Annotated in this window: 44 protein-coding genes (2 of these 44 running past the window's edge); 22 read left to right on the top strand and 22 right to left on the bottom strand. The window is 71.7% G+C overall.

Annotation, left to right across the window (positions count from 1 at the left end; genetic code table 11):
* A protein-coding gene (locus ACZ5K7_RS16520; RefSeq protein WP_468914106.1) for an MFS transporter crosses the window boundary here: on the top strand, positions 1–1,000 show its 3' portion. Its footprint begins 302 nt before the window's first position; 1,000 of the gene's 1,302 nt are visible here — the last part of the coding sequence; its start codon lies beyond the left edge, outside the window; the stop codon is at positions 998–1,000.
* A 124-nt stretch (positions 1,001–1,124) separates the two neighbouring features.
* Here the strand turns inward: ACZ5K7_RS16520 and ACZ5K7_RS16515 are convergent, their stop codons facing one another.
* Positions 1,125–1,889: an SAM-dependent methyltransferase gene (locus ACZ5K7_RS16515; protein WP_468914103.1), complete on the bottom strand. Its 765-nt coding sequence runs from the start codon at positions 1,887–1,889 to the stop codon at positions 1,125–1,127.
* 162 nt (positions 1,890–2,051) lie between these two features.
* Complete coding sequence (locus ACZ5K7_RS16510; RefSeq protein ID WP_468914100.1) at positions 2,052–2,876, bottom strand: maleylpyruvate isomerase family mycothiol-dependent enzyme; 825 nt, start codon at positions 2,874–2,876, stop codon at positions 2,052–2,054.
* A 218-nt stretch (positions 2,877–3,094) separates the two neighbouring features.
* Here ACZ5K7_RS16510 and ACZ5K7_RS16505 point away from each other — a divergent pair, with 218 nt between their 5' ends.
* Positions 3,095–3,889, top strand: coding sequence for a carbon-nitrogen family hydrolase (locus tag ACZ5K7_RS16505; protein ID WP_351696035.1), 795 nt, complete (start codon positions 3,095–3,097; stop codon positions 3,887–3,889).
* 64 nt (positions 3,890–3,953) lie between these two features.
* Here ACZ5K7_RS16505 and ACZ5K7_RS16500 read toward each other — a convergent pair whose 3' ends face one another.
* Positions 3,954–4,448: an LURP-one-related/scramblase family protein gene (locus ACZ5K7_RS16500; protein ID WP_351696037.1), complete on the bottom strand. Its 495-nt coding sequence runs from the start codon at positions 4,446–4,448 to the stop codon at positions 3,954–3,956.
* Entirely contained in the window at positions 4,445–5,443 is a 999-nt protein-coding gene (locus tag ACZ5K7_RS16495; protein WP_468914096.1) for a GlxA family transcriptional regulator, read from the bottom strand. Before ACZ5K7_RS16495 ends, ACZ5K7_RS16500 begins: the two co-directional genes overlap by 4 nt.
* A gap of 74 nt (positions 5,444–5,517) precedes the next feature.
* Between ACZ5K7_RS16495 and ACZ5K7_RS16490 the strand changes: the two genes are divergently transcribed.
* Together ACZ5K7_RS16490 and ACZ5K7_RS16485 are read left to right on the top strand one after the other, a co-directional pair.
* A complete protein-coding gene (locus tag ACZ5K7_RS16490) occupies positions 5,518–5,910 on the top strand; it encodes a cupin domain-containing protein (protein ID WP_468914498.1) in 393 nt (130 codons plus the stop codon).
* 66 nt (positions 5,911–5,976) lie between these two features.
* Entirely contained in the window at positions 5,977–7,854 is a 1,878-nt protein-coding gene (locus ACZ5K7_RS16485) for a thioredoxin-like domain-containing protein (protein WP_468914094.1), read from the top strand.
* Between the two features lie 69 nt (positions 7,855–7,923).
* Here ACZ5K7_RS16485 and ACZ5K7_RS16480 read toward each other — a convergent pair whose 3' ends face one another.
* From ACZ5K7_RS16480 to ACZ5K7_RS16470, 3 genes are all read right to left on the bottom strand, one after another.
* Positions 7,924–8,166, bottom strand: a complete 243-nt coding sequence (locus ACZ5K7_RS16480; RefSeq protein WP_351696043.1) for a DUF6458 family protein — start codon at positions 8,164–8,166, stop codon at positions 7,924–7,926.
* Positions 8,167–8,240: 74 nt separating this feature from the next.
* Positions 8,241–9,590: a M18 family aminopeptidase gene (locus ACZ5K7_RS16475; protein WP_468914090.1), complete on the bottom strand. Its 1,350-nt coding sequence runs from the start codon at positions 9,588–9,590 to the stop codon at positions 8,241–8,243.
* Between the two features lie 92 nt (positions 9,591–9,682).
* Positions 9,683–11,524 carry an acyl-CoA dehydrogenase gene (locus tag ACZ5K7_RS16470; RefSeq protein WP_468914088.1) on the bottom strand — a complete coding sequence of 614 codons (1,842 nt, stop codon included), beginning with the start codon at positions 11,522–11,524 and terminating at the stop codon, positions 9,683–9,685.
* A gap of 176 nt (positions 11,525–11,700) precedes the next feature.
* Between ACZ5K7_RS16470 and ACZ5K7_RS16465 the strand changes: the two genes are divergently transcribed.
* The 4 genes from ACZ5K7_RS16465 to ACZ5K7_RS16450 all read left to right on the top strand — a co-directional run bounded on the left by ACZ5K7_RS16465 (position 11,701) and on the right by ACZ5K7_RS16450 (position 16,986).
* On the top strand, positions 11,701–12,180 hold the full coding sequence (locus tag ACZ5K7_RS16465) for an SseB family protein (RefSeq protein ID WP_351696050.1): 480 nt from the start codon (positions 11,701–11,703) through the stop codon (positions 12,178–12,180).
* Positions 12,181–12,572: 392 nt separating this feature from the next.
* Positions 12,573–14,513 (top strand): YncE family protein, encoded by a 1,941-nt coding sequence (locus ACZ5K7_RS16460; RefSeq protein ID WP_468914085.1) that lies wholly within the window; start codon positions 12,573–12,575, stop codon positions 14,511–14,513.
* Positions 14,514–14,642: 129 nt separating this feature from the next.
* The gene (locus tag ACZ5K7_RS16455) at positions 14,643–15,620 is read left to right on the top strand and encodes a pirin family protein (protein ID WP_351696054.1); all 978 of its coding nucleotides are present in this window, start codon (positions 14,643–14,645) and stop codon (positions 15,618–15,620) included.
* A gap of 334 nt (positions 15,621–15,954) precedes the next feature.
* Positions 15,955–16,986 carry an AI-2E family transporter gene (locus ACZ5K7_RS16450; RefSeq protein ID WP_468914081.1) on the top strand — a complete coding sequence of 344 codons (1,032 nt, stop codon included), beginning with the start codon at positions 15,955–15,957 and terminating at the stop codon, positions 16,984–16,986.
* On the opposite strand, the gene ACZ5K7_RS16445 is transcribed toward ACZ5K7_RS16450, so the two are convergent.
* On the bottom strand, positions 16,983–19,109 hold the full coding sequence (locus ACZ5K7_RS16445; RefSeq protein ID WP_468914078.1) for a SpoIIE family protein phosphatase: 2,127 nt from the start codon (positions 19,107–19,109) through the stop codon (positions 16,983–16,985). The genes ACZ5K7_RS16450 and ACZ5K7_RS16445 overlap by 4 nt on opposite strands.
* Before the next feature lie 246 nt (positions 19,110–19,355).
* Between ACZ5K7_RS16445 and aspS the strand changes: the two genes are divergently transcribed.
* Together aspS and ACZ5K7_RS16435 are read left to right on the top strand one after the other, a co-directional pair.
* On the top strand, positions 19,356–21,119 hold the full coding sequence (aspS, locus tag ACZ5K7_RS16440; protein ID WP_351696060.1) for an aspartate--tRNA ligase: 1,764 nt from the start codon (positions 19,356–19,358) through the stop codon (positions 21,117–21,119).
* Positions 21,120–21,331: 212 nt separating this feature from the next.
* On the top strand, positions 21,332–22,303 hold the full coding sequence (locus tag ACZ5K7_RS16435) for an intradiol ring-cleavage dioxygenase (protein ID WP_468914074.1): 972 nt from the start codon (positions 21,332–21,334) through the stop codon (positions 22,301–22,303).
* Positions 22,304–22,378: 75 nt separating this feature from the next.
* Here ACZ5K7_RS16435 and ACZ5K7_RS16430 read toward each other — a convergent pair whose 3' ends face one another.
* Together ACZ5K7_RS16430 and ACZ5K7_RS16425 are read right to left on the bottom strand one after the other, a co-directional pair.
* Positions 22,379–24,892: an FG-GAP-like repeat-containing protein gene (locus ACZ5K7_RS16430; RefSeq protein ID WP_468914071.1), complete on the bottom strand. Its 2,514-nt coding sequence runs from the start codon at positions 24,890–24,892 to the stop codon at positions 22,379–22,381.
* Between the two features lie 81 nt (positions 24,893–24,973).
* Positions 24,974–25,447 carry a hypothetical protein gene (locus tag ACZ5K7_RS16425; RefSeq protein WP_351696066.1) on the bottom strand — a complete coding sequence of 158 codons (474 nt, stop codon included), beginning with the start codon at positions 25,445–25,447 and terminating at the stop codon, positions 24,974–24,976.
* Positions 25,448–25,615: 168 nt separating this feature from the next.
* Between ACZ5K7_RS16425 and ACZ5K7_RS16420 the strand changes: the two genes are divergently transcribed.
* Positions 25,616–26,977 (top strand): pectate lyase family protein, encoded by a 1,362-nt coding sequence (locus ACZ5K7_RS16420; protein ID WP_468914069.1) that lies wholly within the window; start codon positions 25,616–25,618, stop codon positions 26,975–26,977.
* 80 nt (positions 26,978–27,057) lie between these two features.
* On the opposite strand, the gene metG is transcribed toward ACZ5K7_RS16420, so the two are convergent.
* On the bottom strand, positions 27,058–28,776 hold the full coding sequence (metG, locus tag ACZ5K7_RS16415; RefSeq protein WP_468914066.1) for a methionine--tRNA ligase: 1,719 nt from the start codon (positions 28,774–28,776) through the stop codon (positions 27,058–27,060).
* 134 nt (positions 28,777–28,910) lie between these two features.
* Positions 28,911–30,863 (bottom strand): VWA domain-containing protein, encoded by a 1,953-nt coding sequence (locus ACZ5K7_RS16410; protein WP_468914063.1) that lies wholly within the window; start codon positions 30,861–30,863, stop codon positions 28,911–28,913.
* 254 nt (positions 30,864–31,117) lie between these two features.
* Between ACZ5K7_RS16410 and ACZ5K7_RS16405 the strand changes: the two genes are divergently transcribed.
* A complete protein-coding gene (locus ACZ5K7_RS16405; protein ID WP_468914060.1) occupies positions 31,118–33,181 on the top strand; it encodes a PhoX family protein in 2,064 nt (687 codons plus the stop codon).
* A gap of 21 nt (positions 33,182–33,202) precedes the next feature.
* Here ACZ5K7_RS16405 and ACZ5K7_RS16400 read toward each other — a convergent pair whose 3' ends face one another.
* Genes ACZ5K7_RS16400 through ACZ5K7_RS16390 form a run of 3 tightly spaced genes read right to left on the bottom strand, consistent with a single transcriptional unit; the run spans position 33,203 to position 36,918 of the window.
* Positions 33,203–35,146 carry an FUSC family protein gene (locus ACZ5K7_RS16400; RefSeq protein ID WP_351696074.1) on the bottom strand — a complete coding sequence of 648 codons (1,944 nt, stop codon included), beginning with the start codon at positions 35,144–35,146 and terminating at the stop codon, positions 33,203–33,205.
* A gap of 7 nt (positions 35,147–35,153) precedes the next feature.
* Positions 35,154–36,119, bottom strand: a complete 966-nt coding sequence (locus ACZ5K7_RS16395) for an endonuclease/exonuclease/phosphatase family protein (RefSeq protein ID WP_468914056.1) — start codon at positions 36,117–36,119, stop codon at positions 35,154–35,156.
* Positions 36,120–36,129: 10 nt separating this feature from the next.
* Positions 36,130–36,918, bottom strand: coding sequence for an alpha/beta fold hydrolase (locus ACZ5K7_RS16390; protein ID WP_468914054.1), 789 nt, complete (start codon positions 36,916–36,918; stop codon positions 36,130–36,132).
* An 80-nt stretch (positions 36,919–36,998) separates the two neighbouring features.
* On the opposite strand from ACZ5K7_RS16390, the gene ACZ5K7_RS16385 reads away from it, so the two are divergent.
* Positions 36,999–38,351 carry an aminotransferase-like domain-containing protein gene (locus ACZ5K7_RS16385; protein WP_468914051.1) on the top strand — a complete coding sequence of 451 codons (1,353 nt, stop codon included), beginning with the start codon at positions 36,999–37,001 and terminating at the stop codon, positions 38,349–38,351.
* Here the strand turns inward: ACZ5K7_RS16385 and ACZ5K7_RS16380 are convergent.
* The 3 genes from ACZ5K7_RS16380 to ACZ5K7_RS16370 form a co-directional block, all read right to left on the bottom strand.
* On the bottom strand, positions 38,330–38,917 hold the full coding sequence (locus ACZ5K7_RS16380; protein WP_351696085.1) for an HAD family acid phosphatase: 588 nt from the start codon (positions 38,915–38,917) through the stop codon (positions 38,330–38,332). The genes ACZ5K7_RS16385 and ACZ5K7_RS16380 overlap by 22 nt on opposite strands.
* A gap of 114 nt (positions 38,918–39,031) precedes the next feature.
* Positions 39,032–39,940, bottom strand: a complete 909-nt coding sequence (locus ACZ5K7_RS16375; RefSeq protein ID WP_351696285.1) for a hypothetical protein — start codon at positions 39,938–39,940, stop codon at positions 39,032–39,034.
* A 455-nt stretch (positions 39,941–40,395) separates the two neighbouring features.
* Complete coding sequence (locus ACZ5K7_RS16370) at positions 40,396–40,836, bottom strand: hypothetical protein (protein WP_468914048.1); 441 nt, start codon at positions 40,834–40,836, stop codon at positions 40,396–40,398.
* A gap of 96 nt (positions 40,837–40,932) precedes the next feature.
* On the opposite strand from ACZ5K7_RS16370, the gene ACZ5K7_RS16365 reads away from it, so the two are divergent.
* Positions 40,933–42,108, top strand: a complete 1,176-nt coding sequence (locus ACZ5K7_RS16365) for a PP2C family protein-serine/threonine phosphatase (RefSeq protein ID WP_468914045.1) — start codon at positions 40,933–40,935, stop codon at positions 42,106–42,108.
* Positions 42,109–42,332: 224 nt separating this feature from the next.
* A complete protein-coding gene (locus tag ACZ5K7_RS16360) occupies positions 42,333–43,388 on the top strand; it encodes a hypothetical protein (RefSeq protein ID WP_468914042.1) in 1,056 nt (351 codons plus the stop codon).
* 4 nt (positions 43,389–43,392) lie between these two features.
* Here the strand turns inward: ACZ5K7_RS16360 and ACZ5K7_RS16355 are convergent, their stop codons facing one another.
* Positions 43,393–45,369, bottom strand: coding sequence for an Ig-like domain repeat protein (locus ACZ5K7_RS16355; protein ID WP_468914039.1), 1,977 nt, complete (start codon positions 45,367–45,369; stop codon positions 43,393–43,395).
* A gap of 606 nt (positions 45,370–45,975) precedes the next feature.
* On the opposite strand from ACZ5K7_RS16355, the gene ACZ5K7_RS16350 reads away from it, so the two are divergent.
* From ACZ5K7_RS16350 to ACZ5K7_RS16335, 4 genes are all read left to right on the top strand, one after another.
* On the top strand, positions 45,976–47,319 hold the full coding sequence (locus ACZ5K7_RS16350) for a helix-turn-helix domain-containing protein (RefSeq protein WP_351696093.1): 1,344 nt from the start codon (positions 45,976–45,978) through the stop codon (positions 47,317–47,319).
* 345 nt (positions 47,320–47,664) lie between these two features.
* Positions 47,665–48,669 carry a permease gene (locus tag ACZ5K7_RS16345; protein WP_468914036.1) on the top strand — a complete coding sequence of 335 codons (1,005 nt, stop codon included), beginning with the start codon at positions 47,665–47,667 and terminating at the stop codon, positions 48,667–48,669.
* Positions 48,666–49,367 (top strand): TIGR03943 family putative permease subunit, encoded by a 702-nt coding sequence (locus tag ACZ5K7_RS16340; protein ID WP_468914033.1) that lies wholly within the window; start codon positions 48,666–48,668, stop codon positions 49,365–49,367. The genes ACZ5K7_RS16345 and ACZ5K7_RS16340 overlap by 4 nt, the downstream gene beginning before the upstream one ends.
* Before the next feature lie 115 nt (positions 49,368–49,482).
* Positions 49,483–50,277 (top strand): SDR family NAD(P)-dependent oxidoreductase, encoded by a 795-nt coding sequence (locus ACZ5K7_RS16335; RefSeq protein WP_468914030.1) that lies wholly within the window; start codon positions 49,483–49,485, stop codon positions 50,275–50,277.
* A gap of 16 nt (positions 50,278–50,293) precedes the next feature.
* Here the strand turns inward: ACZ5K7_RS16335 and ACZ5K7_RS16330 are convergent, their stop codons facing one another.
* Together ACZ5K7_RS16330 and ACZ5K7_RS16325 are read right to left on the bottom strand one after the other, a co-directional pair.
* The gene (locus tag ACZ5K7_RS16330; RefSeq protein ID WP_468914027.1) at positions 50,294–51,073 is read right to left on the bottom strand and encodes a hypothetical protein; all 780 of its coding nucleotides are present in this window, start codon (positions 51,071–51,073) and stop codon (positions 50,294–50,296) included.
* A 124-nt stretch (positions 51,074–51,197) separates the two neighbouring features.
* Positions 51,198–52,865: a hypothetical protein gene (locus tag ACZ5K7_RS16325; protein WP_468914024.1), complete on the bottom strand. Its 1,668-nt coding sequence runs from the start codon at positions 52,863–52,865 to the stop codon at positions 51,198–51,200.
* Between the two features lie 280 nt (positions 52,866–53,145).
* Between ACZ5K7_RS16325 and thrS the strand changes: the two genes are divergently transcribed.
* On the top strand, positions 53,146–54,363 hold the full coding sequence (gene thrS, locus ACZ5K7_RS16320) for a threonine--tRNA ligase (protein WP_468914021.1): 1,218 nt from the start codon (positions 53,146–53,148) through the stop codon (positions 54,361–54,363).
* A gap of 98 nt (positions 54,364–54,461) precedes the next feature.
* Here thrS and ACZ5K7_RS16315 read toward each other — a convergent pair whose 3' ends face one another.
* Positions 54,462–55,034 (bottom strand): TetR/AcrR family transcriptional regulator, encoded by a 573-nt coding sequence (locus tag ACZ5K7_RS16315; RefSeq protein ID WP_351696111.1) that lies wholly within the window; start codon positions 55,032–55,034, stop codon positions 54,462–54,464.
* A 94-nt stretch (positions 55,035–55,128) separates the two neighbouring features.
* Here ACZ5K7_RS16315 and ACZ5K7_RS16310 point away from each other — a divergent pair, with 94 nt between their 5' ends.
* On the top strand, positions 55,129–56,016 hold the full coding sequence (locus ACZ5K7_RS16310; RefSeq protein ID WP_450971860.1) for an SDR family oxidoreductase: 888 nt from the start codon (positions 55,129–55,131) through the stop codon (positions 56,014–56,016).
* A gap of 199 nt (positions 56,017–56,215) precedes the next feature.
* Positions 56,216–57,157, top strand: the 5' portion of a protein-coding gene (locus tag ACZ5K7_RS16305) for a nucleoside hydrolase (protein WP_351696115.1). 24 nt of this gene lie beyond the right edge of the window; only the first 942 of its 966 coding nucleotides appear in the window; its start codon is at positions 56,216–56,218; its stop codon lies beyond the right edge, outside the window.

Raw genomic sequence — 57,157 nt, 5'->3', positions numbered from 1 at the left:
CTTCGCGTTCTCCCCGTCGTACGGCACCGCGCTCGCCTCGCGCGCCCTGCTCGGCTGCGGCGACGCCATGACCTTCATCAGCGTGCTGCGGCTCGGCACCCGCTGGTTCCCGGTGCGGCGCGGGCCGCTCGTCGCACAGCTCGCCGGTCTGGTCGGCATGGCGGGCAACCTCGTCTCCACGCTGGTCCTGGCCCGGCTGCTGCACGGCATCGGGTGGACCCCGGCGTTCGCGGGCAGCGCGCTGGCCGGTGTGGTCGTGCTGGTCCTCGTGCTGTTCTTCCTGAAGGACCACCCCGACGGGTACGAGCCGGCGCCCTTCCCGCACCGGGGCGCGGCGTACGTACGCAAGCAGATCGCCGCGTCCTGGCGGGAGCCGGGGACCCGGCTCGGTCTGTGGGTGCACTTCACCACCCAGTTCCCGGCGATGGTGTTCCTGCTGCTGTGGGGGCTGCCTTTCCTGGTCCAGGCGCAGGGGTTGTCCCGTGCCACCGCCGGTGAGCTGCTGACGCTGGTCGTGCTCTCCAACATGGTGATCGGTCTGGTCTACGGCCAGGTCGTCGCCCGGCATCACGCGGCGCGGCTGCCGTTGGCGCTGGGCACGGTCGGGGCGACGTCCGTCGTGTGGGCGGCGACGCTGGTGTATCCGGCCGAGCATGCGCCGATGTGGCTGCTGTTGGTGTTGTGTGCGGTGCTGGGGGCGTGTGGGCCGGCGTCGATGCTCGGCTTCGACTTCGCGCGGCCGGCGAATCCGCCCGAGCGGCAGGGGACCGCGTCGGGGATCACCAATATGGGTGGTTTCGTGGCCTCGATGACGACGTTGTTCGTGGTGGGTGTGCTGTTGGACGCGACCGGTGACAACTACTCGGTGGCGTTCTCGTGTGTGTTCGTGCTCCAGGCCTTGGGGGTGAGCCAGATCCTGCGGTTGCGGGGGCGGGCGGCTCGGCGGGAGCGGGAGCGGTTGGTGGCGAGCCGGGTGGAGACGGTGCACGTGCCTGCGTGATCTTTTTCTCCCGCCCGCGCACCGCTCGTTTCCAGTCGGCGGAGAGGCTGGGCGACCTGCGGGGGCGATCGCCGTCGGCGGCTTTCCGTGTGTGCGACCGGTCAGCCGCCGGTGCGGTGGGTGGTCAATTCGTCGTCGGTACGAGGGTGAGGTAGGCCAGGCCCAGTACGCCTCGGTAGGTCAGCCAGGACGAGCGGTGGGTGTCCAGGCGGGTTCGGGTCTCCGTGGCCAGGGGGTGGCCGGGGTTGGCCGCCAGCCATACCTCCTGGTCCGCCTGGTACGCCGACTCGAACTCCTCCCATTCCGCCAGGCTCGCCGTCTCCGTCCATTCCGGGCGGAAGCCGGCCGCCACCGCCAGATCGACCAGGGTCGCCAGGTCGTGGTGGTCGGCGGTCGACGCGCCCGGCCACATCCCGGAGAGCTCCGCCTCGGTCGGGGTGCGCTGCCAGAAGCCCTCGCCGAGCAGGACCCGCCCGCCGTCGGCCACCAGCCGCCGCAGCTCCCGCAGGGCCGTCACCAGGTCGTCGCCCAGTGCCTGGCTCGCCCCGAGGCACAGCACCACGTCGGCCGGCCCGCGCCCGGTGTCCACCGCCGACTCCTCGGCGAACTCCACCCGGTCGGTCAGCCCGCGCGCCTCGGCGGCCCGCCGTCCCCGCGCCAGATCCCCGGCGCGCACATCCAGCCCGACGCCGTGCGCGTGGGGTACGGCGTCCAGCAGACGGAGCAGCAACTCGCCCCAGCCGCAGCCGATGTCGAGCACGGTGGTGGGGTGCGTGGACGCGAGCCGCCGTACCATCGCGGCCGCTCGGTCCTCGGAGAGTGGGCCGTGGAAGGTGAGGCGGGTCAGGCGGGGTGGGAGGTCGTCGTGCGGTGCGGTGGCAGTGGTCATGCCGGGCAAGGTAGATCCCGACGGCTGCCGTGGCCCACCGAATTACCGGTGCCCGCGCCTGTTTCCCACCGCTGTTTCCCACCGCGTGACCGCGGATTCCTACCGCTTGATCGCTGTTTCCTACCGCGTGACCGCGGATTCCTACCGCGTGAGCGCGGATTCCTACTGCGTGACCGCGAAGTTCCGCAGGATCGCCGCCGTCAGTTCCGGGTCGCCCTCCGCCTTCACCCGGTCCGCGGCCGCGTCCGGGGTGGTGCGGCCGCAGGCCAGACGGACGTAGGTCTCCCAGTCGAGGGTGAAGATGGCGGCGGGGCCGAGAGCGGGGGTGGTCTCCAGGGTGCCGCGGCCCTGGATGTCGATGCGGATGGTGCGCAGGAACTCCACCGGCCCGTGCACGTCGAAGATGACGGCCGAACTGCGCGGGGCTTCCGCGTCGTTGGCGACCACCTTGGGCAGCTCGCCGAGCAGCACGTCCCGGGCGACCTGCGCACCCGGCGAGTCGAGGTTGCCCGGCTGCCCCAGCGCCGCCCGCAGGTCCTGCTCGTGCACCCACACGTTGAACGCGTGGTTGCGCATGGCCTCTTCGAGGGTGATCTCCTTGCTCATCGGCCCCCGCACGAGGTGCCCCGGCTCCCGCGACTCGTTGCGCAGCTGGCGGTTGCGGCGGATGACCGTGTACTCCAGCTCCGAGGTCATCTCCGGCGCCGTGTGGTGGCGTCGTACGTCGACCTGCATCTCCATGTACCGCTGGTGCTCGTTGGTGACGTGGTAGAGGTCGCGCGGCAGGGTGTGGATGGGGCGCGGGTCGCCGAGCATCTCGCAGTCGAGGCCGATGACATGGGAGACCACGTCCCGCACTGACCAGCCCGGGCATGGTGTCCGCCGGTTCCACTCGCCCTCGGCAAGGGGCATCACCAGCTCGGATATCGCGTCGATGGAGTGGGTCCAGGCGTCGGCGTAGGGCTGGAGAGTGGGATGCAGACTCACGGAACGGGACCCCTCGGCGGTCGGTACTCGGGCAGGTTGTGGCGGCGCTGCCAGCGGGAGGTGGCTGCTGTCGGCGGGTGTCTTGAAACTCCCCCAGTTCTCGACTTCGCTCGAATGGGGGGACCCCCAAGCTACGCTGCTGTGAGGCACCCCGGCAGTGCTTTCGTGTGACGATCGTAGGCCCGTGTGGACGGCTCGAATGCCAGGACGGTGGTAGTGTGCGCGCCTCGCTCATCCAGATCGACGTAAACGAGGGCGAATCGGTCGAATCTCGTCGGCAACGCGTGACCGCACTGGTGCGCGAGCAGGCGGACGCCGATCTCGTCGTACTGCCCGAGCTGTGGACGACCGGCGCGTTCGCCTACGAGGAGTTCGCCACCGAGGCCGAGCCGCTCGAAGGCCCGACGTACGAGGCGATGGCGAAGGCGGCGAGCGACGCGGGCGTCTGGCTGCACGCCGGCTCCATCCCCGAGCGGGACCCCGAGGGCCCCCTCTACAACACCGCTCTCATCTTCTCCCCCTCCGGTGACCTGGCCGCGGCCTACCGCAAGATCCACCGCTTCGGCTTCGACAAGGGCGAGGCGGTGCTGATGGGCGCCGGCCAGGAACTGGTGACCGTCCCGCTCCCGGAGACCACGCTGGGCGTGGCCACCTGCTACGACCTCCGCTTCCCCGAACTCTTCCGCGCACTCGTCGATGCCGGCGCCGAGACGATGGTGGTCTCCGCGGGCTGGCCCGAGCGGCGGCGCGCGCACTGGACGCTGCTGGCCCAGGCGCGGGCGGTCGAGAACCAGGCGTTCGTGCTCGCGTGTGGAACGGCCGGGACGCATGCCGGCGTTCCCCAGGCGGGTCACTCGATCGTGGTCGATCCCTGGGGCGAGGTGCTGGCCGAGGCGGGCGCCGGCGAGGAGATCCTCACCGTCGACCTCGACCCGGCCAAGGTCGCCGCCACCCGCGAACAGTTCCCGGCGCTCAAGGACCGCCTGCTGGGCCTGGAACCCCCGCGCCGCTAGCCGTCCGCCGGCCTCCCAGCGGTCCGCCGGTCTCCCAGCCGTCCGCCGGACTCCCAGCGGTCCGTCAGTCCTCCTCGCGCTCCTTGTCGGCGAGGTGGATCACGCACACCGCCACCGCGATCAGCAGCGCCGGGTCCGCGTCGTCCCGTACGACGTCGACACCGTAGGTCTCCCGTACGTGCAGCCAGCGCCGGGAGACCACGGCCAGCAGCTCACCGTCGTACTCCACGGCGAACTCGCGGTCGAGGATCTTGCCGCTGACGTCCAGTTCGGTGCCGTCGACCAGGTGCACGCGATAGTGGTTGCGCAGCAGCGAGAGCCGCTTGCGCCGGATGGTGGCGAGGGGTTCGCCTTCGCGTTCGATCACCATGGTGTCGCGCAGGGCGAACATCTTCTGCCGGATGTCGACGAGCACGCGCCCGTGCCGGTCCTTCAGCTCGAACGTGTCCCGCACCCGCATGGCCTTGCCGTCGACGAGGAAGACCTTGTCGCCGTGCTCGTCCTCGATCCAGTAGTCCTCGCCGAAGCCGAGGAGCCGGTCGCGTACCTGGAATCTCATGTCTGTACCCCTTCCCGGCCCACCGGCCCGAAACGCCGCCGGTAGTCCGACGGGCTGAGCCCGGTCTCGCGCCGCAGCCGTGCGCGCAGGTTGGCCGCGGTGCCCAGGCCGCTGCGCGAGGCCACCACCTCCAGACGCTCCTCGCCGCGTTCGATCAGCCGGCAGGCGAGCGCCACCCTCTCGCCGGTCAGCCAGGCCAGCGGGGTGGTGCCCAGCTGGGCGCGGAACCGGCGGTGCAGGGTGGCCGGGGAAACCGCGGCCCGCGCGGCCAGGTCCGCCACGGTCAGCGGCTCGCCCAGCCGCTCCTGCGCCCAGGCCAGCAACGGGCCGAGCGACTCGTCCGGCACCTCGGGCACCGGCCGCTCCACGAACTGCCGCTGCCCGCCGTCCCGGTGCGAGGCGAACACCAGCCGCCGGGAGACCGCGTTGGCGATCTCGGCGCCGTGGTCCTGCCGCCAGATGTGCAGCCCCAGGTCGAGCGCGGCCGCGCTGCCGGAGGCGGTGAGCAGGTCGCCGTCGTCGACGAAGAGCACGTCCGGACGGAGCAGCACCCGGGGATGCAGCTGCCGGAAGGCGTCCGCCCAGCGCCAGTGCGTGGTGGCCGGCCGCCCGTCCAGCAGCCCGGCCTCGGCGAGCGCGAAGGTCCCGGTGCAGAAACTCACCACCCGCGCCCCGCGCGTGTGCGCGCGCCGGATCGCGTCGAGGACGTCCGCACCGCGCGGTACGACATTGTCCGGGCGCCCCGGTACGACGAGGGTGTCCGCCGTGTCCACCGCCGTCAGCCCGGCCACACCACTCAGGGTGAAGAACCCGTGGTTCATGCGCACCTCGCGGGTGGGCGCGCACAGCGTCACCGCGTACGGCGGCACGGAAAGCCCCAGCTCCGGCCGCGGCAGCCCGAACAGTTCGGTGGCGACACCGACCTCGAACGGGTTGGTGCCCGCGTCCACGATCACGGCCACCCGGTGCGTCGACTGCGAGGATCCTTGCGCCATATGCGATTTCTAGCACTCACCCGACCGCCGGACGAGCGCCCAGGATGAACGCCATGAACGCCATGAGCAGCGCCATGAACAGCGAACCCGTCTCCCTCGCCCACGCCCTCGGCTCCTTCGAGGACCTGTGGAGCCCCCGGATCGTCACCGCCGTCAACGACTACGACGTCCGCGTCGCCAAGGTCGAGGGCGAGCACCTCTGGCACGTCCACGACCACACCGACGAGTTCTTCCTGGTCCTGGAGGGCGAGCTGCACATCGCCCTGCGGGAGCCGGCCGGCGAGCGCACGGTCGTCCTGCACAAGGGCTCGGTCTTCTCCGTCCCCCGCGGCACCGAGCACAAGCCGGCCGCCCCGGCCGGAGCCTCGATCCTCCTCTTCGAACCGACCGGCACCTCCACGGTCGGCGACCGCCACGACGAGATCCCCTCCCACGTGGACGCGACGACGGGCCACACCCTCACCTGACCAGGGAAGACGCGAGTTATCCACAGGGGTGAACGGGCTCCTGCCGACAAGTGGCACCCTTGATCCATGAGCGACACATCCCCGGCCCCCACCCCGCGCCGTGCCCGCGTCCGCGCCCCCGAGCTGATCGGCAAGGGTGGCTGGCTGAACACCGGCGACAAGCAGTACACCCTCGCGGACCTGCGCGGACGCATCGTCATCCTGGACTTCTGGACATTTTGTTGCGTGAACTGCCTGCATGTCCTGGACGAGCTGCGGGAGCTGGAGGAGCGGCACCGGGACACGGTGGTGATCATCGGGGTGCACTCGCCGAAGTTCGTGCACGAGGCGGAGCACCAGGCGGTCGTCGACGCCGTGGAGCGGTACGGCGTGGAGCACCCGGTGCTCGACGACCCGGAGCTCGCCACCTGGAAGCAGTACGCGGTGCGGGCCTGGCCGACGCTGGTCGTGATCGACCCCGAGGGGTATGTCGTCGCCCAGCACGCCGGCGAGGGCCACGCACACGCGATCGCACGGCTGGTGGAGGAGCTGGAGGCGGAGCACGAGGCGAAGGGCACCCTGCGGCGGGGCGACGGCCCCTATGTGGCGCCGGAGCCCGAGCCGACCGCTCTGCGCTTCCCCGGCAAGGCGCTGCTGCTGCCCTCCGGGAACTTCCTGGTCAGCGACACCACCCGGCACCAGCTGGTGGAGCTGGCCGAGGACGCGGAGACGGTCGTACGGCGGATCGGCTCCGGTGGGCGCGGCTTCGCCGACGGTCCGGCGGCCGAGGCCGCCTTCAGCGAACCGCAGGGCCTGGTGCTCCTCGACGACGGCTCGGTGGTCGTCGCCGACACCGTCAACCACGCGCTGCGCCGGCTCGACCCGGCGACCGGCGTGGTGACCACGCTCGCCGGCACCGGCCGCCAGTGGTGGCAGGGCTCCCCGACCTCGGGCCCGGCCCGCGAGGTCGACCTGTCCTCCCCCTGGGACGTGGCGGTCTTCGGCGGCAAGGTGTGGATCGCCATGGCGGGCGTGCACCAGCTGTGGACGTACGACCCGGAGAGCGAGGCGGTCGCGGTGGCCGCCGGCACCACCAATGAGGGGCTCGTGGACGGGCCGGCCGCGGAGGCGTGGTTCGCGCAGCCGTCCGGGCTCGCCGCCACCGCCGACCGGCTCTGGCTCGCCGACTCCGAGACCAGTGCCCTGCGCTGGGTCGATCTGGAGGGACACGTCCACACCGCCGTGGGTACGGGTCTCTTCGACTTCGGCCACCGGGACGGCGCGGCCGGACAGGCGCTGCTCCAGCACCCGCTGGGCGTGACCGCGCTTCCCGACGGCTCGGTCGCGGTGTCCGACACCTACAACCACGCGCTGCGCCGCTACGACCCGGCGACCGGCGAGGTCACCACGCTGGCGACGGATCTGAGAGAGCCGAGCGACGCGGTGCTGGTCGGTGACGACATCGTGGTGGTCGAGTCGGCCCGCCATCGGCTGACCCGGCTGCGGCTGCCCGAGGAGGCGGTCCGGGTGGAGTCGGTCGCCCACCGCACGCAGCGGGCGGCGACCGAGGTGGCCCCCGGCCGCCTCCGGCTGGACGTGATCTTCCAGGCCCCGGCGGGCCAGAAGCTGGACACGCGCTACGGCCCGTCGACACGGCTCCTGGTGTCGTCGACCCCGCCGGAGCTGCTGCTCAAGGGCGAGGGCGCGGACACCGACCTGTCCAGGGAGCTGGATCTGAACCCGGCCGTGCCCGAAGGCGTCCTGCACGTCTCGGCGATGGCCGCGTCCTGCGACGACCCTGAGTCCAACAGCGGCTCCGCCGCGGGCGCCAATGAGTACCCGGCCTGCCATGTGCACCAGCAGGACTGGGGAGTCCCGGTCCGCCTCACGGAGGGCGGAGCGGACCGGCTGCCGCTGGTCCTGGCCGGAATGGACCAGGAGGACCAGGGGGGCCAAGAGGCCTAGGCGGCCCAGGGGGCACCTCTCTGAGGTGCGCGGTCGCCGGTGACGCCGCTGTGGGTGCGGCCGTGTCCGTCACACGCCGTACCCGTCGCCGTATCCGTCGCGGTGGCGCCGGTCGTCCTCGACCACGGCCGTCGGCGGTACGACCACCCGCCGACGGCGGGCGATGTTGGTGAACGTGGCGACGCCGATGATTCCGACGGCCATCAGGATCAGGCCGACGACATCGAGGTTGACGCCCTGCATGTGCCAGTCGGTCGCAAACGTGAGGATGGCCCCCACGGCGATGAGGATGATGCACCCGCCGAGCCCCATGAGCGTTGCCTCCCCTTCAGGTTCGGTGGTTCCGGTCCACACCGGGTACCCAGGGGCGGGCGGGGCATGTGCAACTAGCCCGCCAGGAAAGCCGTCAGCGCGTTCGCGAGGAGGAACGGGTCGTCGGCGCCGCAGAGTTCACGGACGCTGTGCATGGAGAGGATCGCCGCGCCGATGTCCACGGTCTGGATGCCGTGGCGGGCTGCGGTGATCGGGCCGATCGTGGTGCCGCAGGGCATGGAGTTGTTGGAGACGAAGGTCTGGAAGGGGACTCCGGCCCTGTCGCAGGCGGCGGCGAAGATCGCGCGGCCCGTACCGTCCGTCGCGTAGCGGTTGTTGACGTTGACCTTGAGGATCGGGCCGCCGTTGAGGCGGGGGTGGTGCGTGGGGTCGTGGCGCTCCGCGTAGTTGGGGTGGACGGCGTGACCGGTGTCGGAGGAGAGACAGACGGTGGCCGCGAAGGCCCTCGCCCGGTCCTCGTACGACCCGCCGCGGGCCAGTACCGAGCGCTCCAGCACGCTGCCGAGCAGTGGGCCGTCCGCGCCGGTGTCGGACTGGGAGCCGGTCTCCTCGTGGTCGAAGGCGGCGAGCACCGGGATGCAGGGCAGCTGCGGGCCGCCCGCCGCCACGGCCGCGAGGGCCGCCGTACCGGCGTGCACGGACAGCAGGTTGTCCATCCGGGGACCGGCCATCAGCTCCTGGTCGCGGCCCAGGTAGGCCGGCGGTTCGATGGCGTAGGTCATCAGGTCCCAGCCGGTCACCGAGCCGGTCGGCAGGCCCGACTCCTGCTCCAGGAAGGCGATCAGGTCACCGTCGCGGATGTCGTCACCGAGGCCCCAGATCGGCTGCAGATGGCGCTGCTTGTCCAGCTTGAGCCCGTCGCTGCTGACCGCGCGGTCCAGGTGGATGGCGAGCTGGGGCACCCGCAGCAGCGGGCGGCGCACGTCGACCAGCCGGGTGGTGCCGTCGCGCAGGCTGAGCCGGCCGGCCAGGCCCAGGTCCCGGTCGAGCCAGGAGTTCATGAGCGGTCCGCCGTAGATCTCCACGGCGACCTGGCGGAAGCCGTGCGCCCCGGTGTCCGGGCGGGGCTTGACCCGCAGGTTCGGGGAGTCGGTGTGCGCACCGACGATCCGGAACGGGGTGTGGGGTGCGGCGCCCTCCGGGACGTACCAGGCGATGATCGCGCCGCCGCGCAGCACGTACTTGCCGCCCGCCGTCCCGTCCCAGGCGTCCGTCTCGGCGACCTGCCGGAAACCGGCCTTCTCCAGCCGTTCGCCGGCGTTCGCCACGGCGTGGTAGGGCGTGGGGGCCGCCGTGAGGAAGGACATCAGGTCGTCGGTGTGGCCGCGGTCGAAAGCAGGAGGGGTGCGCGCGGCGCTCCCCTGCGGGGCGGTGGCGGGCGACGGGCGGGCTGGTTCGCTCATGCTCTTCACCTTAACGACGTACAGTGGCCCGCTCCCGGCGAGGGAGCGGGCCACTGTGGCGGACCAGGCCGCTCGGAACGGTCAGAGGGCCGTCAGAAGGCCGCCTCGTCCAGCTCCATCAGGTCGAGGTCGACGTCGGCCGCGACCTTGCGGGCCAGGGTGACGCCCGGCAGCACGTTGGCCGCGAAGAACTTCGCCGCCGCGATCTTGCCGGTGTAGAAGGCGACATCCTTGGCGGACAGGGCCTTGGTGGACGCCGTCTCCAGCTTCTCGGCGGCGATCGCGGCGCCCTTGAGCAGCAGGTAGCCGACGATCACGTCACCGGAGGCGAGCAGCAGACGGGTGGTGTTCAGGCCCACCTTGTAGATGTTCTTCACGTCCTGCTCGGTGGCCGCGAGGTCGGTCAGCATCAGGCCGACGATCGCCTCCAGCTCCACGGCCGCCTTGGCGAGGTGCTCGCGGGCGCCGGCCAGCTGCTCGCCGCCGGTGCCGAGTGCGAGGAACTTCTTGATGTCCTCGGCGAGGGAGTTCAGCGCCGCGCCCTGGTTGCGGACGATCTTCCGGAAGAAGAAGTCCTGGCCCTGGATGGCGGTGGTGCCCTCGTAGAGGGTGTCGATCTTGGCGTCGCGGATGTACTGCTCGATCGGGTACTCCTGCAGGAAGCCGGAGCCGCCGAAGGTCTGCAGCGACTGGGCGAGCTGCTCGTAGCCCTTCTCGGAGCCGTAGCCCTTGACGATCGGCAGGAGCAGGTCGTTGAGCGCGTGCTCGGTCTTCGGGTCCTCGCCGTTGGCCTCCTTGACCGCGATCGCGTCCTGGATCGAGGCGGTGTAGAGGACCAGGGCGCGCATGCCCTCGGCGTACGCCTTCTGCGTGATCAGCGAGCGGCGGACGTCGGGGTGGTGGGTGACGGTGACCTTGGGCGCGGACTTGTCCATGAAGTTCGCGAGGTCGGGACCCTGGACGCGCTCCTTGGCGTACTCGAGGGCGTTGAGGTAGCCCGTCGACAGCGTGGAGATCGCCTTCGTGCCGACCATCATCCGGGCGAACTCGATGATCCGGAACATCTGGCGGATGCCCTCGTGCTTGTCGCCGATCAGCCAGCCCTTGGCCGGGTGGCGGTCGCCGAAGGTCATCTCGCAGGTGTTGGAGGCCTTGAGGCCCATCTTGTGCTCGACGTTCGTGGCGTAGACACCGTTGCGCTCGCCCAACTCGCCGGTCTCGAAGTCGAAGAGGTACTTCGGGACGAGGAAGAGGGACAGCCCCTTCGTGCCCGGGCCGGCACCCTCGGGCCGGGCCAGCACGTAGTGGAGGATGTTCTCCTCCATGTCGTGCTCACCGGAGGTGATGAAGCGCTTCACGCCCTCGATGTGCCAGGAGCCGTCCGCCTGCTGGACCGCCTTGGTGCGGCCGGCGCCGACGTCCGAACCGGCGTCGGGCTCGGTGAGCACCATGGTCGAACCCCAGGTCCGGTCGACCGCGATCTGCGCCCACTTCTTCTGCTCCTCGGTGCCCTCCTCGAAGAGGATGCGGGCGAACGCCGGGCCGGAGGAGTACATCCACACGGCCGGGTTGGCGCCGAGGATCAGCTCCGCGTACGACCAGATCAGCGACGGGGGAGCGGTGGTGCCGCCGATCTCCTCGGGCAGGCCGAGCCGCCAGTACTCGGAGTCCATGAAGGCCTTGTAGCTCTTCTTGAAGGAGGCCGGGACCGGCGCGGTGTTGGTCTCCGGGTCGAAGACCGGCGGGTTGCGGTCGGCGTCGGCGAAGGACTCGGCCAGCTCGTTCTCGGCGAGCCGGGTCAGCTCCGCCAGGACGCTCTTCGCGGTGTCGGTGTCCATCTCGGCGAACGGGCCGGTGCCGTACAGCTTGTCGCGACCGAGCACTTCGAAGAGGTTGAATTCGATGTCGCGGAGGTTGGACTTGTAGTGCCCCATGGTGACGGCTCCGTATCCGGATCGGCGAGGCACTGAATCCTCGCGCAAGCGTTCACATACCAACGAGTAGCTCCGATGATGCTACCCGCCGGTAATAAGACGCAACCCCCATCGGGTGAAGTGTGAGAAGGGTCTACCTTCTCGCGGAGGCCGCGTGTCTCGGTAGGCTTGCGCCCATGTACGGATACGGCCAGCCCATGGACGGTACTGCTGCTCAACAGCAGTACGCCCAGCCGCAGCAGCAGATGCCCGGCACGGGCGGGTACGGCCAGCAGCCCCCGCTCTACCCCGAGCCGTCCCCGCCCTCGCTCGCGGACGCGGTACGGGCCTTCACCACGGGCCAGTTGACCGCCGAGGACTTCCAGCAGGTCTTCGCCACGTCCAAGGTGTACTGCCCGCGCGGCGACAACCCCGGGTTCCTCGCCCTGCACAACACCCAGCAGCCGGTGATCCCGATGTTCACCTCGCTGAAGGAGCTGCGCCGGTACGCCGGCAAGGAGTCCAAGTACTTCGTGATCACGGGCGCGGAGGTCATCGACCTGCTGCCGACCGGCTACGGCTTCGTCCTCGACATGGAGGGCGAGCACCGGATGGTCTTCGACGCGAAGGCGGTCGAACAGATGGTGGACTTCGCGATGCGCCGGATGTACGGCTAGACACCCTCCTCGGGCCGACGCCTCCCTCGGGCTGATGCCTCCCTCGGGCTGATGCCTCCCTCGGGCCGACGTCCTCCTCGGGCCGATGCCCCTCGGGTAGACGCATCCCGCGGTGGGCCGCTGCCTTCGGGTGGGCGGGTGCTGCGGCGGGCCGTTGTCCTCGGACAGGTGTGTCCCACGGCGGCCGCTGTTCCCGGAGCGCCCGGAGCACCCGGAGCGCCCGGATCCCTCGGAAATCCCGCTCCCCCTTTGTCACAGCCATGCCATAGGCTGCCCCCTGGCAGCCGCGCCCCACACGCAACCGCTCTTCCGCGGTCGTGTGCGGGTGCCGCGCGGCGCTCTCATCCACCCGGCGAACCCGGGTTTCCACTGGGGGTTTCATCACTGTGCGCATGCGCAGCACTTCGGCCGCGACGGCGCTCGCGGTCCTCTTCAGCTCGGCGGCGCTGAGCGTCGTGGCGGCGGGGACCGCCTCGGCGCAGTCGGCCGTCCTCGCCACGCCGGTCGGTCTCGTCGCCGACAGCGCCGTGAAGCGTGTCTTCGTCGCCGACGAGGCCAACGGCCGGATCCTGGCCACCGACTACAACGGCACCCTCGTCGACCTGAACGTCGGCTTCGGTGACGTCAGCGACTTGGCGGTGTCGGACGACGGCGCCACCCTGTACGCGGCCCAGGCCTCCGGGCACGCGATCCTGGCGCTGGACGCGGCCACCCTCGAGGTCAAGACCACCTACGACATCGGCGTCGGGGCCACCCCGCACGAGGTCGCCTTCACCGGCGGCCGGCTCTGGTTCTCGTACCGGACCGAAGACACGGACGGGTTCCACGGCAACCTGGGCTCGGTGGACCCGGCGGCCACCGATCCGGCCGCCGCGGTGACCCTCGGGCAGCTGCCGGAGACGGTCGCCCCCTACTACAACTCGGGCCTTCTCGGCGCGAACCCGGCCGTCCCCGGCCTGCTGACCTACGCCGACAGCGGGGACTCTCCGGGCGCGGTCAACCTCCTCGACGTCTCCGGTGCCACCCCGCAGCTGGTCGCCAAGACGGACGGCGGACGCTACTCCAGCGACGTCGACCTCCTGCCCGGCACCTCCCAGGTGCTGTGGAACGGCTACCGGAAGCTGAACTACGCCGACGGCACCTTCACGGAGGGCTCGGGCCTCACCGAGACCGGCTGGTTCGGCGACGTCTCGCCGAGCGGCCTGATCGCCCAGGTCTACGACCGCCACGTCAACGTCTACAAGGCGGGCTCGGCCACGCCGGTGCGCCGGTTCGACGCCGGGAACTCCACCATGGGCGCGGTCGCCTGGGCTCCCGACTCCTCCCGGGTGTTCGCCCTGGCCGGCAACTACGACAACACGTACACCATGAAGGCGTTCTCGGGCCCGGCGCTCAGCGTCCCGGCCCTCACCGTCAACGCGCCGGCGTCCGCGACCCGGGCCAAGAAGCTCACCGTCACCGGAAAGATCACCGCGAGCGTCGCCCTCCCGGCCGGCTCGCGGCTCGCGGTCACCCGCACCGACCTGGAGTCCCCGAACGGCAAGGCGCTCGCCTCCGCCACGGTCAAGGCGGACGGCACGTACGCCTTCTCGGACACCCCGCCGGCCGGCGGCACGGTCACGTACAAGGTGAGCTTCGCGGGCGACGCCGAGCACACCGCGGTCTCCGCCTCCGACAAGGTCGCGGTCTCGCGTGCGGCGACGAGCCTGAGCCTGAACAACAACGGCAAGCTGTACAACTACGGCGCCGACGTGAAGTTCACCGCGCACCTGGGGACGACGTACAAGAACCGTTCGGTCAAGATCTACGCGGACCCCTTCGGCGGTGACAAGGGCAAGAAGCTGATCAAGACCGGCAAGGTGGACTCCCACGGGAACATCGCCGGCTGGGTGGACATGACCCGGGACACGGCCGTCTCCGCGGTCTTCGACGGCGACGCCCGTTACGCGCCGAAGACGGTGAAGGCCACGGCGTACGCGCGGGTCAAGATCTCCACCGCGGTCTCCAAGCACTACAAGACGGCGAAGATCGGTTCGACGTCGTACTACTGGTTCCACAAGAACACCGACCCGGTGTTCACCACGACCATGACCTACTACCCGGGCCGCGAGCACCGCCTCGACCTGGAGGTCTACTACCAGGGGAAGTGGTACTCGGGGGACTCCGAGTACTTCGCGCTCGGCACGAGCGGCAAGTCGGCCGTGCGGCTCGGCGCTCCCGGCGAGTCCGGCATCCGCGCGCGGCTGCGTTCGGTGTACGTCAACGGCTCGTCCGGCGACACCGTGAACTCCACGACGTACGGCGGCTGGAAGTACATCTACTTCAGCAACTGATCCACTGATCCACTGATCCACTGATCGGCGGACGACCGGGCCCGGAGGGAATGTCCTCCGGGCCTTCGCCGTTAAGGGTGGCAGAAAGTTCAACGCTCAACTAAACTGGGCGTACAAGGAGGAGCCAACATGCCTGCAGTGACCGTCGAGAACCCGCTGACCCTTCCCCGGGTGGCCGCACCGGCCGACGCCGTGGCCCGTCCCGTGCTCACCGTCACGACCGCGCCGAGCGGTTTCGAGGGCGAGGGCTTCCCGGTACGCCGGGCGTTCGCGGGGATCAACTACCGCCACCTCGACCCGTTCATCATGATGGACCAGATGGGTGAGGTGGAGTACGCGCCGGGCGAGCCCAAGGGCACGCCGTGGCACCCGCACCGTGGCTTCGAGACCGTCACCTACATCATCGACGGCATCTTCGACCACCAGGACAGCAACGGCGGCGGTGGCACCATCACCAACGGTGACACCCAGTGGATGACGGCCGGTGCCGGCCTGCTCCACATCGAGGCGCCGCCGGAGTCCCTGGTCATGTCCGGAGGCCTCTTCCACGGCCTCCAGCTGTGGGTGAACCTCCCGGCCAAGGACAAGATGATGGCGCCGCGCTACCAGGACATCCGCGGTGGCAACGTGCAGCTGCTGACCACCCCCGACGGCGGTGCGCTGCTGCGGGTCATCGCCGGTGAGCTGGACGGTCACGCCGGTCCCGGCATCACGCACACGCCGATCACCATGATCCACGCGACGCTGGCCCCCGGCGCCGAGCTCACGCTCCCCTGGCGCGAGGACTTCAACGGGCTGGCGTATGTGCTGGCCGGCAAGGGTGCGGTGGGTGCGGAGCGCCGGCCGATCCACCTCGGCCAGACGGCCGTCTTCGGCGCGGGTTCCTCGCTGACCGTCCGTGCGGACGAGAAGCAGGACTCGCACACCCCGGACCTGGAGGTCGTCCTCCTCGGCGGGCAGCCGATCCGGGAGCCGATGGCCCACTACGGCCCGTTCGTCATGAACACCAAGGACGAGCTGATGCAGGCCTTCGAGGACTTCCAGAAGGGCCGGCTGGGCACGATCCCGGCGGTCCACGGAATGACGGAGACGGGCCCGGAGGCGTAACACCCCCGCGACTCCGAGAGGCCCGACGTACCCCCTACGCCGGGCCTCCCCCCATCCCCCGCCCAGCCGATCCGATCCCGCCCCCTCCCCCTAGCTTCCTGTGCGCCCGGATCCGATCCCGGCCTCTCGGCCTGGCTTCCTGTGCGGCCGATCCGACCCCGGCCCCTCGGCCTGGCTTCCTGTGCGCCCGATCCGACCCCGGCCTCTCGGCCTCGCCTTCTCATCGACCGAGTCGGGTGGTGGGTGGGCATCGGTGGGGTTCGGGGAGGTGCGGGTCACTCGGCAGGGGGTGTACTGCAGGGCGTCGGGGGGCCTCGCGTGGTGCGCTGGACGCGTGTCCCTGCTGCCCGAGCCCGTGCGCCGGTTCGCCGCCTGGTGTGCCGTTCTGCTGCTGGCCGCCGGCGTCGGCTGGGTCGGCATCCGGCTCTGCTCGGAGTTCCGCACCGCGGTGACCCCGGTACTGCTCGCCCTCCTCGGCACCGCCCTGCTCGGGCCCCTGTACCGGCGGCTCGTCACGGCCGGCGTGCAGCGCTCCCTCGCCGCCGGCCTCACCTGCGTCGCCGTCGTCGCCGTAGTCGGCGGGGCCGTGTACATCGTCGTCGCCGCGCTCATCGACACCGGCGGCCAGATCACCTCGTCCCTCAAGAACGCCGCGAAGTCGCTCGCCCAGCACTTCGGCGCCGCCGGGACCTCGCTCGACGACCTCGCCGACAACGCCAAGCAGCTGCTGGGCAAGTTCGGCGGGACGGCCGCCTCCAACGTCATCAGCGGCGTGAGTGTGGTCGGCGAGGGCATCGCCATGGCCGTACTGGCGTTGCTGCTGGTCTTCTTCTTCCTCCGTGACTCGCATCTCGTCGTCGAGTCCATCCGGGCCATGGCGCCCGGCGGCAGCGCCGACCTGCTGGAGGCCATGGCCCGGCGGGCCTTCGAGCGCATCGAGGGGTTCATGCGCGGCACCACCGTCATCGCGTTCATCGACGCCGTCTGCATCACCGTCGGCCTGCTGATCCTCCAGGTGCCGGGCGCCGTGGGACTCGGCGCGCTGGTCCTCGTCGGCGCCTACATCCCCTACCTCGGCGCCTTCATCTCCGGCGCCGTCGCCGTCCTGGTCGCCCTCGCCGACCGGGGGTTCGTCATCGCGCTGTGGGCGCTCGGTGTCGTACTCGCCGTCCAGGTGCTGGAGGGGCATGTGCTGCAGCCCGTGATCCAGAGCCGGACCGTGCAGATGCACCCGGCGGTGGTGATGGTGACCATCACCGCGGGGGCCTCCGTCGCCGGAATCCTGGGCATGCTACTCGCCGTACCGCTCACCGCGGCCGCCTTCGGGGTCGTCCACGAGCTTCGCGCGCGGTACGCGACCACCTAGGACCCGTCGCCCCCGTCGCCCTCGTACCCCTCGTACAGCTCGAACCAGATGCTCTTGCCCTCCCCGCGCGGCTCGACGCCCCAGGCCTCCGCGAGGAGCTCGATCAGGACCAGGCCGCGGCCGGAGGAGGCCAGCTCCCCGGGGCGGCGCTTGTGCGGGAGGTCGTCGCCGGCGTCGGTGACCTCGACGCGCAGCCGGCGTTCCGGGGCCTGGCCGCCGACCTCGGCGAGCAGCAGCGCGTCCGCGTCGGTGTGCACCAGCACGTTCGTGAGCATCTCGGAGACCAGCAGCACCGCCGAGTCGACCTGGTCGGGCGAGCTCCAGTCGTGCAGCAGCTCGCGCAGGTGCTGGCGGGCCTCGGCGATCCGCTCGGGCTCGTCCTGGGCCACCGACAGCAGGGTGCGGCGGACCCGGGGCCGTACGGCAAGGGTCCCGTCGCCGTGCACGGCGCCCGGTCGGGACAGCAGCAGGACCGCGATGTCGTCCTCGCGGCGGTCGGCCAGCGGTCCGGTGGTGTGGTGCGAGGAGGGGCCGTGTACGGCCTGGACCAGGGCGTCGGCCAGTTTCTCCAGGTCGCTGTCCTGGTCCTCCATGATCGCCCGGATCCGCTGCCAGCCGCTCTCCATGTCATGGCCGCCGGTCTCGATCAGACCGTCGGTGCAGATCATCATGATCTCGCCGGGTTCCAGGGTGAACCGCGTGGTCGGATAGTCCGCGTCGGGGTCGATGCCGAGCGGCAGCCCGCCCGCGGTCGGCCGCCGCAGCACCGTGCCGTCGGTCATCCTGATCGTCGGGTCGAGATGCCCCGCGCGGGCGATCTCCAGCACTCCGGTCGCCGGATCCGCCTCGACGTACAGGCAGGTCGCGAAGCGGAGGTCGGCGGTCTCCTCGTCGTAGGTGACCCCGTGCAGGAAACGGGAGGCCCGGGTGAGGACCGCGTCCGGGCGGTGGCCCTCGGAGGCGTAGGCGCGCAGCGCGATCCGGAGCTGGCCCATGATGCCCGCGGCCCGTACGTCATGCCCCTGGACGTCACCGATGACCAGCGCGAACCGGCCGGACGGCAGCGGGATCATGTCGTACCAGTCGCCGCCCACCTGGAGTCCGCCGCCGGTCGGGATGTAGCGGGCGGCCACGTCCATGCCGGGTATCTCGGGGCCGAGCGTCGGCAGCATGGAGCGCTGGAGGCCGTCGGTCAGCTCCCGCTCCGAGTCGGCGATCCCGGCCCGGGACAGGGCCTGCGCCAGCATCCGGGCCACCGTGGTGAGCACGGACCGCTCATCGGGCGTGAACGACACCGGGTAGGTGAACCCCGCCATCCAGGCGCCCATCGTCCGCCCGGCCACCGTCAGCGGCAGAAAGGCCCAGGACCGGCGGCCGAACCGCTGGGCCAGCGGCCAGGTGACCGGGTAGCGGGACTTGTACTGCTCGGCCGAGGAGAGATAGACGGCCCGGCCGGTCCGCACCACCTCCGCCGCCGGGTAGTCGGTGTCCAGCGGCATGTTGCTGAAGGGGCTGTCCTCGTCGATCTGCTGACCGTGGTGGCCGATCATCGTCAGCCGGTCGCCCTTGGCTCCGAAGACGGCCAGCCCGTCCGGGGAGAACCCGGGCATCGACAGGCCCCCGGCGACCCGCAGCACCTCCTCGGTGGACCGCGCTTCGGCCAGCGCGCGGCCCGCGTCCAGCAGGAACGCCTCACGGGAGCGCCGCCAGTCGCCGGTGACCGGATGCTGGGCCGCGCTGCCGGGGGACGGCTCGGAGACCTCCTGGATGGTGCCCGTCACCCGGTAGACGCGCTCCTCGGAGTCGTACACCGGCCGGAAACGGCTGCGGACGGTACGGATCAGCCGGCCCCGCTCGTCCATGACCCGCAGCCGTACCTCGCCGAGCGTGCCCTCGGTGGCGGCCAGACGGGTGATGCTGGTGTTCTCGTTCCAGTCCACGGGGTGGAATCGGGACCGGACCAGGGCCTCCGACAGGAGGGACGGCTCGGCCGGCAGCCCGATGAGCCGCGCCGCCTCCGCATCCGCGGTGACCAGCCCGGTGGCCGTGTCCCAGTGCCACAGCCCGGTCGCGAGGGCGGCGAGGACGTCCTCCACGGCGGGCAGGGGCTCGCCAGTTCGCATTGCCCCACTTTAAGAAGATGAGATCGAAGAGTGCCACTGTTTCGGACCGAGATTAGTGGGACCGAGACCATCGCCCCCTCGGCCCGGGTCAGCCGTCCCCTCGCCCCGCCCCCGCCTGCGATTAATGATGGGGAGGCGATCTTTGGGTGCCCGGTACCCTTGATGGGTCCGGGCACCATGGCTTGGTGCCGGTCGAGGAGAGCACCTCGGCAGACGGCAGACCACAAAGAAGAGGAACACCCGACGATGCATCGGTACAGGTCCCACACCTGCGGCCAGCTCCGCGCCTCTGACGTCGGCACCGACGTCCGGCTGAGCGGCTGGCTGCACAATCGGCGCGACCTGGGCGGCATCCTCTTCATCGATCTGCGCGACCACTACGGCATCACGCAGCTTGTCGCCCGCCCCGGCACCCCGGCGTACGAGGCCCTGGACAAGCTCTCCAAGGAATCCACCGTCCGGGTAGACGGCCGCGTTGTTTCACGTGGAACCGAGAACATCAACTCCGACCTCCCCACCGGCGAGGTCGAGGTCGAGGTCGGCGAGGTCGAGCTGCTCGGCGCGGCCGCCCCGCTGCCGTTCACGATCAACACCGAGGACGGGGTCAACGAGGAGCGGCGCCTGGAGTACCGCTTCCTGGACCTGCGCCGCGAGCGCATGCACCGCAACATCATGCTGCGTACGGCCGTGATCTCGGCCATCCGCCACAAGATGGTCGCCCTCGGCTTCAACGAGATGGCCACCCCGATCCTCACCGCGACCTCCCCCGAGGGCGCCCGTGACTTCGTGGTGCCGTCCCGCCTGAACCCGGGCAAGTTCTACGCCCTGCCGCAGGCCCCGCAGCAGTTCAAGCAGCTGCTGATGATCTCCGGCTTCGACCGCTACTTCCAGATCGCGCCCTGCTTCCGCGACGAGGACGCCCGCGCCGACCGCTCGCCCGGCGAGTTCTACCAGCTCGACGTCGAGATGAGCTTCGTCGAGCAGGAGGACGTCTTCCGCCCGATCGAGCAGCTGATGACCGAGCTGTTCACGGAGTTCGGCGGCGGCCACGAGGTCACCTCGCCGTTCCCGCGGATCCCGTTCCGCGAGTCGATGCTGAAGTACGGCTCCGACAAGCCGGACCTGCGGGCCCAGCTGGAACTCGTCGACATCACCGACATCTTCGAGGGCTCGGAGTTCAAGGCCTTCGCCGGCAAGCACGTCCGTGCGCTGCCGGTGCCGGCCGTCCAGGACCAGCCCCGCAAGTTCTTCGACCAGCTCGGTGACTTCGCCGTCTCGCAGGGCGCCAAGGGCCTGGCCTGGGTCCGCGTCGCCGAGGACGGCTCGCTGTCCGGCCCGATCGCCAAGTTCCTCACCGAGGACAACGTCGCCGAGCTGACCAAGCGGCTCCAGCTGGCCGCCGGTCACGCCGTCTTCTTCGGCGCGGGCGAGTTCGACGAGGTCTCCAAGATCATGGGCGCGGTACGGGTGGAAGCTGCCAAGCGCGCCGGGCACTTCGAGGAGAACGTCTACCGGTTCTGCTGGATCGTCGACTTCCCGATGTTCGAGAAGGACGAGGAGACCGGCAGGATCGACTTCTCGCACAACCCGTTCTCGATGCCCCAGGGCGGCATGGAGGCCCTGGAGACCCAGGACCCGCTGGACATCCTGGCCTGGCAGTACGACATCGTCTGCAACGGCGTCGAGCTGTCCTCCGGCGCGATCCGGAACCACGAGCCGGACATCATGCTCAAGGCGTTCGGCATCGCGGGCTACGACGAGGAGACCGTCGAGCGCGAGTTCGCCGGCATGCTGCGCGCGCTGCGCTTCGGCGCCCCGCCGCACGGTGGCATCGCCCCGGGCGTGGACCGCATCGTGATGCTCCTGGCCGACGAGCCCAACATCCGCGAGACCATCGCCTTCCCGCTCAACGGCAACGCCCAGGACCTGATGATGGGCGCGCCGACCGAGCTGGAGGAGGCCCGGCTGCGCGAGCTGCACCTGAGCATCCGGAAGCCGCAGCCGAAGTAGGCGAAAAGCGCCGGAGCAAGACATGAGGGCCGGAAACCGCCGTAGGTTTCCGGCCCTCAGGCGTGCGGCGGCCGCGCCTTCCCGGCGCGTCGGGTATGTCCGGCGCGCCTCCGGCATCTCCTGCGCCGGTTTCAGGCCTTAATCTCGCGGGCCGGTAGAAGAGCGCTCTTTTCTCAGCTCTCTCCAAGCTTTCCTACCTACCTTCCAGCCGCATGACAGACAACGAAAAGCTCGATCAGACGCGTCCGGATGATCCGACGCGCCGCAAGGTCGTCACCGTGGGCGCCGGTGCGGTCGCGGCGGTCGGCCTGGGCGGGGCGTTCGCCGCGAACGCCGTCGCGGGGGAGAGAAAGGCGCCCGGGCACGGGCCGAAACCGGCGCCGCCGGAGGACTGCTACCTGCTCACCTCGGAGGCCGTCGAGGGCCCCTACTACATCGACGCGGACAAGCTCCGCCAGAACGTCACCGAGGACAAGCCGGGTATTCCGCTCACTCTGAGCCTCCGGGTGATCGACTCCGAGACCTGCGGGCCGGTGCGGAACGCGGCCGTCGACATCTGGCACTGCGACGCGATCGGCGTCTACTCCGGCTACGAGAACCAGGGCAGCGGCGGTGGCGGCGGGGGCGGCGGTGGCCCGGCTCCGACCGGTTCGCCCACCGGCACACCGACCGGTGTCCCCACCGGCCCCCCGCCCGGCGGCGGTGGCGGAGGCCACCAGGAGCCCACCGACGACACCCGCTACCTGCGCGGCACCTGGCACACCGACCGACACGGCCATGTCACCTTCAAGACCATCTTCCCGGGCTGGTACCGGGGCCGCTGCGTCCACATCCACGTCAAGGTGCACGTGGACGGCGAGTGGACGGACGCCGGTTACGAGGGCGGGCACACCTGCCACACCGGCCAGTTCTTCTTCGCGGAAGAGGCCGTCATCGCGACCTCGACCCTCGACCCGTACGTCACCAACACCACCACCCGCACGACCCTCACCGAGGACACGATCTACGACCAGTCCGGCACTCAGGGCGGCCTGCTGAAGCTCCGCTACCACCGGGACGACATCGGCAAGGGTGTCGTGGGCTCGATCACCATGTCCGTGGACACGGACGCCACCAACGACGGCGAGGGCGGCGGCGGCCCGGCCCCGTCGGCCTCGGCGTCACCCTCGGCCTCCGCGTCGTAGTCCTTCGCCCTGAGCACCGGAAGGCGCCCGGGACCACGATGGACCCGGGCGCCTTCACTCATGTCACCGGACGGGTCAGGAAACGGACTTGTACCCGCTCCAGCCACTGGCGATCTTCACCCGCGAGCCGAACGACCCCTTGCCGTCACCGCTGGTGCGGTACACGTTGCCGGAGGTGTCGCGGGAGACCAGGTCGGCCTTCCCGTCCCCGGTGATGTCGCCCACGCCGACCACCGCGTTGTACGAGCCGCCCCACGCGCCGAACAGCTTCACCCGCGCCTTGAAGGCGCCCTTGCCGGTCCCGCTGTAGCGGTACAGGTTGTTGGACTTGTCCTGGGCGATCAGGTCGCCGATGCCGTCGCCGTCGAGGTCCCCTACGCCGACGACCTTCTTGTACGTCTTCCAGGTGTCGTACAGCTTCACGCGGGCGGAGAGCTTGCCGGTGCTGGTCCCCTTGTAGAGGTAGACGGCCCCGGTGGCGGAGTTGCGGGCGATCAGGTCGGGTCGGCCGTCGCCGCTGATGTCCCCGGGCGAGGTCAGCACGTCGTACTGGTTCCAGCCGCTGCTGCCGATCGTCGTGTATGACGTCGACGGCGTGAGCGCCTTGCCGCAGGCCGGCTTGTACAGGCGCAGGGCCCCGCTGCCCGGCCGCACCAGCACGTCGTTGCAGCGGTCGCCGCTGAGGTCGCCGACGGGGACGAACGTCGTGGAGGTGGCCCAGCCGGTGCCGGTGACCTTGCCGGAGAACGTGCCGGTGCGGGTGCCGAGCTGGTAGCTCAGCGCGCCCGAGGAGGAGAGGGTGAGCAGGTCGCCCGCGCCGTCCGGGGTGGCCGAGGCACCGCCGAAGTCGCGCGTGACGGCGGCCCCGCCGGTCACGGTGACCTTCCCGGAGGCCAGCTTCACGGCCGACCCCGCGCCTTCCTGGGTGCCGCGCAGTGTCCAGGTCAGGGGGCCGTTGGGGGCGTAACCCCCGGACTCCGTACGGCCGTTCCAGCTCGCGGTGACGGTCAGGCCGCCGGTCGAGCCGGTGAGCGTACGGACGGTCTTCCCGGCCGCGTCGGTGAGCGTCACCGTCCAGGACGACGTGGGCCGGCTGAGCGTCCAGGCGGGCGTCCAGGCCTTGCTCGCGGTGGTGGTGCCCTTGAGCGGGGCGGTCGCCGGGACGGTGGAGCCGGTGACGGCGAGCGCGGGCCAGGCGGTACGGCTGCCGAACAACTGGTCGTCGCTGTCGTTGGTCGCGGTGGCGGACCAGACGGCGGTGGCGGTGCCGTCGGTACCGACGCTCAGCTCGCCGCGGACGAAGGCGTTGGTGGAGCCGGGCAGCTTGGTGGCGGTGGTCCACTTACCGTCGCTGCGGGCGGCCTCCATCAGGACGCGGCTGTTTCCGCTGGTCTGGGTCCACAGGGTGTGGACGGTGCCGTCCTCCCCGATGGTGGCGTCGTACTGCTCGGGGACGTAGGCCGTGGACAGCGTCCGTATCGCCGACCAGGTGCCGGTGGCGGCGTCGCGGGTGGCGGTGCGGGTGCTGAACGTCGTGGTGTAGTCGACCCAGACGAGGGTGATGTCGCCGTCGGGGGCGATGAGCGGCTCGGGGGTGTCGGAGACGCCCTCGGTGGCGCCGAACCCCTCGGGCGCCGACCAGGCCCCGGCGGTGGTTCTGGTGGCGACGAGGAGGGCGGAGTCCTCGGACTCGTCGGTGCCGTTCCAGGCGACGGTCGCGGTGCCGTCGTCGGCGGCGGTGACCTCGGGGTCGCTGACGGACTCGTAGACGGGGCTCGCGGCGGCCGGGGCGGTCCAGTCCGTGGCTCCGGCCGCCCGGGAGACCGTGCGCACCGAGGCGGACGGGCCGTCGGTCTGCTTGTACACGACGACGGTGGTGCCGTCGGAGGTGACGGCCACGCTCGGCGAGTGCGCCCCGTCGGCACCGTCCGCGACGGTGTCGCTGAGCCGGGCGGGCGCGGACCAGGTGCCGCCCGCGCCACGGGTGGCCGCGTACACCTCCGCCGTGGCGGCGGAGTTCTTCCGGGTGCCCCAGACCGCGGTGAGCGTGCCGTCGGGAGCCTCGGCGAGGTCGATGCCGCCGTCGCTCCAGGCCGCGTCGGTGCCGACCAGGGCGACGGGCGCGGACCAGGCGGAGTGGTCGGCGGTGAGTACGGAGCTGACGAGCCGGATGCCGTAGTGGCCGTCGAACGGCGTGGTCTCGTCCGGGAATTCCACCCACAGCGCGGTGACCGTGCCGTCCGCGGAGGCGTGCAGCTTGATGTTGCCGGCCCCTGCCGGAGTGGTGGCCAGCAGGGTCGGCGCGCCCCAGGCGTCACCGCCGGCCGGCCGTACGGCGGCGTACAGCTTGCGCTCGTTGCCGCTGGTGGCGAACTGGTTCCAGATCGCGACGGCGGATCCGTCGGTGGCGGTGACGACGTCCGCCACGGAGGCGACGACATCGGTGCCGGTGATGGCGGTGGCCGACGTCCACGGGGCGACCGGAGCCGCCACAGCCGTCGTAGGAAGCACGGCACCGCCGGTCACGGCCAGCGCCGCCGAAGAGATCGCGACCGCCAGCCGACGGCGCGACAGGGCGTATCTGCCCACTTGAGAGTCCCTCCCCGCGAGGGTCCCCTGCCCTCGCACAAGTGGACGGACCTTAGCAGCAGTTGGGTGTGTACTTGCTGGTCAGGTGTCGTACCGGCCGTCCCAGGGCTCGCCGAAGCCCAGGCGGTCCGGGTACAGCTCGGCCCACGGGCCGTCCTCGTCCTCCTTGGCCACCAGACCGAACAGCACGCCATCGACGGTGAGCCGGAACGGGCGGATCGCTATGTCCGTGTACGTGCGCCGGGGCAGGCTGCGCAGCATGGTCGCCAGCCGGGCCCGGGCCCTGGACAGCACCGAGTCCGTTCCGTCCGGGTCGCGCCGCTGCTCGGCCCAGCTGCCCGCGCACCAGATCTGCGAGTCGCGGTAGCGGCCCTCGGCGTCGAAGAGGTGGAGCACCGCGTACAGCCGTTTCTGCTCCTCCCAGCCCTCGTCGAGCCGGAACCCCTCGGGGAACGCGTACGTGACCGACGCCAGGAACTGTCCGTCGGAATAGCGGCCGATCGCCTCGGTACGGCCGTGCGGCTCATAGGCGATCGGGATGAGCTCAGGGGTCATGGCGAAACCATACGGATGTGTCCTGGGCATGCGCAGGTGGGGTCGGGTGGGTGCGAAAAAATTCACGGCAACCTTTTCGATCTCCACAACCACAGAGGAGTCGGAAGCCCGTTCCGGCGGGTCTGTCCGAAGTACTTGTCCGTCCATGAAGCACGTTAGGACCCCCCCGTGGCCTCTGTCTCTCACCGTGTCTCTCACCGTCGGTCTCTTCGTACGCGTCGTAGCCTCGTCGTCTCCGTCGCCGTCGTGGCCGCCGGTGTCGGTGCCGGTGCGCTCGTGCTGAACGCGAACGCGTCCGGCGTCGACCTCTACCACCAGACGCTCGCCGCCAAGGACGGCTGGGCGGCCTCCGGTTCCGGTACGACCGGTGGTGCGAAGGCCGACTCCGCGCACACCTTCACCGTCTCGACCCGCGCCCAGCTGGTGAAGGCGCTGGGGTCGACGTCCGACACCACGCCGCGGGTCATCAAGGTCAAGGGCACCATCGACGCCAACACCGACGACTCCGGCAAGAAGCTGGCCTGCGCCGACTACGCGGCGGGGACGGGATACTCGCGGGCCTCCTACCTCAAGGCCTTCGACCCGTCGACGTACGGCCGTGCCAAGCTGCCCTCCGGGACGCAGGAGAAGGCGCGGGCCGCCGCCCAGGCCAAGCAGGCGAAGAACATCGTCTTCCGGGTGCCGGCCAACACGTCGATCGTCGGCGTGCCCGGCACCAAGGCCGGCATCACCGGCGGCATGCTCCAGATCCAGAGCGTCGACAACGTCATCGTCCGCAACCTGACCTTCTCCGACACCGAGGACTGCTTCCCGCAGTGGGACCCGACCGACGGCGACGACGGCAACTGGAACTCCGCGTACGACTCGGTCACCCTGCGCGGCGCCACCCATGTCTGGGCCGACCACAACACGTTCAGCGACGCCGGGCACTTCGACAGCACCAACCCGACGTACTACGGCCGCGAGTACCAGGTCCACGACGGCGAACTCGACATCACCAAGAGCTCGGACCTGGTGACCGTGGAGCAGAACCGGTTCACCAGCCACGACAAGACGATGCTGATCGGCAGCAGCGACAGCGAGCCCGGCGGCAAGCTGCGCGTCACCCTGCACCACAACGTCTGGAAGGGCATCGTCCAGCGTGCCCCGCTGACCCGCGTCGGCCAGGTGCACCTCTACAACAACTACTACGACGTGACGACCCTCGACGGCTACGCGCTGCAGTACAGCATCAACTCCCGCGCCAAGGCCCAGGTCGTGGCCCAGAACAACTACTGGACCGTGCCGAGCTCCATCAAGACCTCCAAGCTGCTCAGCGGCGACGGCACCGGCTCGGTGGCGGGCAGCGGGAACCTCGTCAACGGCACGACGACCGACCTCGTCGCCGCCTACAACGCCGCGAACTCCAAGAAGATCAAGACGACGGTCAACTGGACGCCGACCCTGACCGCGGGCCTGGAGTCGAGCGCCAGGAACCTTCCGGCGGAGCTGGCGAAGACGGCGGGCGCCGGAGTGCTCACCGCGAGCTGAGCAACGCTCGTACCCCGGATCCGTGTGAAGGATCCGGGGTACGAGCGTGCGGGGCGGTGTGCGTGTGGCGTGTGCGGGGCTTACGCGGCGGTCGTGCCGCCGAAGCGCTCCTTGTACGTCTCCAGGTCCTCGTCCGTGAGCTTGGCGAAGAGGACCGGGGGGACCGTGAAGGGGGTGCCGGCGGGGACGGCGGTCAGGGACTTCGCCTCGGCGGCGGTGACCCAGACCGCGGTGTCGTCGGTCAGGGCGAACGCCTCGCGCATGGTCTTCGCCGTCGCCGGGATGAAGGGTTCCGAGACCACCGCGTAGAGGTGGATCAGGTTCATCGCCGTGCGCAGGGTCAGCGCCGCGCCGTCCTTGTCCGTCTTGATCTCCAGCCAGGGGGCCTTCTCCTCCAGGTAGGAGTTGCCGGCCGACCAGAGGGCGCGGAGGGCCGCCGCGGCCTTGCGGAACTGGAGGGACTCCATCTGGGACTCGTACTCGGCGAGGAGGGCCGAGATCTCCTCGCCCAGCTTCGCCTCCGCCTCGCCGGGCTCGCCGCCGGCCGGGACCTCCTCGCCGAAGCGCTTCTTGGAGAAGGACAGGACACGGTTGACGAAGTTGCCGAGGGTGTCGGCCAGGTCCTTGTTCACCGTGGCCGTGAAGTGCTCCCAGGTGAAGGAGGAGTCGTCCGACTCGGGGGCGTTGGCGATCAGGAAGTAGCGCCAGTAGTCGGCGGGGAGGATCGCCAGGGCCTGGTCGGTGAAGACGCCGCGCTTCTGCGAGGTGGAGAACTTGCCGCCGTAGTACGTCAGCCAGTTGAAGGCCTTGACGAAGTCGACCTTCTTCCACGGCTCGCGCACGCCGAGCTCGGTGGCCGGGAACATCACCGTGTGGAAGGGGACGTTGTCCTTCGCCATGAACTCCGTGTAGCGGACGTCGGTGTCGACGTCGTACCACCAGGACTTCCAGTCGCGGTTGTCCGGGTCCTGGTCGGCCCACTCCTTCGTCGCGCCGATGTACTCGATCGGGGCGTCGAACCAGACGTAGAAGACCTTGCCCTCGGCCGCCAGCTCCGGCCAGGTGTCGGCCGGGACGGGGACGCCCCAGTCCAGGTCACGGGTGATCGCCCGGTCGTGCAGGCCCTCGGTCAGCCACTTGCGGGCGATGGAGGAGGCCAGCTGCGGCCAGTCCGCCTCGTGGCGGGAGACCCACTCCTCGACCTCGTGCTGCAGCTTGGACTGGAGGAGGAAGAGGTGCTTGGTCTCGCGGATCTCCAGGTCCGTGGAGCCGGAGATCGCCGAGCGCGGGTTGATCAGGTCGGTCGGGTCCAGCACGCGGGTGCAGTTCTCGCACTGGTCGCCGCGGGCCTTGTCGTAGCCGCAGTGCGGGCAGGTGCCCTCCACGTAGCGGTCCGGGAGGAAGCGGCCGTCGACCGGGGAGTACACCTGGCGGATCGACCGCTCCTCGATGAAGCCGTTCTCGTTGAGCTTGCGGGCGAAGTGCTGGGTGATCTCGCGGTTCTCGGGGCTGGAGCTGCGGCCGAAGTAGTCGAACGCGAGTGCGAAGCCGTCGTAGACCGCCTTCTGCGCGTCGTGCGCCTGGGCGCAGAACGCGTCGACCGGGATCCCCTGCTCCTTCGCCGCGAGTTCCGCGGGGGTGCCGTGCTCGTCCGTCGCGCAGATGTAGAGGACGTCGTGGCCGCGCTGGCGGAGGTACCGGGAGTACACGTCCGCCGGGAGCATGGACCCCACCATGTTGCCCAGGTGCTTGATCCCGTTGATGTACGGAAGGGCGCTGGTGATGAGGTGTCGAGCCATCGGGGGCTGCTCCCAGGTCGGATTCGGTGCTGCTTTTGCGAACCTTGAAATCGTAGCCGACATGTGTATGCCGCCCGCTTCCCGTTTTACGGGATGAGAAGCGGGCGGCATGGGCGGTGCGGGAGGGGCAGGTGCTACGGGCGCCAGTCGATCAGGACGCCGTCGTAGAGCTCCGCGTCCGTGAGTTCCAGGGGGGTCGGGCCCGCGTGGAAGAAGGCCGCGTTGCCGGTCTTCAGCTTGCGGAGGTAGTCGAAGGCCTTGTTCTCGTGCTCGCCGAACGCGACGAAGGAGAAGAACACCGAGGGGTGGGACTTCGCGGCGTCGGTGAGGGACTGGGTGGCGGGGGTCTTGGCGTCGGGGGCGCCGTCGGTCTGGAAGATGACGAGGGCGGGGGTGGCCGGGGCGCCGGGGGCGGCGTTCTTGTCGTAGTGGGCGAGTACGGCTTCCACGGCGGCGTGGTAGCTGGTGCGGCCCATGCGGCCGAGGCCGGCGTGTGCCTCGTCGATCGCGTTCTCGGCGGAGGCCGGGGTGAGGTCGGTGGTGCCGTCGACCTCGGTGGAGAAGAAGACCACGTGGACGGTGGGGGTGTCCGTGGCCGGGGTGAGGTGGGTGGCGAGGGCGAGGGTCTGGTCGGCGAGGGCCGCGGCGGAGCCGTCCTTGTAGTACGCGCGCATGCTCGCGGAGCGGTCGAGGACGAGGTAGGTGGCGGCGTGGGTGCCGGTGAGGCCGGCCTTGGCGAGGGCGGCCGCGGCGGCGTCGTTGTTGGCGCCGGCCTCGGCTTCGGCTTCGCCTTCGCCTTCGGCGGAGTCGTGCCCGCCCGCACCACCCGTGACAGTTTCGTCGTCGGGTGCGGGTGGCCCCTGCGGGGCGGATGCGCCGTCGGCGGCCGCGGCGGCCACGGCGGGTTCCGGGGCGTCGGCCGGAGTGGTCTCGGCGGGTTCCGGGGTGCCGGTCGGAGTGGCCTCGGGGGCGGGCTCCGTGAGCGTTTCGGCGGCCGGTTCGCCTTCGGCTTCCTGGGAGACTTCCGGCTCGGCCGTCGGCTCGGGGGCGGTGTTCGTCTCGGCGGCCGGTTCCGGGGTCGCGGTCTCGGCGGCTGCCGGTGCGGGCTCGTCCTCGGCCTTCTCGGCCGGGGTGCTCTCGGGCTCGGCGGCGGGCTCAGCCACCGCCACCGGCTCGGGCTCAGCCTTCGCCTCGGCGACGGGCTCGGCCGCGGGCTCCGGCGTCGGCTCGATCACGGTCTCCGGCTGGGCCGCGGCCTCGGCCTGCGGCGCCGACTCGACAACCGCCTCGGCCTCCGGTTCCGCGACCGGCTCGACCTCGGCTTCCGGCTCAGCCGCCACCTCGGCCCCGGGCGCGGTCTCCGCCACCGGCTCCGCAGTAACTTCAGCTGCGACCTTGTCCTCGGCCTCGGCTTCCGGCTCAGCCGCCACCTCGGCCTCGGTTTCGGCCTCGGTTTCGGCCTTCGCCTCAGCCACCGGCGCGGCTTCGGCGTCCGGCGCAACGACCGGCGCGGCCTCGGCCTCAGGCTCGGCCACCGTCTCCGCTTCGGCTTCGACCGTCGGCTCAGCCGACGTCTCCGCCTCGGCCACGGCCTCCGATTTGGCCTCTGCCTCGGCCGGTGCCTCGACCTCAGCCACGGCCTCCGGCTCGGCCGACGTCTCGGCCTCTTGCTTGCCCTCTGCCTTGGCCGGTGCCTCGACCTCAGCCACGGCCTGCGGCTCCGCCGACGTCTCCGGCTCCGCCGACGCATCGACCTCGGCCACGGTCTCCGGCTCTGCCGGCGCCGGTGTCTCGGTCTCCGCCGGGGTTTCCCCCCGGACCTCGATCTCCGGTTCGATCGTTCGTGACGCCTGCTTCGGGACGGTCACGTTGTCGAAAGCCGCCGTTACCAGATCGTGCTCGTCGGTGTCCCCCGGGCGGGGTTCCGGGACCACCGTCGGGGTGGCCGGTTCTGGTGCTTCCTGCTTCGGCGCCGGTGCCGGTCCCGGCGTCGGCTGCGAAGGGAGCTGGTCTGCACCCTCTGCCTCGGCGGGGCGCGGCTTTCGCGACCGGCCGAATGCGTTCCGCAGGAGAGTGAGAATGCCCATGTGCGCAACCCTTCGCGTGAGTTGATACCCGTCAATCGCTGGCCAGGACGGACACGTAAGGTTAGCGGCCCCAGGTTGCGATCTTGGGGAGGGTCGATGACTCCTGTCGGGCGTACGGCGGTCGAGTTCCGGCCCACTCTCAACTCCCCTCCGGTTCCCCTTAGTTCATTCCTCGTTCATTCGGTGGCTGTTCGTGTGCACGACCCCGCCCCTAAGGTCACGCTCACACCAAGAGATCGCAAGGGGAGAGTAAAGTGCGCAAGCTGCTGCCGATCGTCGACACGCCCGATGCCGCGCATCCTGGTGGGCGCTCCGCCCTCACCTGCCGGTTCCGGTGTGGTGACGCCTGTTTCCACGAGGTGCCCAACACCAGCGCGAACGCCTACGTCGGCGATGTCATCGCCGGTGCCCTCAGCCGCCGCAACGCCATGCGGGCCGCCGCTGTCGTCTCCGTCGCCGCCGCGGCCGGGGGTGCCGGCGTCGCGGGGGCCCGGCCCGCTGCCGCCGCCGCATCGCAGGGAGCATCGGGCGCCGCGTCCGGCGCCCGCGGGCTGCGGTTCCGGGCCGTCGCCCCCGACAACGCCGACACCGTGACCGTCCCGGACGGCTATGCCCAGAACGTCGTCATCCGCTGGGGCGAGCCCATCCTGCGCGGCGCGCCCGCCTTCGACCCGGACAAACAGACCGCCGCCGCCCAGGCCGGTCAGTTCGGGTACAACAACGACTTCCTCGCGCTGCTGCCGGTGCCCGGCGAGCGGGGCAGGCAGCTCCTCGTCGCCAACCACGAGTACACCGACGAAGTGCTGATGTTCCGCGGCTACGACGCCGCCAACCCCACCCGTGAGCAGGTGGAGGTCGCCTGGGCGGCGCACGGGCTGTCCGCGGTCGTCGTCGAGGAGGACCGCGGGAGCGGGAAGCTCACCGCCGTACCCCGGCACCACCTCAACCGGCGGGTCACCGTCACCACCGAGTTCCGGCTGACCGGGCCCGCCGCCGGCAGCGACCTGCTGAGGACCTCCGCCGACCCGACGGGCAGGAAGGTGCTGGGCACCCTCAACAACTGCTCCGGCGGCACCACCCCGTGGGGCACCACCCTCCACGGCGAGGAGAACTTCAACCAGTACTTCGCCAACAGCGGCCGGGCGACGGACAAGCGGTACGGGATCGGGACGGGGGCGACCGAGCGGAAGTGGGAGCGGTTCGACTCCCGGTTCGACGTCGCCAAGGAGCCGAACGAGGTGCACCGCTTCGGATACGTCGTCGAGTTCGACCCGTACGACCCCTCGTCCACGCCCCGCAAGCACACCGCGCTCGGGCGGGTGAAGCACGAGGGCGCCACCGTGCGGCTCACCGATGACGGGCGGCCGGTCGTCTACACCGGGGACGACGAGCGGTTCGACTACTTCTACAAGTTCGTCGGCAGCAAGCGGATGCGGCACGGCAAGGGGCGTTCCGTGCGCGAGCACAATCTCTCCCTGCTCGACGAGGGGACGCTGTACGTCGCCAGGCTCACCGGTGACTCGCCCGCCATCGAGATCGACGGCACGGGGAAGCTGCCGGGCGACGGGGAGTTCGACGGGAGCGGGGAGTGGATTCCGCTGGTGACCGCGACCGCGAAGGGGGCGGTGTCGCATGTGGCGGGGATGAGCGTCGAGGAGGTGCTCGTCTTCACCCGGCTCGCCGGGGACAAGGTCGGCGCGACCAAGATGGACCGGCCCGAGGACATCGAGCCGAACCCGCACTCCGGCAAGGTGTACGTCGCCCTCACCAACAACACCAGCCGTGGTCTGACCGGCAGCGCCCCCGCCGACGAGGCCAACCCCCGCAACGCCAACAAGCACGGGCACGTCCTGGAGCTGACCGAGCGCTGGAACCGGGCCGACAGCACCCGGTTCGTCTGGTCGCTGTTCCTGGTCGCCGGTGATCCGGAGGACCCCGCGACCTACTTCGCGGGCTTCCCGAAGGATGACGTCAGCCCGATCTCCTGCCCGGACAACGTCGCCTTCGACCCGCACGGCAACCTGTGGATCTCGACCGACGGCGCCCAGCTCGGCTACCACGACGGCTTGTTCGGGGTGGCCACGCGGGGCGACCGGCGCGGTGAGCTGAAGCAGTTCCTGACCATGCCGGTCGGTGCCGAGACCTGCGGTCCGCTGGTGCAGGACCGGCGGGTGCTGGTGGCCGTGCAGCACCCGGGCGAGATCACCGGCGCGACGGTGGAGAGCCCCGCGAGCACCTGGCCGGACGGGCCCGGGAAGATCGTGCGGCCGGCCGTCGTCGCCGTGTGGCGCAAGGACGGCCGCGACATCGGCGTGTGAGAGAAGAACCGGGAGAGGCGCTCAGTGCGGGGACGCGATGGCCCGTGCCGCCGCCACCTCCTGGCGCAGGGGTTCCAGGACGCTGTCCGGTGGGCCCGTGAGGTCCGTGCGGACCGCGACCAGGGTGTCCGCCGCGCGGACGCTCTCCGCCAACTCGCGTAGCTGCAGGGCGATCTGGTCGACCTCGGCCCGGGGCGGGGGCGGTGCTCCGTGCCGTACCCGGACCCGGGCCGCCGTCGTCGCGTCGACGATGCGTTCCACGGCGACGACGAGCGGCCACCAGGCGGCGGCGCGGCGGCCGGTGGGCGGCGGCTCGGTCAGGGCGCGCTGGAACTCCGTACGGACGGTGGACAGGTCGCGGTAGAGGCGGCGGCGCTTCCGGGCGCGGGCGGCCGGGTCCGCGCTCTCCTCGAAGGCCAGGTCGACGTAGTCCGCGGTGTCCGCCACCGCGTCGGCGAGACGGTCGCCGACCCGGGTGCGCCAGCTCTCCGGCCAGAGCAGATACCCGGCGACGAGCGCGATGGCGCAGCCCATCAGGGAGTCCAGGAGGCGGGGCAGGAGCAGGCCGGTGCCCTGGTGGTTCAGTACGTCGGAGAGGAGCAGGATCACCGGGGTGACCGCGGCGGTCTGGAAGCCGTAGCCCCGGGGGGTGAGGGCGGGGATCAGCGGGGCCAGGAGCAGCATCACCGGGATGTCCGACCAGCCGCGCGGCACCAGGGTGAGGACCGTCGCCGCCACCACCAGGCCCATCACCGTGCCCAGCGCGCGCAGCAGCGCCCGGGAGAACACCGAGCCGAAGTCGGGCTTGAGGACGAAGGTGATGGTGAGCGCGACCCAGTAGGAGCGCGGGACCGGAACCAGGGACACCAGTGCCTGCGCGATGCCGATGCACAGGGCGAGGCGGATGCCGTAGCGCCAGGAGTTGGCGGAGAGCACGACGTTGCGGGCGGCGCGGGCGGTGCGGATGCCGAGGGCGGCGGGGTGGCCGAGGCGGTCGTCGATACCGCGCGGATCGACGTCCGGGGTGGTGGCGACCTCGGCGAGGTGCCGCAGGGCGTGGTCGACGGCCCGGGCGGTCTCGCTCTGCGGCTCGGGGAGGTCGAGTTCTGCCGGGCCGGTGTAGCCGGCGTCGATGGCGTCGGCGATCTGGTGGATCGCCGCCGGGATCTCGGGCGGCAGCGGCTTTCCGGCGAGCCGGGCGGCGGGGGCGGCCTCCACCACCGGGGTGATCGCGTTCAGCTGGGCCAGCATGCGGGTGAGTTCCCGGCTGCGGCCGCGGTACCGGGCGCGCCGGGCCAGGACCAGGTCGTACGACTGGTTCAGCGACTGGGTGACGGTGTGCCGGGCACGGTCGTACTCGGCGTCGGACGTGCCGATGGCCGTGAGCTGGTCGGCGACCGTGCGGTAGGTACCGGCGATCGCCGAGCGTTCCGGTACGCCCGAGCGCAGCGGCCAGGCCAGCAGGGCGAGCAGCAGGACCAGCAGGCCGCCGCCGGTCATCAGGACGGGCGTCAGCCACCAGGCGCCGGGCAGCGGCAGGCCCGCGCCGATCACGGAGTTGAGCAGCAGGAGGAGGCCGGAGACGGAGGAGACCGCACCGATCGTCGAGATCATTCCGGAGATCAGCGCGATGCCGGTGATGACGACGACCGTCAGCCAGCCCTGGCCGTAGACCAGCGCGCCGACGGTGACGCCGACGGCGCCGAAGAGCTGGGGGACCGCGATGTTGAGGATCCGCATCCGGTAGGCGTCGGCGGTGTCGCCGATGACCCCGGAGAGGGCGCCCATGGAGGCGAGCGCGCCGTACGCGGGCTGTCCGACGGCGAGCCCGATGGTGAGCGGGAGGGCCATGCCGAGGGCGGCGCGGGCGAGGGCGGGCCAGTTGAGAGGTGGGGCCTGCTGGGGCCGGAGGTTCCTTACCAGCCAGTCGGGAGGGGTGAGGCCGATCGGGAACTCGCGGGACATGCGCCCATTATCGGCGCGGGTGCTGGTGAAGTGTGATGTCCACGACGAGAGCGCGGTGGTCGGTGTCGGACAGCCGCAGGAAACGGGCGCCGGTCGCCGAGAAGTCCCGGGAGACCAGGACATGGTCGATCTGGGCGCCGAACACGGCGGCGGTGGGGGCGGGCCAGCTGGCGGTACGGCCGGCGCCGCTGAGCCGGGCGCCGTCCCGCAGCCGGCCGGTGTCGAGGATGCGGCGGAAGGCCGCGTGGTCCTGGGAGGCGTTGAAATCGCCGGCGAGGACGGTCGGGGTCGTGGTGTCGGCGGCGGCGAAGGTGCGGAGGCGGCCCAGCTCGCGGCGCCACAGGGCGACCTGGCCGGGGAGCGGGGGCATGGGGTGGGCGAGCTGGAGGCGCACGGCGTGACCGTCTACGTCGGCGACGGCGCCGGGCATGCCCATCGTGCCGGGGACGCCGTCGGTGGCGCGGAGCGGGAAGCGGGACAGCAGGAGCGAGCCGGTCGAGCCGCCGGCCACGACGGCCGTGCGGTAGGGGTAGCCGGGCTCCTTGTCCAGCGTGGCCTGGCAGGTGTACTCGCACTCCGCCACGAACACGACGTCCGGTTTCCAGCGCCGGATCTGCGGGACGAGCGCGGGGGCCGCGGCGCCGAACTCGACGTTCGAGGTGAGGACGCGGAGGGTGATGAGCGGGGTGCCGGCCGGTTCGGCGCCACTGCCGTACGGCTGGATGAACCAGCCGAGCGCGAGGAGCAGGGCGGCGCCCCAGACCAGGCCGGGCCACCAGCGGGCGAGCAGGGTGAGCAGCAGCCCGAGCAGGGTGGGGACCAGCAGCCAGGGGAGGAAGGCGAGAAACTGGGGGACGGGGGTGACGGCGTCGGTACCGGCGGTACGGCACCCGACGACTAGCGTCACGCCGAGGAGGAACAGGGCGGCTGCCCAGGTCGCGAGCCGGGATCCGGGGCCGGGCGCCGTCGTCACCCGGCCGAGATTACGGCCCTTCGTCCACCCGCGCCAGGAACTCCCCCAGCGCCCCGTTGAACTCCTCCGGGCGTTCCAGGTTCGGCAGGTGGGCCGTCGCGTCGATGATGCGGAGGGTGGCGTCGGGGAGGAGGGCGTGCATGGCCTCGGCGTCGGAGACGGGGGTGTACTCGTCGTCGGTGCCGACCACCACCAGCGCCGGGACCGTGACCTTCGTCAGCAGGGGGCGGTAGTCGGGGCGTTCGGCCCGGCCGCGCAGGGCCGCCGCCGCGCCCTCGGGGTCGGTGGCCGTCATCATGCGGTGGACGTGGGCCTTCACCTCCGGACGGGCGTAGGGCGCGACCATCTTCTCCAGGACCTCGTCGGCGTAGCCCCGCATGCCCTCGCGGAGCAGGCGGTCGGCCATGGCGTTGCGGGCGAGCCGGCCCTGGGGCGTCTCCGGGGCGGGGAACGTGTCCGCCAGGACCAGGCCCCGTACGCGGTCGGTGCCGAAGCGGTCGTAGCACTCCATGGCGATCTGGCCGCCCATCGACAGGCCCACGAGAACGCAGGTCTCCACCTTCAGCGCGTCGAGGAGGTCCTCCAGGTCCGCCGCGAAGCGGGAGAGCGGGGTGCGGCCGGGGGTGACCGGGGAAGCCCCGTAGCCGCGCAGGTCGGGGGCGATGACCCGGCGGGAGGGGGCGAAGGCGGTGCGCTGGGGGTGCCACATCGTGCGGTCGAAGGGGTGGCCGTGGATCAGGAGCAAGGGAGTGCGGGAGGTTTGGGGGTCAATGTCGTCGTATGCGAGGAAGGGGGGCATGTGGACGACCCTAGGTACCGCCCACTTCTCGGTGCAATAAGATCTTTGCTCTCGGTGCAATGTGGGCAGGGGGACGGGTCGTGGACGACTTTCGGGGGATCGCCGACCGGATCGCGCTGGACATCGCGCGGGGGCGGTTGCGGACCGGGCAACGGCTGCCTCCGCAGCGGGCGTTCGCGCGACGGCACGGGATCGCCGCCTCGACCGCCGGGCGGGTGTACGCCGAACTGGTGCGGCGCGGGCTGGTGGTGGGCGAGGTCGGGCGCGGCACCTTCGTCCGGGCCACCGAGGTCACCCCACAGGGGCGGGCGCTGGTCGAGGACGGCACCGCCCGCGTCAATCTGGAGCTCAACTACCCCTCGGTGCCTGGGCAGTCGGAGTTGCTGGCGCCCGCTCTCGCGCCCCTGCTGCGGCCCGACGCGCTCGGCGACGCGCTGCGTACCGGCGCCGCCGACGGCACCCCGCGGGCCCGGGAGGCCGTCGCCGCGCTGCTCGCCACCGGCGACTGGCGGCCCGAACCCGGCCGCGTCCTCTTCACCGGCAACGCCCGGCAGGCCGTCGCCGCCACCCTGGCCTCGCTGGTCCGGCCGGGCGGCCGGGTCGGGGTCGAGCCGCTGACGTATCCGCTGGTCAAGGAGGTCGCGGCCCGGCTCTCCGTCACGCTCGTCCCGGTGGCGACGGACGAGCGGGGGCCCGTCGTCGAGTCCGTGCGCGCCGCGCACCGGTCCGCCCCGCTCTCCGCCCTCTACCTCCAGCCGACCCTGCACAACCCGACGTCCCTGACCGTCCCGACCGAACGACGGCTCCAACTCGCCCGGTGCGTGGACGACTTGGGGCTGCCGGTCGTGGAGGACCGGGTCTGGTCCTTTCTGCACACCGGCCCCGAGCCGCCGCTCGCCGCGCTCGCACCCGGCCTCGTCCATGTCGTCGACTCGCTCTCCAAGCGGGTCGCGCCCGGCCTCACCGTCGGGTTCGTCGTCGTGCCGGGGGGCCGGGTGGACGCGGTGGCGGCGGCCGTACGGTCCGGGGGGTGGGGGCCGGGGGCTTTCGCGCTGGAGGCGGCCGTGCGGTGGATCGGGGACGGGACCGTGGCGCGGCTGGTCGCGGCCAAGCTGGCGCAGGCCGGGCGGCGGCAGGGGCTCGTCCGCGAGCTGCTCGACGGGTTCGCCGTACGGGCCGATCCGTGCGGGTACTTCGCCTGGTGGGAGCTGCCCGCGCCGTGGCGGGCGGACGGCTTCGCGGCGGCCGCGGCGGCGCACGGGATCGCGATCACGCCCGGCACCGCCTTCCGCGTCGACCCGAAACGGACCCCGGACGCGGTACGGCTCGGGCTCGCCTCGGCGGCCGAGCCCGAGCTGGTGGGGGCGGTGCGCACGCTCGCGGAACTCGCGGCGCGCGGCCCCCTGGCGCGTCAGTCCAGCAGTCCGTCGTAGTCGGGGAGCTTGTACGTGGTGTCGGCGTAACCGCCCGACAGGTCGGTGGTGTTGTTGCCGATGTTGGCGACGATGTCGTAGCCGTTCGCCTCGATCGCCTTGCGCTGGGAGGTCTTGAAGTCCGCGATGGACTCGGTCAGCAGCTGGGCGACGGTCCGCGCGTAGAGGCCGTCCACGGGGTAACCGACCGAGGTCAGGTTGGACTTGGTCACCAGGTTGAACAGGTTGCTGCGGGCGCTGACGAAGAACACGCTGACGCCCTTGGCGTGCGCGTCCTGGGCGAGGGCGAGCACCGGCGGGGTGGCGGGGACGGTGATGCCGCCCTCGAAGTAGGTCTCCAGCGAGGTGTTGTCGATGTCGAGGACGATCGCGAGCCTGGCGCCGGAGGTGTTGGCGGCGGCACGGGAGTCGATGTAGCTCTGCGCGGGGCCGGTGACGGCGGCGACGTCGGACAGCCACTGGGCCTCGGTGACGTCGGCGGCCTGTGCCGGCAGGGCGGCGGCGATCGACAGGGCGAGGCCGGCACCGAGGACGACGGTGGCACGGCGCGCGGTGAGACGGATCATCGGGTGGGGGCTCCTCAGCTCACGTCGGCCGCCGGTGTTCCGTACCGGTGGCCGTCGTTGCGTCACGGTGCCCGGCCGGGACGCCCACCGCGTGTCCGCCGCCGGAGCGCCCGGTTACGGGATGGGCATGTTCTGACCGGCAGGCTGTGAATCCGCCCTGAGGGCATCGGAATCGGGCGTGTCGGAGGCCGGTTCCTGCTTCTCGTCGGGACGCCGGCGGACGTGTCCGCCGAGCCAGGCCAGCGCGGCCACGCCCAGGCCCAGGCCCAGCAGCAGCCAGGAGACCGTGCGCAGGGTGGACGTCAGGGCGTCGTAGACGGCGGCCGCGGCCGGGTGCGAGACGTCGGACGGCAGTCCGGCCAGGGTGAGCGAGCGGCCGACGGTGAGGGCGAGCCCCAGCAGGGCGCCGCCCAGCGCCGTCCCCAGCGCGGTCGCCAGCAGCGCACGGCGGCGGTGGACGGCGACGGCGATACCGCCGACCGCGAAGACGACGGCCGCGACGGGCAGCCAGAAACCGGCGACCTCAAGCACGTGGAACCCCTTCCGGAGCCGGTCCAGTTCCGTCGCCGGAAGCACCGCGACGGCCGTGTGCTGGACCGGGATACGGGCCGCGAGCGGCACATGGTCCTGGGTGAGCTGGTCCTTGACCTGGGCGGTGACCGGGGCGAGGTCGACGGTCACGGCCTCCTCGCGCTCGTCCTGGAGCGCGCGCAGGACCGCGTCGTGGGTGGCCCGGTTGCCCGCGTCCCAGGCCAGCCGGAACGCCCGGGTCTGGGTGAAGGAGCGGACCGCCTCGCGCACGAAGGGCGCCACCGTGCCCTGCATCGGCCGGCCGACGTCCACCTCGCGCATGATGCCCTCGCCGACGGTGTCCGCCACGGCGTCCCGGACGTCCGGGTCGTCGGCGAGCGGCGCCATCGAGCTGACGTACTGTCCGGTGTCCGCCAGCCCGTACGCCGCCCAGGCCGCCAGCGCGCCGAACGGCAGCAGCAGACAGGACAGCGCGATCAGCAGGGCCGACAGGGCGATCCGGAGACGTGCGGCCCGGGCGCGCCCTACGGGCCGCGCGGGCCCTGTGGGCTCGGAAGGCGCTGAGGGCACTGAGGGCACGCTTCCAGGCAAGCCCCTGAGGGCAGGTCAGGCGAGCGGGGTGACTGCATCCGGGGCACGGCGGGGCGTCAGGTCGAGCCGAACGGACGAAACGGCGGCCAGGGGCGGGCGGCCGGACGCCGGAAACCCTTGGGGCGCCGCGCTCCGGTGGAGGGCTGGCCCGAACGGGTGTTTCCTGGTTCTGCGGAGGTCTCCTGCCCGGCGGAACGGCCGGAGTGGCCGGAACGGCCGGAGCGGCTCCGCAGGGATGTCGCCGGGTGCCCTCGGGCGGCCCGGCGGCCGGTGAGGGGAAACAACCCGTGAGGGAAAAAGGGGAAACGCGTGGGCCCCGGCCGACACGGCCGGGGCCCACGCGCGGGCGGGTGCGGTCACCGGATGCGGTGGCCCACCGCGTCCTCGTGCGTGTAGAACCGGTAGAACATCACGACGAAGGTCACCGCCGCGACCGCCAGGGACATGCCGGTGGAGCGCAGGATCGAGTCTCCGCTCTGGCTGTACAGGAAGCCGAAGGCGATCCCGATGAACGCCGTCCACATCACCGCGTGCACCTCCCGCCGCAGCCGCGGGGCGATCGTCAGCACGCCGAACAGCACCAGCGCGAAGACGATCGCGGTCACGAAGCCGAACAACAGGTTCCAGCCGGTGATGGGCCCCCCGCTGCGCCGGTTCGCGGCCGCCCAGTAGCCGTAGATCAGCCCGGTCACGACCGGGAAGGCCACTCTGGCCATCAGGTGGGTGTGTGGGCTGAAGATGTCGGGCGTGGGGCCGCGCCGGGGCATGCCGCCGGTTGTGGGTGCCGCTTGAGCCATGAGAGTGCTCCTCTCTCCTCGCCCCCAGGTTCCAGAGCACACCTGCGGGTACCCCCTGGCAAGTCGGCCGCACGAACCGGGCACGCCGGCCACGATATGCGGCGGATCCCGGGGCGTGTTTCCCTGACAGTCGTGACCGACCACCCGGCCCCGCGGCGGTGGCATGATCTGCCGCGCCGGCAGCCCCTGCAGTGGGCCCGGGGCCGGAGCTACTCCTGGGCGGCGCCGCTGCTGCTGCTGGCCGGGATCACGACGGTCGACCTCAACACCGCGGAACGGTTCCGGATCATCACCTGGATCGTGCTGGTCCCCGGGATCGCGGCGACGATCTGCGGGGTCTGGGCGACGGCCGTGTTCGCGGTGCTGGCGGTCCTCGACTACATCGCCGTGGACAGCGTCTGGCCGCACCAGTACCAGGCCGGGCTGCCCGATTTCATCCTGGTCGCCTTCGCCGGGCTGCTGGCCGTACTCGCCTGTGCGGTCCGGGCGGGCAACGAGCGCCGGCTGCTGCACATGCTGGACATCGCCGAGACGACCCGCCGCACCGTGCTGCGTCCGCTGCCGCCGGGGTGGGCGGGCCTCGACCACGCGGAGGTCTATCTCGCCGCCGACACGGTGGCCCGGGTGGGCGGTGACTTCTACGACATCCAGCCGGGCCCGCACGGCACCCGGGTCCTGGTCGGGGACGTGCAGGGCAAGGGGCTGGGCGCGGTGGAGACGGCCGCCGCGCTGCTGGGCACTTTCCGTGAGGCGGGCTATCACGAAAAGGACCTCGCGACGGTGGCCGGCCGGCTGGAGACCCGGATGCTCCGCCACCGGGGCCACACGGTCGCGCTGGGCCGCGACGACGGCGACCGGTTCGCCACGGCGGTGCTGCTGGCCTTCCCGCCGGGCGCGTCGGACGCGGTGGAGATGGTCAACTTCGGCCACGAGCCGCCGCTGGCGGTGGGGCCCGCGGGAGTACGCGCGCTGCCGCAGGGTGACGGCCTCCCGCTGGGCATGGCCGAGTTGACGGCCGGCCCCGGCCTCCCGCCGACCCGCACCGTCACCCTCGCCGCCGACGAGACCCTCCTGGTCACCACGGACGGCGTCACCGAGGCGAGGAATGCCGACGGCGAGTTCTACGCGCTGCCCGAGGAGGCCGCCCGGGCCGCCACCGCCGACCCGGCCCTCCTGGTCGCCTACCTCCGCGACGGCGTACTGCGCCACAGCCGGGGCCGTCTCTCCGACGACACCACGATCTTCGCGATCCGCAGAACGACGGCGCCCTGACAGGGCAATCCGCAGAACGACGGCGCCCTGACAGGGCACGGGCGAGGCGCGGAACGCGGGGGCCGTCAAGAGGCCCGCGGGCACAGGTCCCCGGCCGGTCGTGCTCTCCCGCACCCCCGGAACACTCCCATCCCACCCCAAACCTCTCCCACACCCTCCGCTTTGCAGGCGCAGCGGTTACCGTGCTGACGTAAGTGGACCTGGGGAACAAAGGGGGAGGGCCGATGCCCGGAACCGTGCTGCTGCTCGCGGCCTCGCCGAACGGCAAGGGGTGTCTGGTGGACGCGGCCTCCGTGCTCCCCGTGCTCGCGGCCGTCCCCCCGGCGATACTCTCCGGCACCGACACCGCCAACGTCGTCGAACTCGCCGACCCCCTGGAGCCGCAGGCCGTCCTGACCCGGCTGCGGGCCGCCGCGGCCGCACCCGGCCCGCTGACCGTGTTCGTCACGGGCCAGCTGCATCTGGACCGCAAGCAGCGGCTGCCGCATCTCGCGCTGGCCCGGACCACGCCCGCGACCGTCCGCTACACCGGCCTGCCCTGGCACTGGATCCGGGAGGAGCTGCGGTTGCGGCCGGCGGGGGCGACCACGCTCGTCCTCGATCTGCACGCCGATCACGAGACCTGGGAGTGGCTGCGTACCGTGCCGCTGGATTCCGGGCGCAACAACGCCGTGCACGGGCGTATCGCACCGCCGCCGGCCCGGCGGGAGATCGCGGCACCGTCATACATGAAGGCCGTGGCGACCGTGCTGCGCAGTGGGCACCGGCCGCCGATGACGCAGTTGCACCAGCAGGTGCTCGCGCGGCTCGGCGCCGAGGTCGCCGGCAGCATGGTGTTCAGCACCCACACCCCGGACAGCGGGGATCCGCACGATGCCATCAGTACGGCCGCGCGGGGCGGGCGGTACGCGGAGGCGGACGGGCTCGCCGCGCGCTGGGAGGAGGCCGCCGCGCGGGCGCACGGGCCGGCCTCCGAGGACGCCCTGCACTGGTCCGAAGTACGGGCCGACCTGGCGATGTTCGCGGGGGACGCGGCGCGCAGCTGCCGTACCTGGCTGACCGTCGCGCACGCCCGGCTGGCCGCCGGGCAGCCGGCCGACGCACCGGCCGTCGAGACGGCCGTGGACCGGGCCCACCACCAGTGGGGCGCCATCAAGGACACGGCGCGGGCCCGTGAACTCGGACCCGCGCTCGCGGAGTTGAGACTCAGGGTGCCGGGCCGCCGGGAGGGCGCGCTGGAGAACGTCCAGCAGCACCTGCGGCAGCTTCAGACCAGCTGAGGTACTAGCTCGTGAACGTGAAGTACTTCCACGCGCCGTAGGTCGTGGAGTTGACGGTGTCGCCGGAGGTGCCGTTGATGTAGTCGGAACGGACCCGGAAGCGCCAGCCGACGTCGTCCTTGTGGCTGCCGGTGAACTCGACCTGCGAGATGCCGCTGGTGGCCAGCGCGAAGTACTTCGAGTCGTCCGAGTACCACTTGCCCTGGTAGTAGACCTGGAAGTCGAACCGCTGCGAACGGCCGCTGTAGTACGGCATCTTGGTCGTGAACAGCGGGTTCTTGGTCTTGTGGAAGAAGGCGTAGGTCTGGCCCCAGACCTTCTCCGTCTTGTACTGGCGGCTCGCCGTCATGGAGATGCTGACCTTGGCGCCCACCGAGCTGGACACCGACCGCGGCTGCCAGCGGGCGTCGCCCGTGAACTTCGCGGTGACCTTGGTGTCCCGCTTGAGGTCCAGGGTGACGGACAGGTTGCCGTGCGAGTCGACCTTCCCGGACTTCGCCAGCTTGTTCGGCTTGTCCGAGCCGAACGGGTCGGCCCAGATCTCCACCGTGCGGTTCTTGTACGTCGTGCCGAGATGGGCCGTGAACTTCACGTCCTTCCCGTACGAGTACACCTTGCCGTTGTTGTTCAGCGTCAGCGTCGGCTTGGCACGCGAGACGTCCACGGTGTCCTTGCCGGAGGCGGCCGTGTGCTCGGCGTCGCCCGCGTAGGAGACCGTGTACGTCACCTTGCCGCCGGCTGGCGGGGTGTCGGTGAAGGAGTAGGTGCCGTCGGCCTTGACCGTGACGGCGGGCAGCGCCTTCCCGTTGGGGGAGTCCAGGTCGGTGCGGACGACCGTGACCTGGGTGCCGGCGGGCAGCGCGGTCGTCGAGGAGACCGTGCCGGTGACGGTGAGCTGCTTGGCGCGGGTCGCCGACGCCGGGGCGTTCACCGTGACGGTGGTGGCCGCCCGGCCCGGGGTGTCGTACTCGCGCAGGGAGTAGGCGCCGTTGCCGTTGTACGACACCGCGAACAGCCGGGAGCCGTCGGGCGCCCAGGCGAGGCCGGCGGCGGCGAGTTCGTCGGAACCGCTGCCGCCACTCGTGTTGGGCAGGTCGTACGTGCGGACGGCCTCGCTGCTGCCCGGGTGGAAGATGTAGATGTCCGAGTTGTACAGGGCGTCGCTGCCGCCCGCGACCGTGCCGTCGGGCGCGATGGCGACCGCGTTCGGGTAGTTGATGCTGGTGTACTTGCCGTCCTCGTTGAGGTCGGACGTCTTGAAGATCTGGTGGTAGTACGGCGCTCCGCTGGCCACCACGACGTCCTTGCCGTCGGGGGTGACCTGGAGGTCGTTGACGTTGCTGCCGTCGGTGCGGATGTGGGCCAGCTGGGTCGCGGTGCCCGACGAGACGTCGTAGGAGGTCAGTGAGGCGGGGCTGGTGTCGCGGTCCCCCGCGACCAGGATGTCGGTGCCCGGTGCCGCGTCCAGGACGGGCGCCGAGTACCAGCTGTTGTCCTGGTTGAGGGTGACGTCGTGCTGGTCGTTCGTCAGGTCGACGGAGCCGATGTTGCCCTCGGCGGAATCGCCGTAGCCGAACCACAGCCTGCCGTCCGCGAGGGCGACGCTGCGCGGCTTGTCGCCCACGGCGTAGCGCGCGGTCTCGGCGTCCGTCGCGGTGTCGATGACGGCGACGGCGTCCAGGTCCCGGACGGCCGCGTAGAGGGTGCCGGAGTCGGCGGACAGCTCAAGGCCGGTGACCCCGGAGAGGTCGCTGGTGAGCTGCTTGAGCACGTTGCCCGAGTAGTCGGTCACGACGATCTTGCCGTTGCTCGGGTCGCTGATGAAGACCTGCTGGTGGACGCCGTCGACGACGATGTCACCGATCGACTTGATCGGCAGCAGGGCGCTGCCGTCGGCGAAGGCCGGCGTGGTGGCGGCCAGGGCCGCGGAGCTGAAGAGGACCGCCAGGGTGGTGGTGGCCGTGATGGTGCGGGTGCGCATACGCACGCTGATTCGAACCCCCCGGATCGAATGAAGTGGGTGCCACGGACCGCGGTCCACATGTGTGCGTGCGCTGTGGGCCGTGGGTGGCGGATGCGATGAAGACTAGGACATGCCACTGACAAACATCACCTGGGATTCCCCGCCGCGCGCACGGGCCGGGTGTGGCGTATGCGTCGAAGGTGATACCGGGCCGGTCGGCTCGCCTCGTCGAGGTGGTCGTCGCACCGGAAGCCGTGGCTGCTCCGGCCGTCCTTGTGGTGGCCGGCCTCGGCGGGCAGGTGGGGGCGTCAGCGGGGTGCGTGTTCGGCGGTGGCCGGCGTGGTGGAACGGGAGTTGTCCGTCGCTCGGGCGGGCCCCGCGTTCGCGGCCGTGATGAGTGCGGCCACCGCGATCACGGCAGCTGCCACACTACGGACGGTGGGGGTCCCCCCGATCGAGCGAAGCCGGGAGTGGGGGAGTGCGGTGGGGCGTGCGGATGTGCGTCCGAGCACGGCGACCTCGCAACGACAGGGGCGGGTTAAGCGTGTTTAATTCGCCGTTTAACCTAGGGGCTGACAGAGCTCAACGGCAAGGGGTCCAGGGGGAGTTGGGGGGAGTGACAGAATGCAGGAACGGGACGATCCGGTGACCGTCGGGCGGCGGGTGCAGCAGCTGCGCACCGAACGGGGGCTGACCCAGCGGCAGCTGGCCGAGCCGGCCTACACACCGGCCTACATCTCCACGCTGGAGGCCGGCCGGGTACGGGCCTCCGACGAGGCGCTGCGGCACATCGCCGGGCGGCTCGGCGTCGGCTTCGAGGAACTGGCCAGCGGGCGCCCCGCCCATCTCGCCACCGACCTCAGGCTGCGGCTCACCGAGGCGCAGCGCACCCTGGCCACCGGTGCGGCCGAGGAGGCCGCCGCCCTGTACGCCGCCCTCTTCGAGGAGGCGGAGGCGCACGGGCTGACGTTCGAGCAGGCCACCGCGCTGCTCGGGATGGGCGAGTGCGCCCTGGACACCGGTGAGCTGGGCCGGGCCCGGGAGTTCTTCGAACGGGCCGAGCTGTGGACGGCCGACGAACCGCTGCCGGTGCGCGTCCCGGCGATCCGAGGCCGGGCCGTCAGCCACTACCTGGCCGGTGAACTCCGGTACGCCGTCTACCTCCTTGAGACCACGCTCGACGAGCTGAACCGCAGCGGCCTGCACGACCCGGACGCGCTCCTGCTCCTCTACGCCTCCGCCATCGGCCCGTACATGGACATGGGCGCCCACGCCCGTGCCGCCCAGGCCGCCGAACTCGCCCTCGCCCTCGCCCCGCAGGCCGGCGATCCCGCGCTGATCGCCCGGATGCACCGCTCCGTCGCCCGCACCCTGCTCGCCGAGGGCCGGGTCGCCGAGGCGGACGCCTCGCTGGCCAAGGCCGCCGAGCTGTACCGCCAGCTCCAGCTCCGCACCGAACTCGCCAACTGCCACTGGATGCGCGGCTACGTCTGCGCCCAGAACGGCGAACTGGAGCGTGCGGAAGGGGAGTTGCGGGAGGCACTGGCGATGCTGTCGGAGACCCGGGCGGCTCTGTACCGCAGCCAGGCCGCCGTCGAGCTCGCCGACGTACTGCACCGCCGGGACAAGTCCGAGGAGGCCGCCGCGCTGCTGAACGACGTGCTCGGCGACTTCTCCTCCGAGCGCGGCGCGGTGCACGCGGCAGCCGCGCACCGCCTGCTCGGCATCATCGCCGAGGACGCCCGGGAGACGGAGGCCGCGGAGGAGCACTACGTCCGCGCCCTGAGCCTGCTGGAGCGGGCGGGCGCGGCCGGCGACCTGGCGGACCTGTGCCGGCTGCTGGGGGACCTGCTGCGCCGCACCGGCCGGGTGGAGGCGGCCCTGGACGCCTACCGCACGGGCCTCGGCCACCGTACGGCCCCCGGCACCACGACCCTGGGCCCGGCACCGGCGCAGCCGCCGCTGTAGGGGCTGCCGCTACCGTCCGGTAGTTGTCGCACGATCGACATCGTGACCGCTGCGCTGTCGTGTTTCCTGCCTGCCCGGCACGATCCAGGCGGCCCGCCTGACGGGCGAGTCCCACCTGCGCGGCACACTTGCGCCGGGGCGCTGGGCGGACCTCACGGTGCGGGACCGCGACCCGGCGAACGCCTCCGGCGAGGAGCTGCGGGGCCCTCCAGGGGCGCGGGGTTGTATTGATGTGTGGCTCCGCCGCGTGGGCGCGACAAGCCCCCACCGGCCGTCAGCCACCACACAGCCTTCTCTCTGCCAACTGACGCCCACCCCATAGACACCCTCGTTAGCGTCCCGGGCGTGCACAACCAACGGACGGCAACCGACACCGCGCGCCTCCTCCTCCGCGCCCTCGTCCACGCAGTCCTCGGCGGTACCGCCCTCCTCGCCATCGCGACCGTCGCCTCCGTCCTCGGCCCCACCCTCGCCCTCGACCTCTACACCCCACCGGTCGCGGCCTGGTGGACCGTGTTCACGGCGGTCGCCGTCCAGGGCGTCCCCTTCCTCCTCCTCGGCACCGTCGTCTCCGCGGCGATCGGCGCCTTCGTCCCGGAGCGGGTGTTCACCCGTCTCCTCCCCCGCAACCAGGCCCTCGCCGTTCCCGTGGCGGGGGCCGCCGGCGTCGTACTCCCGGGCTGCGAGTGCGCGTCCGTCCCCGTGGCCGGCAGCCTGATGCGCCGCGGGGTCGCCCCGGCCGCGGCCCTCGCCTTCCTCCTCTCCGCACCGGCCATCAACCCGGTGGTGCTGGTGGCGACCTCGATCGCGTTCCCCGGCCGGCCGGAGATGGTCCTGGCCCGGCTGCTCGCCTCCCTCGGCACCGCGGTGGTGATGGGCTGGCTGTGGGCACGCTTCGGCCGCGACGAGTGGCTGCGCCCACCCCGCACCGCCCAGGACTCCCACGCCACCGGCGCACGCGCCTTCGTCACCGGCCTCCAGCACGACTTCCTGCACGCCGGCGGCTTCCTGGTGCTGGGCGCGGCGGCCGCGGCCACCTTCAACATCGCCGTGCCCGGATCGGTCCTGGACGTCTTCACCGGCTCCGCGTGGACGGCCGTCCCCCTCCTCGCCGTGCTCGCCGTCGTGCTGTGCGTGTGCAGCGAGGCCGACGCCTTCGTGGCCGCCTCGCTCAGCGCCTTCCCGGCCACGGCGAGGCTGGCGTTCATGGTGGTGGGCCCGATGGTCGACCTGAAGCTGATCGCCCTCCAGGCGGGCACCTTCGGCCGGGGTTTCGCGCTCCGCTTCTCCTCGGCGACCTGGCTGGTGGCGCTGTCCTCGTCCGTGCTGGTGGGGTGGTGGCTGCTGTGAGCCGATACGGCGGACCGGTGCTGCTCTGCCTGGTCGGCGCGGCGGTCCTGCGGATCACCCTCTTCGGCGACCTGTACCTCAGATACGTCCAGGCGTCCCTGCGCCCGTACCTGATCACCTCCGGGATCGCGCTGATCCTGCTGGGCCTCACGACGGCGCTCCTGAAGAGCCTCACGGTTCAGGAAGAGGACCACCACCACAACCACGGCCCCCGGATCGCCTGGCTGCTCACCCTCCCCGCTCTCGCCCTGCTCCTCTTCCCGCCGCCCGCGCTCGGCTCGTACAGCGCGGAGCGCGAGGCGGCGCAGCGGGCCGCGCAGGGGGTCGGGGCCTTCCCGGCGCTGCCCGCCGGGAACCCGCTGGGGCTGACGCTCGCCGAGTTCAGCTCGCGGGCGATCTACGACAGCGGGCGCTCGCTGACCGGCCGTACCGTCCGGATGACGGGCTTCGTCACGCACGGCTCGGACGGCACCTGGTACCTGACCCGGCTGATGGTCACCTGCTGCGCCGCCGACGCCACCACCAGCAAGGTGGAGATCAGGGGCGAGGACGCGCCGCTCACCGACACCTGGGTCACCGTCACCGGCACCTGGCACCCCAAGGGCAGGCTGGGTTCGGACGCGGCCTGGCCGCCGGTGCTGGACGCGAGGTCGGCACGCACGGTGAGCCAGCCGTCGGACCCGTACGAGACGCCGTAGCCCGTTCGGCCCTGGTGACCGGGTCGTGCCGCCGCGCATGACGGACGGTGGCAACCGTAGGCACCGGCACACGAACCCCGGCATTCACCGGCGTACGAAGGGAACCCTCCCGCCCATGCGTATCGATCTGACAGGACGTGCCGCACTGGTCACCGGCTCCACGCAGGGGATCGGTGCGGCCATCGCCGTGGGGCTCGCCCGGGCCGGGGCCCGTGTGGGCGTCAACGGCCGTGACGAACGCCGGGTGGCCGACAGCGTGCGGGCGCTGGCCGAGCAGGCCCCCGGCGCCGACCTGGTGCCGGTGGCCGCCGACGTCGCCACCGACGAGGGCGCGGCCCGGGCGACGGAGCTGCTGCCCCAGGTGGACATCCTCGTCAACAACCTGGGGGTTTTCGGGGCCGCCGACCCGTTGGAGCTCAGCGACGACGAATGGCGCCGCTACTTCGAGGTCAACGTGCTGGCCGCGGTACGGCTGACGCGGCTGTACCTGCCGGGCATGACCGAACGCGGCTGGGGGCGCGTGCAGTACATCGCCAGCGACTCGGCGGTGGTCATCCCGGCCGAGATGATCCATTACGGGATGTCGAAGACCGCGCTGCTGGCGGTGAGCCGCGGCTTCGCCAAGAAGGCGGCCGGTACGGGCGTCACGGTGAACTCGGTCATCGCGGGCCCCACGCACACCGGCGGCGTCGAGGACTTCGTGTACGGACTCGTGGACCGGGATCTGCCGTGGGAGGAGGCGCAGCGGAGGTTCATGCGCGAGTACCGGCCGCAGTCCCTGCTGCAACGGCTGATCGAGCCGGAGGAGATCGCCCACATGGTCGTCTACCTCAGCTCCGAGCAGGCGTCGGCGACGACCGGGGGCGCCCTGCGGGTGGACGGCGGTTACGTCGACGCGATCCTCCCCTGACCGCCGGGGCCGGCTGCTACGCCTGCACCCGGCCCTGTTCGCGTACCTGGGCGAGGCGCCGGATGCCGATGTCGAGGGTCTGTTCGGCGGTGTCCGCCGGGAGGGTGCCGAGGGCGCCGGCGGTGAGGACGATCGCGTCGTCGCCGACGCGGACGACGGCGACGTCGACGGTGAGGGTGGTGGGATCGTCGCCCGGGGAGGGCTGCGCGGTGAGGGTGATCCGCAGCCCCTGCCGGGCCTCGCCGAACTCCGGCAGCCGGGAGTCGGCGACCTGGACGGCCGCGGTCCCGGCCGAGGTGGTCTGTGCGGCGAACTGCCCGCAGACGCCGGGGACGGCCCGCAGCCAGGCCAGGGTCCGGTCCACATCGGCGGCCCGGCTCGCGTAGACCTGGTAGCGGAGCTGGGCGTCGTCGTCGCCGTCGTCGAGGACGGTGACGGCGTGCGGGCCGGCCGGTTCCAGCAACTCGTCGGTGTACAGGGCGTCGAGGAGGCGCTGGCAGTCGGGCTGCCCGGCGACGGCCTTGAGCAGCCCGTCGTGCCAGGTGGCGGTGGAGTCGCCGGCCGTCCACGGCACCCCGAGGTCGGCCTCGCCGATCAGCGCCGACTGGGCCTGCCCGGGGGTGAGCGCCGGGGTACCGGGCGAGGCGGCCGGGCTGGTGGGAGCGGGGCGCTCGGCGGCGGTCGCGTTCGCCGCCGGGGAGGCGCCTCCCGCGGACGCTTCCGGCGGCCGGCCGGCCGTGCAGGCAGAGACGGCGAGCAGGCCGGCCACGGCAAGACCGGAGGCGATGACTCTCATGGCGGGGGCCTCCCCGGGAACAGGAGCGGTGGACGCGTGAGATCACGCCATCACCCCTGACGACCGCCTACCACCGCTCCGGTCCGTCCGGGTGAGTTCCCCGGGACATCACAGGCGTCCGGGTTCAGTGGACGTCCACGAAGTCCTGCGCCGAGCGGCTGGCGAAGTGGGTGCTGTTGCCGGCGTAGTCGACCGCCCAGGTGCCGTCGCGGGTCGCCTTCGGCTTGGCGGTGAAGTGTCCGGTGCTGTTGGTGGTCACCGTGGTCACGGTCTTCCAGGTGGAGGTGCCGGTCGCCCGGAACAGGACGGCGACCCGCTGACCGCCGTACGCCTTCCAGGCCGTGGTGTGGTGCTGCAGCACCCCCGTCACGGTGAGGGTCTTGCCCTTGGCCACCGGCTGCGGGGTGATCTTCAGCGAGGTGACCCGGCTGGCGGTCCGGGACTTCTTGACCGCGGTGGTGACCTGGTCCTGGTAGGTCGTGGAGGCGCGGTGGTGCGCCCGGTACCAGCCGGAGGCACGGTTGCTCGCGCTGATCGTGAAGGTGCCGTCGGCCTTGGCCTTCCCGGTGGCCACGCGGGTCCACCCGGTGCGCCCGTCGGCCGAGTACTCCAGGTCCACGGCCTGGCCGCCCACACCGGGTGAACGGCTCACGGTCGCGGCCAGCTTGCCGGACGCCGTGACCTTGTGGTCGGCGCCCAGGGCGGCCTTGAACCCCGTGATCGACAGCGGCATCTGGACCTGCTGGGTGACATCGGCCCAGGCGTTGCTGAGGTAGGGGGCTTCCGCGGACGTGCCGAGCGAGAAGGAGCCCGGACGGGTGACGGTGACCTTCACGCTGTACGAGCCGTCGGCGCCGGTCACCGCGGTGGTGGTGACCGCCGGTGCGGAGCCCCCGTCGGCGTAGCTCACCTGGATCGTGCGGCCCGCCAGGGGATGCACCGTGTACGGGCTGACCTGCTCGGTCCAGGTCGCCTTGCCGGACAGCGTGACCGTGGCGCCGGAGCGCACCGGGGAGGCCGAGGTCTTGGCGCCGATGCTGACGGCGCCGTCGATCCTCGCCAGGTTGGGCGCCAGCGTGCAGGCGGCGGTGCCCGCGACGTGCGCGGCCGGGTCGGTGCCCGGGTTGGCGGTCACCGAGATCCAGGCGCCGCCCGCCACGGTGATCGCCTGGCTGAAGGTGCCGTCGGCGGCCAGTGGGGCGTCCGTCGTCCTGGGGTCCAGCTCGGTCTCGGACAGCCATTTCACGGTCGCGAGGCCCGCGTACGGCTGGAGTTGCCCGGTGTAGGGATCGCGGCCGAGCACCGTGCCGGAGACGGTCACCGTCCGGTGGTCGGTGTCGGACGCGGCCCGGTCGGTGCGGGCCGTCTGGACGACCGGCTGGAGCGTGTAGTCCACCAGGCCGTACAGCTCCGTGGACAGGCCCGGGTAGTGGATGAGCGGCGCGTCGACGTAGGCGGCCCACGTGCCGTAGGCGTCGAGGTGGATCGGCCCGTCGGTCTGCCAGGTGTTCGCGGTACCGGTGGGCACCCAGCTGACCGGTACGGTCCACGAGCCGACGTGCAGCTCGGTCGGCAGGCTGTTCACGCTGGTGTCCAGCTTGAGAACCACCACGCCGCGGTGGTTCGCCAGGCTGTGGATGTCGCTCTTCTGGTTGGTGGAGTCGCCGGTCGAGGAACAGCTGGGCACCGTCGCGGCCGCCGCGGACGGTGCCGCGGCCGTCGTCACGGTCGCGGCCAGAAGGGCGGCCGTGACGGCCGCCGCCAGGTTCCTCGGCACGGAAGTCTTCGTCATGTGACCGATCATGACCGTCTGTCAGTCGGATGATCGGATCGCGTGTGGAGGTTGTGACGAATGTGTGACGCCGGCGCGGCCCGGAAAACCCTTCGCCCGCCGTCGGCCCGGCTTGCTACCGTCCCCGGCATGAAGCGCGCCCTGCCGTGTCCGTTCCTCACGACGACGCCGGAGACCGTCCCGGCGCGCTGACACCTGACCTGTCCGAAGCCCCGGGGCGAACGCCCCGGGGCTTTGTCGTGCCGCGGGTCGTTCGCCTCCCTGACGAAGGAGACCCGCCATGCAGGACCACCGCCGACTCGGCCGTGAACTCGACCTGTTCGACACCGACCCGCTGATGGGCGCGGGCCTGCCCTACTGGCTGCCCGACGGGGCGGTCGTACGGCACACCCTGGAGGAGTACGTCCGGGACGCGGAGCGGCGGGCCGGGTACCGGCACGTGTACTCACCCGTCCTCGGCAAACGCGAGCTGTACGAGATCTCCGGGCACTGGTCGCACTACCGCGAGGACATGTACCCGGCCATGCGGGTGGGGGCGGAGGAGGTCGTGCTGCGGCCGAGCCTGTGTCCGCATCACGCGCTGATCTATCGGTCCCGGTCCCGCAGCTACCGGGAACTGCCGCTCCGGATCGCCGAGTTGGGGGCCATGTACCGTGCCGAGCTGTCCGGTGTCCTCGGCGGACTCACCCGGGTGCGGGCCATCCAGCTCAACGACGCCCATATCTTCTGCACCCTCGACCAGGCCGTCGAAGAGGCCCGCGCCGCCCTGGAGCTGATCGCCCGCGCCTACGCCGACCTAGGCATCAGCGCCGTACGGCACCGGCTCTCGCTGCCCGGTGCGGGCGGGAAGTACGTCGCCGACCCGGAGCTGTGGCAGCGGGCCACCGTGCTGCTGCGGGAGGTGCTGGACCAGGCGGGCGTGGCGTACGAGGAGGCCGAGGGGGAGGCCGCGTTCTACGGCCCGAAGATCGACGTACAGATCGCGGACGCGGCGGGGCGCGAGTCGACCCTGTCCACCGTGCAGATCGACTTCCACCAGCCGCAGCGGTTCGATCTGCGGTACGTCGGGGCGGACGGCGGCAGGCACCGGCCGGTGATGGTGCACCGGAGCGTGATCGGGAGTGTGGAGCGGGCCGTCGCGCATCTGCTCGATGTGCACGGCGGGGCTTTCCCGGCCTGGCTGGCGCCGGTGCAGCTGCTCGTCCTGCCGGTCGCCGAGGCACAGCTGGCGCAGGCCGAGGCGCTGGCCGCGGCGGCGGTCGCGGACGGGCTGCGGGCCGAGGTCGCCGGTCCCGAGCAGGGCAGTCTGGGCGCGCGGGTGCGCGGCGGCAGGCTCGTGCCGTACCAGGCGGTGATCGGCGACCGCGAGGCCGAGGCGGGGCTGGCGGCCCTGCGACTGCGGGACGGGCGCCGGGTGGGTGCCTTGCCGGTGGCGGAGCTGGTGCGGCGGATCGGGGAACGGGTGGCGGGGCGGGGGACCGGGCTGTGGGACGAGTGACGAGTGACGGGCCGACCGGTGGACCGGCTGACCGGTGGACCGGCTGACCGGTGGACCGGGTGACGGGCCGGGTGACGGGGTGGCCGGGGAGGGCGGCGTCAGGTGAGGGCGGCCGCTGCCTCGCGGAGGTCGGTGAGGGCGGCGCGGGCCAGGTCGGGGAAGGGCTGGTCGTTCGCCGGGGTGATCCACCGGGCGAAGGCCGTGGCGAAGGCGCGGACGCCCAGGTCGGCGGCGAGGCTCGCGGTGGGGTCGGGGACGCCGCGGCGGCGGAGGGCGTCGGTCAGGGTCGCTGCGAGGTTGAGCTCCTTGAAGGCCAGGCGCTCCCGCAGTTCGGTGTGGCCGGCGATGACCGCGCTCAGGCGGGGGCCGAAGGCGCGCTGCTCGGGGGTGAAGGACGCGGTCAGGGCGTCCAGGGCCGCGGCGACCGCCTCCAGCGGGGTCGCGGCGGCCGGTGCGGCCTCGACGCCCTCGGTGAGGAGGCGGCCGTGCAGCTCCTGCCCGGCGAACAGCACCTCGCGCTTGTCCGGGAAGTGCCGGAAGAAGGTCGTCTTGGTCAGCCCGGCCCGCTCGGCGATCTGGGCGACGGTGGTGCTGTCGTAGCCCTGCTCGCCGAACAGGTCGATCGCGGCCTGCACGAGCCGGTGTCGTGCGTTCGGTTCCCATCGAGCCATGGGGACAGCCTAAGTGATGTGACTCGGTACCGTCACGGTGTACGGTGACGGTACCGAGTCACATCACCTTCTTCTCGTTCCCGGGAGAGCTGTCATGCGTGTCTTCGTCACCGGCGCCGGCGGTCATATCGCCTCCGCCGTCATTCCCGAACTGCTCCGGGCCGGGCACGAGGTCGTCGGCCTCGCCCGGTCCGACGACTCCGCCGCGGCCGTGACGGCACTGGGCGCCGAGGTGCGCCGCGGTGACCTCGCGGACCTGGACGGGCTGCGGGCGGCCGCGCGGGACGCCGACGCCGTCGTCCATCTCGCCTTCGACCACGCGGCCATGGCCGCCGGGGACATGGCCGGTGCCGCGGCCACCGACCTGGAGGTGACCCGGGCGTTCGGCGAGGTGCTCGCCGGCACCGGCAAGACCCTCATGGGGATCGGCATGGGGAGCGACGGCAACGAGCACGTCGAACAGGCCCTCAACGCCAACCCCCGGTCCGCCACCGGGCGCCTGGTCGGCGAACTCACCGAACAGGGCGTGCGTACCGTGCTCGTCGGGATACCGCCGGTCGTGCACAGCCCCCTGGACCGGGGCGGTTTCCTGCCGACACTGATCCGGATCGCCCGGGCCACGGGGGTCTCCGGCTATGCCGGGGACGGCGGCAACCGGTGGTCCGCCGTTCACACGCTGGACCTCGCCCGGCTCTACCGGCTGGCGCTGGAGCAGGCGCCCGCGGGAGCGCAACTGCACGCGGCGGCCGAGCAGGGCGTCACGGTGCGGGAGATCGCCGAGGTGATCGGGGCGCGGCTGGGGGTTCCGGCCGAGAGCATCCCGGGTGAGCGGGCCGCCGGGCACTTCGGGTTCTTCGGTGCGCTGATCACCTACGACATGCCGTTGAACAGTGAGCGGACGCGGGAGCTGCTGGGGTGGGAGCCGAGGGAGGCGGGGATTGTGGCCGACCTTGAGGAGGAGCACTACTTCAAGGACGAATGAGCCGGGGTGAGGGGCGACCGCCGGTGGGCCGGGGCAAGGGCGACCGGCGGTGGGCCGGTGCGGGTCCGTCGCGGCTGGTCGCGCCCGCGCGGCGGAACCGCACAGCGACACGGTCCCGCGCCCCTCGGGCGGTTCCCGTGCCGCCCGCCGGAACGTTCCGTCAGCCCCATAGAGTCGGGGCTGACGGAAGGAGCCCCCTGTGGCCGGTCAGCCCATCCCTGTGATCATCGACTGTGACACCGGTGTCGATGACGCCCTCGCCCTGCTGTTCGCCGTTCGGCATCCGGGGATCGATCTGCGCGCGGTGACCTGTGTCGCCGGGAACACGGACGTGGACGGGGTGGTCCGGAACACGCTGACCGTGCTGGAGCGGGCCGGGGCCGGGGACGTTCCCGTCGCGCGGGGGGCCGAGCGGCCGCTCATCGAGGCGGTCCGGTCGGCCCGCCATGTGCACGGCACGGACGGCATGGGGGACCTGGGGCTGCCCGCGCCCGCCCGCCGCCCCGCCGACGTCGACGCCGTCACCCTGCTCCGCCGCGAGATCCTCGCCTCGCCCCGCCCGGTCACCCTCGTCCCGACCGCGCCGCTCACCAACATCGCCCTGCTGCTGCGCACCCACCCCGAGGTCACCCGCAACATCGAGCGGATCGTCTTCATGGGCGGCGCGGTCGCCACCGGGAACGCCACACCGGTAGCCGAGTTCAACGTCTGGCACGATCCCGAGGCCGCCGCGGTCCTGCTCACCGCCGGAGTGCCGATCACCATGTACGGCCTGGACGTCTTCCAGCGGGTCGTGGTGCCGGGCGCGGAGGTGCGGAGGCTGCGGGCGAGTGCGGAACCCGGCGCCCGGCTCGCCGGTGACCTGCTCGCGCACCGGCCCGCCGCCCCGGACCCGGACGGCGACGACCCGTCCGGCGGTCTCGGCGACGCCGGCGCGGTCTGCGCCGTCGCCGACCCGGCCGGTCTGACCACCCGCCGGCTCCCGGTAGAGGTCTCCCTGACCCCGGGACCGACCCGGGGCCAGACCATCGTCGACCGCCGCCCCCGCCCGGGCGAGTCCGAGATCCACGGCGGCGGTCGTGAACGGGCCATGGTGGACGTGGCTTTGGACGTGGACGTGGCACGGTACGTGAACTTGTAC

The organism is Streptomyces sp. NPDC031497 (genome assembly GCF_055580905.1).
The sequence above is the reverse complement of the archived record's forward strand: the minus strand, read 5'-3'. Positions and strand labels throughout refer to the sequence as shown.

What these genes read in the sequence shown, in the direction of transcription:
- ACZ5K7_RS16515 (WP_468914103.1), bottom strand. Translation starts at nt 1,889, where the DNA reads ATGACCACTGCCACCGCACCGCACGACGACCTCCCACCCCGCCTGACC.
- ACZ5K7_RS16500 (WP_351696037.1), bottom strand. Translation starts at nt 4,448, where the DNA reads ATGAGATTCCAGGTACGCGACCGGCTCCTCGGCTTCGGCGAGGACTAC.
- ACZ5K7_RS16495 (WP_468914096.1), bottom strand. Translation starts at nt 5,443, where the DNA reads ATGGCGCAAGGATCCTCGCAGTCGACGCACCGGGTGGCCGTGATCGTG.
- ACZ5K7_RS16490 (WP_468914498.1), top strand. Translation starts at nt 5,518, where the DNA reads ATGAACAGCGAACCCGTCTCCCTCGCCCACGCCCTCGGCTCCTTCGAG.
- ACZ5K7_RS16485 (WP_468914094.1), top strand. Translation starts at nt 5,977, where the DNA reads ATGAGCGACACATCCCCGGCCCCCACCCCGCGCCGTGCCCGCGTCCGC.
- ACZ5K7_RS16480 (WP_351696043.1), bottom strand. Translation starts at nt 8,166, where the DNA reads ATGGGGCTCGGCGGGTGCATCATCCTCATCGCCGTGGGGGCCATCCTC.
- ACZ5K7_RS16475 (WP_468914090.1), bottom strand. Translation starts at nt 9,590, where the DNA reads ATGAGCGAACCAGCCCGCCCGTCGCCCGCCACCGCCCCGCAGGGGAGC.
- ACZ5K7_RS16470 (WP_468914088.1), bottom strand. Translation starts at nt 11,524, where the DNA reads ATGGGGCACTACAAGTCCAACCTCCGCGACATCGAATTCAACCTCTTC.
- ACZ5K7_RS16465 (WP_351696050.1), top strand. Translation starts at nt 11,701, where the DNA reads ATGTACGGATACGGCCAGCCCATGGACGGTACTGCTGCTCAACAGCAG.
- ACZ5K7_RS16460 (WP_468914085.1), top strand. Translation starts at nt 12,573, where the DNA reads ATGCGCAGCACTTCGGCCGCGACGGCGCTCGCGGTCCTCTTCAGCTCG.
- ACZ5K7_RS16455 (WP_351696054.1), top strand. Translation starts at nt 14,643, where the DNA reads ATGCCTGCAGTGACCGTCGAGAACCCGCTGACCCTTCCCCGGGTGGCC.
- ACZ5K7_RS16445 (WP_468914078.1), bottom strand. Translation starts at nt 19,109, where the DNA reads ATGCGAACTGGCGAGCCCCTGCCCGCCGTGGAGGACGTCCTCGCCGCC.
- aspS (WP_351696060.1), top strand. Translation starts at nt 19,356, where the DNA reads ATGCATCGGTACAGGTCCCACACCTGCGGCCAGCTCCGCGCCTCTGAC.
- ACZ5K7_RS16435 (WP_468914074.1), top strand. Translation starts at nt 21,332, where the DNA reads ATGACAGACAACGAAAAGCTCGATCAGACGCGTCCGGATGATCCGACG.
- ACZ5K7_RS16425 (WP_351696066.1), bottom strand. Translation starts at nt 25,447, where the DNA reads ATGACCCCTGAGCTCATCCCGATCGCCTATGAGCCGCACGGCCGTACC.
- metG (WP_468914066.1), bottom strand. Translation starts at nt 28,776, where the DNA reads ATGGCTCGACACCTCATCACCAGCGCCCTTCCGTACATCAACGGGATC.
- ACZ5K7_RS16410 (WP_468914063.1), bottom strand. Translation starts at nt 30,863, where the DNA reads ATGGGCATTCTCACTCTCCTGCGGAACGCATTCGGCCGGTCGCGAAAG.
- ACZ5K7_RS16400 (WP_351696074.1), bottom strand. Translation starts at nt 35,146, where the DNA reads ATGTCCCGCGAGTTCCCGATCGGCCTCACCCCTCCCGACTGGCTGGTA.
- ACZ5K7_RS16390 (WP_468914054.1), bottom strand. Translation starts at nt 36,918, where the DNA reads ATGCCCCCCTTCCTCGCATACGACGACATTGACCCCCAAACCTCCCGC.
- ACZ5K7_RS16380 (WP_351696085.1), bottom strand. Translation starts at nt 38,917, where the DNA reads ATGATCCGTCTCACCGCGCGCCGTGCCACCGTCGTCCTCGGTGCCGGC.
- ACZ5K7_RS16370 (WP_468914048.1), bottom strand. Translation starts at nt 40,836, where the DNA reads ATGGCTCAAGCGGCACCCACAACCGGCGGCATGCCCCGGCGCGGCCCC.
- ACZ5K7_RS16365 (WP_468914045.1), top strand. Translation starts at nt 40,933, where the DNA reads ATGCGGCGGATCCCGGGGCGTGTTTCCCTGACAGTCGTGACCGACCAC.
- ACZ5K7_RS16360 (WP_468914042.1), top strand. Translation starts at nt 42,333, where the DNA reads ATGCCCGGAACCGTGCTGCTGCTCGCGGCCTCGCCGAACGGCAAGGGG.
- ACZ5K7_RS16355 (WP_468914039.1), bottom strand. Translation starts at nt 45,369, where the DNA reads ATGCGCACCCGCACCATCACGGCCACCACCACCCTGGCGGTCCTCTTC.
- ACZ5K7_RS16350 (WP_351696093.1), top strand. Translation starts at nt 45,976, where the DNA reads ATGCAGGAACGGGACGATCCGGTGACCGTCGGGCGGCGGGTGCAGCAG.
- ACZ5K7_RS16335 (WP_468914030.1), top strand. Translation starts at nt 49,483, where the DNA reads ATGCGTATCGATCTGACAGGACGTGCCGCACTGGTCACCGGCTCCACG.
- ACZ5K7_RS16330 (WP_468914027.1), bottom strand. Translation starts at nt 51,073, where the DNA reads ATGAGAGTCATCGCCTCCGGTCTTGCCGTGGCCGGCCTGCTCGCCGTC.
- ACZ5K7_RS16325 (WP_468914024.1), bottom strand. Translation starts at nt 52,865, where the DNA reads ATGACGAAGACTTCCGTGCCGAGGAACCTGGCGGCGGCCGTCACGGCC.
- thrS (WP_468914021.1), top strand. Translation starts at nt 53,146, where the DNA reads ATGCAGGACCACCGCCGACTCGGCCGTGAACTCGACCTGTTCGACACC.
- ACZ5K7_RS16315 (WP_351696111.1), bottom strand. Translation starts at nt 55,034, where the DNA reads ATGGCTCGATGGGAACCGAACGCACGACACCGGCTCGTGCAGGCCGCG.
- ACZ5K7_RS16310 (WP_450971860.1), top strand. Translation starts at nt 55,129, where the DNA reads ATGCGTGTCTTCGTCACCGGCGCCGGCGGTCATATCGCCTCCGCCGTC.